Origin of the sequence: Xenorhabdus yunnanensis (assembly GCF_028598805.1) — a bacterium.
GTDB lineage: Bacteria > Pseudomonadota > Gammaproteobacteria > Enterobacterales > Enterobacteriaceae > Xenorhabdus > Xenorhabdus yunnanensis.
Genome location: NZ_JAQRFI010000027.1, coordinates 1 through 57,671 on the forward strand (window position 1 = coordinate 1; position 57,671 = coordinate 57,671).

At 40.6% G+C, this 57,671-nt stretch carries 48 protein-coding genes, 1 pseudogene and 1 other annotated feature (1 of these 50 running past the window's edge); of the genes and pseudogenes, 27 read left to right on the top strand and 22 right to left on the bottom strand.

Annotated features, from left to right (window positions below; genetic code table 11):
* Window positions 1–160 precede the first annotated feature (160 nt).
* From bioD to PSI23_RS12285, 3 genes are all read right to left on the bottom strand, one after another.
* Entirely contained in the window at window positions 161–841 is a 681-nt protein-coding gene (bioD, locus tag PSI23_RS12275) for a dethiobiotin synthase (RefSeq protein WP_273555368.1), read from the bottom strand.
* A gap of 137 nt (window positions 842–978) precedes the next feature.
* Window positions 979–1,131 carry a hypothetical protein gene (locus PSI23_RS12280; RefSeq protein ID WP_273555369.1) on the bottom strand — a complete coding sequence of 51 codons (153 nt, stop codon included), beginning with the start codon at window positions 1,129–1,131 and terminating at the stop codon, window positions 979–981.
* Between the two features lie 96 nt (window positions 1,132–1,227).
* A complete protein-coding gene (locus PSI23_RS12285) occupies window positions 1,228–2,133 on the bottom strand; it encodes a LysR family transcriptional regulator (RefSeq protein WP_273555370.1) in 906 nt (301 codons plus the stop codon).
* 132 nt (window positions 2,134–2,265) lie between these two features.
* Between PSI23_RS12285 and PSI23_RS12290 the strand changes: the two genes are divergently transcribed.
* The gene (locus tag PSI23_RS12290) at window positions 2,266–3,543 is read left to right on the top strand and encodes an MFS transporter (protein WP_373567322.1); all 1,278 of its coding nucleotides are present in this window, start codon (window positions 2,266–2,268) and stop codon (window positions 3,541–3,543) included.
* A gap of 41 nt (window positions 3,544–3,584) precedes the next feature.
* On the opposite strand, the gene PSI23_RS12295 is transcribed toward PSI23_RS12290, so the two are convergent.
* Both PSI23_RS12295 and PSI23_RS12300 read right to left on the bottom strand, forming a co-directional pair.
* The gene (locus PSI23_RS12295) at window positions 3,585–3,755 is read right to left on the bottom strand and encodes a helix-turn-helix domain-containing protein (protein WP_273555371.1); all 171 of its coding nucleotides are present in this window, start codon (window positions 3,753–3,755) and stop codon (window positions 3,585–3,587) included.
* Window positions 3,756–3,758: 3 nt separating this feature from the next.
* Window positions 3,759–4,217: a cyclic nucleotide-binding domain-containing protein gene (locus PSI23_RS12300; RefSeq protein WP_273555372.1), complete on the bottom strand. Its 459-nt coding sequence runs from the start codon at window positions 4,215–4,217 to the stop codon at window positions 3,759–3,761.
* A gap of 261 nt (window positions 4,218–4,478) precedes the next feature.
* Here PSI23_RS12300 and tus point away from each other — a divergent pair, with 261 nt between their 5' ends.
* A complete protein-coding gene (gene tus / locus PSI23_RS12305; protein WP_273555373.1) occupies window positions 4,479–5,405 on the top strand; it encodes a DNA replication terminus site-binding protein in 927 nt (308 codons plus the stop codon).
* Between the two features lie 127 nt (window positions 5,406–5,532).
* Here tus and fumC read toward each other — a convergent pair whose 3' ends face one another.
* Window positions 5,533–6,927 (bottom strand): class II fumarate hydratase, encoded by a 1,395-nt coding sequence (fumC, locus tag PSI23_RS12310; protein ID WP_273555374.1) that lies wholly within the window; start codon window positions 6,925–6,927, stop codon window positions 5,533–5,535.
* Between the two features lie 172 nt (window positions 6,928–7,099).
* Here fumC and manA point away from each other — a divergent pair, with 172 nt between their 5' ends.
* The 3 genes from manA to add all read left to right on the top strand — a co-directional run bounded on the left by manA (window position 7,100) and on the right by add (window position 11,088).
* Window positions 7,100–8,272 carry a mannose-6-phosphate isomerase gene (gene manA, locus PSI23_RS12315; RefSeq protein WP_273555375.1) on the top strand — a complete coding sequence of 391 codons (1,173 nt, stop codon included), beginning with the start codon at window positions 7,100–7,102 and terminating at the stop codon, window positions 8,270–8,272.
* 171 nt (window positions 8,273–8,443) lie between these two features.
* Window positions 8,444–9,958: a YdgA family protein gene (locus tag PSI23_RS12320; protein WP_273555376.1), complete on the top strand. Its 1,515-nt coding sequence runs from the start codon at window positions 8,444–8,446 to the stop codon at window positions 9,956–9,958.
* Between the two features lie 128 nt (window positions 9,959–10,086).
* Window positions 10,087–11,088, top strand: a complete 1,002-nt coding sequence (add, locus tag PSI23_RS12325; protein ID WP_273555377.1) for an adenosine deaminase — start codon at window positions 10,087–10,089, stop codon at window positions 11,086–11,088.
* A 30-nt stretch (window positions 11,089–11,118) separates the two neighbouring features.
* On the opposite strand, the gene PSI23_RS12330 is transcribed toward add, so the two are convergent.
* On the bottom strand, window positions 11,119–12,108 hold the full coding sequence (locus PSI23_RS12330) for a bile acid:sodium symporter family protein (protein ID WP_273555378.1): 990 nt from the start codon (window positions 12,106–12,108) through the stop codon (window positions 11,119–11,121).
* Window positions 12,109–12,145: 37 nt separating this feature from the next.
* A complete protein-coding gene (locus PSI23_RS12335; protein WP_273555379.1) occupies window positions 12,146–13,186 on the bottom strand; it encodes an oxidoreductase in 1,041 nt (346 codons plus the stop codon).
* 180 nt (window positions 13,187–13,366) lie between these two features.
* On the opposite strand from PSI23_RS12335, the gene PSI23_RS12340 reads away from it, so the two are divergent.
* The 8 genes from PSI23_RS12340 (at window position 13,367) to nth (ending at window position 20,258) form a co-directional block, all read left to right on the top strand.
* Complete coding sequence (locus PSI23_RS12340; RefSeq protein ID WP_273555380.1) at window positions 13,367–13,807, top strand: DUF2569 domain-containing protein; 441 nt, start codon at window positions 13,367–13,369, stop codon at window positions 13,805–13,807.
* Window positions 13,808–13,927: 120 nt separating this feature from the next.
* Window positions 13,928–14,509 (top strand): electron transport complex subunit RsxA, encoded by a 582-nt coding sequence (gene rsxA, locus PSI23_RS12345; protein ID WP_273555381.1) that lies wholly within the window; start codon window positions 13,928–13,930, stop codon window positions 14,507–14,509.
* Window positions 14,509–15,132 (top strand): electron transport complex subunit RsxB, encoded by a 624-nt coding sequence (rsxB, locus tag PSI23_RS12350; RefSeq protein WP_273555382.1) that lies wholly within the window; start codon window positions 14,509–14,511, stop codon window positions 15,130–15,132. The genes rsxA and rsxB overlap by 1 nt, the downstream gene beginning before the upstream one ends.
* Window positions 15,125–17,134, top strand: a complete 2,010-nt coding sequence (rsxC, locus tag PSI23_RS12355; protein WP_273555383.1) for an electron transport complex subunit RsxC — start codon at window positions 15,125–15,127, stop codon at window positions 17,132–17,134. The genes rsxB and rsxC overlap by 8 nt, the downstream gene beginning before the upstream one ends.
* A gap of 12 nt (window positions 17,135–17,146) precedes the next feature.
* A complete protein-coding gene (gene rsxD / locus PSI23_RS12360; RefSeq protein ID WP_273555384.1) occupies window positions 17,147–18,226 on the top strand; it encodes an electron transport complex subunit RsxD in 1,080 nt (359 codons plus the stop codon).
* Between the two features lie 16 nt (window positions 18,227–18,242).
* Window positions 18,243–18,869 carry an electron transport complex subunit RsxG gene (rsxG, locus tag PSI23_RS12365; protein WP_273555385.1) on the top strand — a complete coding sequence of 209 codons (627 nt, stop codon included), beginning with the start codon at window positions 18,243–18,245 and terminating at the stop codon, window positions 18,867–18,869.
* 2 nt (window positions 18,870–18,871) lie between these two features.
* Entirely contained in the window at window positions 18,872–19,576 is a 705-nt protein-coding gene (locus PSI23_RS12370; RefSeq protein WP_273555386.1) for an electron transport complex subunit E, read from the top strand.
* A gap of 49 nt (window positions 19,577–19,625) precedes the next feature.
* Window positions 19,626–20,258, top strand: coding sequence for an endonuclease III (gene nth, locus PSI23_RS12375; protein WP_273555387.1), 633 nt, complete (start codon window positions 19,626–19,628; stop codon window positions 20,256–20,258).
* A gap of 304 nt (window positions 20,259–20,562) precedes the next feature.
* Here nth and PSI23_RS12380 read toward each other — a convergent pair.
* A pseudogene (locus tag PSI23_RS12380) lies at window positions 20,563–20,751 on the bottom strand (cyanase); the annotation flags it as partial.
* Between the two features lie 868 nt (window positions 20,752–21,619).
* Here PSI23_RS12380 and PSI23_RS12385 point away from each other — a divergent pair.
* Window positions 21,620–23,557: an exoribonuclease II gene (locus PSI23_RS12385; RefSeq protein WP_273555388.1), complete on the top strand. Its 1,938-nt coding sequence runs from the start codon at window positions 21,620–21,622 to the stop codon at window positions 23,555–23,557.
* Between the two features lie 204 nt (window positions 23,558–23,761).
* Window positions 23,762–24,736 (top strand): class A beta-lactamase, encoded by a 975-nt coding sequence (bla, locus tag PSI23_RS12390; protein ID WP_273555389.1) that lies wholly within the window; start codon window positions 23,762–23,764, stop codon window positions 24,734–24,736.
* A 72-nt stretch (window positions 24,737–24,808) separates the two neighbouring features.
* Here bla and yciH read toward each other — a convergent pair whose 3' ends face one another.
* The 4 genes from yciH to PSI23_RS12410 all read right to left on the bottom strand — a co-directional run bounded on the left by yciH (window position 24,809) and on the right by PSI23_RS12410 (window position 27,545).
* A complete protein-coding gene (yciH, locus tag PSI23_RS12395; protein ID WP_273555390.1) occupies window positions 24,809–25,132 on the bottom strand; it encodes a stress response translation initiation inhibitor YciH in 324 nt (107 codons plus the stop codon).
* The gene (gene pyrF, locus PSI23_RS12400) at window positions 25,125–25,865 is read right to left on the bottom strand and encodes an orotidine-5'-phosphate decarboxylase (protein ID WP_273555391.1); all 741 of its coding nucleotides are present in this window, start codon (window positions 25,863–25,865) and stop codon (window positions 25,125–25,127) included. The genes yciH and pyrF overlap by 8 nt, the downstream gene beginning before the upstream one ends.
* 189 nt (window positions 25,866–26,054) lie before the next feature.
* The gene (gene lapB / locus PSI23_RS12405; protein WP_273555392.1) at window positions 26,055–27,224 is read right to left on the bottom strand and encodes a lipopolysaccharide assembly protein LapB; all 1,170 of its coding nucleotides are present in this window, start codon (window positions 27,222–27,224) and stop codon (window positions 26,055–26,057) included.
* Between the two features lie 6 nt (window positions 27,225–27,230).
* Window positions 27,231–27,545 (bottom strand): LapA family protein, encoded by a 315-nt coding sequence (locus PSI23_RS12410; RefSeq protein ID WP_273555393.1) that lies wholly within the window; start codon window positions 27,543–27,545, stop codon window positions 27,231–27,233.
* Window positions 27,546–27,957: 412 nt separating this feature from the next.
* Between PSI23_RS12410 and ribA the strand changes: the two genes are divergently transcribed.
* Window positions 27,958–28,554 carry a GTP cyclohydrolase II gene (ribA, locus tag PSI23_RS12415; RefSeq protein ID WP_273555420.1) on the top strand — a complete coding sequence of 199 codons (597 nt, stop codon included), beginning with the start codon at window positions 27,958–27,960 and terminating at the stop codon, window positions 28,552–28,554.
* Between the two features lie 75 nt (window positions 28,555–28,629).
* On the opposite strand, the gene acnA is transcribed toward ribA, so the two are convergent.
* Window positions 28,630–31,374 carry an aconitate hydratase AcnA gene (gene acnA / locus PSI23_RS12420; RefSeq protein WP_273555394.1) on the bottom strand — a complete coding sequence of 915 codons (2,745 nt, stop codon included), beginning with the start codon at window positions 31,372–31,374 and terminating at the stop codon, window positions 28,630–28,632.
* A gap of 294 nt (window positions 31,375–31,668) precedes the next feature.
* Here acnA and PSI23_RS12425 point away from each other — a divergent pair, with 294 nt between their 5' ends.
* The gene (locus PSI23_RS12425) at window positions 31,669–32,508 is read left to right on the top strand and encodes an Evf family palmitoylated virulence factor (RefSeq protein ID WP_273555395.1); all 840 of its coding nucleotides are present in this window, start codon (window positions 31,669–31,671) and stop codon (window positions 32,506–32,508) included.
* Window positions 32,509–32,717: 209 nt separating this feature from the next.
* On the opposite strand, the gene cysB is transcribed toward PSI23_RS12425, so the two are convergent.
* Together cysB and topA are read right to left on the bottom strand one after the other, a co-directional pair.
* On the bottom strand, window positions 32,718–33,692 hold the full coding sequence (cysB, locus tag PSI23_RS12430) for an HTH-type transcriptional regulator CysB (protein ID WP_273555396.1): 975 nt from the start codon (window positions 33,690–33,692) through the stop codon (window positions 32,718–32,720).
* 360 nt (window positions 33,693–34,052) lie between these two features.
* Window positions 34,053–36,650 carry a type I DNA topoisomerase gene (topA, locus tag PSI23_RS12435; RefSeq protein WP_273555397.1) on the bottom strand — a complete coding sequence of 866 codons (2,598 nt, stop codon included), beginning with the start codon at window positions 36,648–36,650 and terminating at the stop codon, window positions 34,053–34,055.
* A 307-nt stretch (window positions 36,651–36,957) separates the two neighbouring features.
* Here topA and PSI23_RS12440 point away from each other — a divergent pair, with 307 nt between their 5' ends.
* The gene (locus tag PSI23_RS12440; protein ID WP_273555398.1) at window positions 36,958–37,209 is read left to right on the top strand and encodes a DUF2498 family protein; all 252 of its coding nucleotides are present in this window, start codon (window positions 36,958–36,960) and stop codon (window positions 37,207–37,209) included.
* A gap of 261 nt (window positions 37,210–37,470) precedes the next feature.
* Here PSI23_RS12440 and sohB read toward each other — a convergent pair whose 3' ends face one another.
* Entirely contained in the window at window positions 37,471–38,517 is a 1,047-nt protein-coding gene (gene sohB / locus PSI23_RS12445) for a protease SohB (RefSeq protein ID WP_273555399.1), read from the bottom strand.
* Window positions 38,518–38,723: 206 nt separating this feature from the next.
* Between sohB and PSI23_RS12450 the strand changes: the two genes are divergently transcribed.
* Entirely contained in the window at window positions 38,724–39,488 is a 765-nt protein-coding gene (locus PSI23_RS12450) for a YciK family oxidoreductase (RefSeq protein ID WP_273555400.1), read from the top strand.
* Window positions 39,488–40,084, top strand: coding sequence for a cob(I)yrinic acid a,c-diamide adenosyltransferase (gene cobO / locus PSI23_RS12455; protein WP_273555401.1), 597 nt, complete (start codon window positions 39,488–39,490; stop codon window positions 40,082–40,084). Before PSI23_RS12450 ends, cobO begins: the two co-directional genes overlap by 1 nt.
* A gap of 116 nt (window positions 40,085–40,200) precedes the next feature.
* Here cobO and rluB read toward each other — a convergent pair whose 3' ends face one another.
* The 5 genes from rluB to PSI23_RS12480 form a co-directional block, all read right to left on the bottom strand.
* Window positions 40,201–41,127, bottom strand: coding sequence for a 23S rRNA pseudouridine(2605) synthase RluB (rluB, locus tag PSI23_RS12460; RefSeq protein WP_273555402.1), 927 nt, complete (start codon window positions 41,125–41,127; stop codon window positions 40,201–40,203).
* Between the two features lie 69 nt (window positions 41,128–41,196).
* Entirely contained in the window at window positions 41,197–41,817 is a 621-nt protein-coding gene (locus tag PSI23_RS12465) for an L-threonylcarbamoyladenylate synthase (protein WP_273555403.1), read from the bottom strand.
* A 30-nt stretch (window positions 41,818–41,847) separates the two neighbouring features.
* Window positions 41,848–42,708, bottom strand: coding sequence for an RNase RNM (gene rnm / locus PSI23_RS12470; protein ID WP_273555404.1), 861 nt, complete (start codon window positions 42,706–42,708; stop codon window positions 41,848–41,850).
* 194 nt (window positions 42,709–42,902) lie between these two features.
* Entirely contained in the window at window positions 42,903–48,227 is a 5,325-nt protein-coding gene (locus PSI23_RS12475; protein WP_273555405.1) for a trypsin-like serine protease, read from the bottom strand.
* A 30-nt stretch (window positions 48,228–48,257) separates the two neighbouring features.
* Window positions 48,258–50,072 carry a hypothetical protein gene (locus PSI23_RS12480; RefSeq protein ID WP_273555406.1) on the bottom strand — a complete coding sequence of 605 codons (1,815 nt, stop codon included), beginning with the start codon at window positions 50,070–50,072 and terminating at the stop codon, window positions 48,258–48,260.
* 359 nt (window positions 50,073–50,431) lie between these two features.
* Window positions 50,432–50,532, top strand: a sequence feature (Trp leader region).
* Between the two features lie 67 nt (window positions 50,533–50,599).
* Between PSI23_RS12480 and PSI23_RS12485 the strand changes: the two genes are divergently transcribed.
* From PSI23_RS12485 to PSI23_RS12515, 7 genes are all read left to right on the top strand, one after another.
* Complete coding sequence (locus PSI23_RS12485) at window positions 50,600–52,159, top strand: anthranilate synthase component 1 (protein ID WP_273555407.1); 1,560 nt, start codon at window positions 50,600–50,602, stop codon at window positions 52,157–52,159.
* Window positions 52,159–52,737, top strand: a complete 579-nt coding sequence (locus tag PSI23_RS12490) for a glutamine amidotransferase-related protein (RefSeq protein ID WP_273555408.1) — start codon at window positions 52,159–52,161, stop codon at window positions 52,735–52,737. The genes PSI23_RS12485 and PSI23_RS12490 overlap by 1 nt, the downstream gene beginning before the upstream one ends.
* A gap of 54 nt (window positions 52,738–52,791) precedes the next feature.
* A complete protein-coding gene (trpD, locus tag PSI23_RS12495) occupies window positions 52,792–53,796 on the top strand; it encodes an anthranilate phosphoribosyltransferase (RefSeq protein ID WP_273555409.1) in 1,005 nt (334 codons plus the stop codon).
* Complete coding sequence (trpCF, locus tag PSI23_RS12500) at window positions 53,793–55,157, top strand: bifunctional indole-3-glycerol-phosphate synthase TrpC/phosphoribosylanthranilate isomerase TrpF (protein ID WP_273555410.1); 1,365 nt, start codon at window positions 53,793–53,795, stop codon at window positions 55,155–55,157. Before trpD ends, trpCF begins: the two co-directional genes overlap by 4 nt.
* Before the next feature lie 31 nt (window positions 55,158–55,188).
* Complete coding sequence (trpB, locus tag PSI23_RS12505; protein WP_273555411.1) at window positions 55,189–56,379, top strand: tryptophan synthase subunit beta; 1,191 nt, start codon at window positions 55,189–55,191, stop codon at window positions 56,377–56,379.
* Window positions 56,379–57,185, top strand: a complete 807-nt coding sequence (trpA, locus tag PSI23_RS12510) for a tryptophan synthase subunit alpha (protein ID WP_273555412.1) — start codon at window positions 56,379–56,381, stop codon at window positions 57,183–57,185. The genes trpB and trpA overlap by 1 nt, the downstream gene beginning before the upstream one ends.
* Window positions 57,186–57,411: 226 nt before the next feature.
* Window positions 57,412–57,671: the 5' portion of a BON domain-containing protein gene (locus tag PSI23_RS12515; protein ID WP_273555413.1), read on the top strand. It continues 55 nt past the right edge of the window; the window shows 260 of its 315 coding nt (coding positions 1–260); it begins with the start codon at window positions 57,412–57,414; the stop codon falls past the right edge of the window.

Consider the following 57,671-nt stretch of genomic DNA (forward strand, 5'->3'; position numbering starts at 1 on the left):
AATCAATAGAATGCAAATGTCAGATTGCGATGCGCCTGTTAGGGCGCGGCTGGTAAGAGAGCCTTATAGGCGCAGATGAAAAACCCCCGGCTATGCCGGGGGATACTTATTCCTTTTTTAATAATCAAAAAGCTATATGTAAAAGAACTATGCGGGAAGTTTACTCATTAAAGGATAAATCAAATGCCGATATTGCAGAAACATCCAGATAGCAAGATAAATCCCGTTCTTCTGGCCTTAAAAGGTAAGGTATTTCCCCTAACTGTGGAGCGGTTATATGATACCGTAACCTATCCAATATTTTAGCATAGTGCGCTAGTCCGGGATTGATGCGGTTAGCAATCCAACCAATCAAAGGTACACCATCATTAATGATGGATTGAGCTGTTAGAATGGCGTGATTAACACAACCAGCCTGAATGCCGACGACCAAAATTACGGGGATTTTTTCTTGCACAACCCAATCAGAATAAAACGTTTCATCTTCCAGTAACATACGCCACCCACCATTACCTTCAATGATTACACGATCTACTTTATGCCCTAAATTTCTTAGGCCTTTTGTCATTTGAGTGAAATCAGCACGATTTCCTTCTTCATAATTGCTTCCCCAAATAACTGGATTGATTTCTTCATAATCTACTTGAACCGGTGAAGATTTATGTATGACCAAAGCATCACGATTACGTATTCCCTCCAGAGTTTCTCGTTTTTCTGTCGCAATAGGTTTATATCCTACTGCGGTTGTTCCTTCACGATTAAAAACCTGCAGTAATGCGCGGGTAACAACTGTTTTACCGATGTTGGTATCCGTGCCTGTAACAAATAAGCGCGTTAACATAAATTCATTTTTCCGTTTTCCATAAGAACAGACCAGATAGACCGGTTATTCTCTTTAGCGAGTAGGTTTAGAGTGTAGAAGATGAATTTGAGGTAGAGATTGAGTTAGCTCAATGTTTTGCGGGATGTGCGCTATTCTTATCCTTGCATAAGCTCGATCAGTAGTTCGCCATTAGGATCGATTTGAATGTGCCCTATTTCTACGACACTATGATTTCCGGCATGGAGCATTTGCCCTGCTGTCATAATTCCTGCGCCAACATAATCATCAAGTCCTGTACGTTGGTGCAAAAAACTCCCCAACGGAAGATTTTGAATACCGTAGTATAGTGAACTATCGATGACTCTGTTAATCGGATCTATTAAACAATCTTATCTGTAAATCTCTTATACAATATTTGAGATCAGGAGATTGGTTAGCCGTTCTGCCGCAGGGCTATTATTACGATTTTTATGTTTGACCAGCCAAACTTCAGAGTAAGCAGGATTATTCGCTAAAGGCAGATATTGAACTCCATCCAGTTTCATTCGAATAAATGATTCAGTAATAATACTTACTCCCAATCCCGCAGCAACCAATCCTAGTATTGTCATTGCTTCCCCTGCTTCCTGAGAAATAGTCGGAACCACTCCCACATTGGCCAATAAAGAAATAATCTCGTCGTACAATGCCGTCCCTACATCACGCTCAAAAAACACTAACGGGAAATCAGATAGCATTTTCAAATCAACACCCTTATTAGCGTACTTCAGTAAAGGATGTCCATTATATACAGCTAACATAAAACGTTCTCTAAAGAGTAACTGATGTTCTAGATTATCGGGTAATGATGTATTACGCATAATCCCTATATCAATCCGGCCTGTCTGCAAAGGTGCTATTTGCTGTTTAGTATTCATTTGATGCATTTGAATAGCTACGTCAGGATAACGTTCTCGAAACTGACGTAAACTAAGCGCTACTTTCTGCATAAAAGGTGCGATAGACGTAAAACCAATCGATATCTCCCCTAACTCTCCTTGCTGCATTCTGGCCGCTCTGATCGCAGCCGCATCAACCTGAGCAATGATTTGATATGCTTCCTGAAGAAACATACGTCCGGCAGGTGTCAGATTAACATTTCTGTTATTACGCACCAGTAACTGTGCATTTATATTTGCTTCCAGAGCCTGTATTTGTTGGCTTAATGGTGGTTGTGAGATATTCAACCGTTCAGCCGCTCGCCCAAAATGCAACTCTTCCGCAACAGCAATAAAGTAACGCAGATGCCTGAGTTCAATATTAGTAGCCATTATCTATTACCCAATTGATACTTTTAAAATATTATTCCTAACGATTAATATATTAGACAAAATATTTTTGAATTCCTATCCTTGATCTAAATCAAGTAGTTAACGTTTGTTTTATATAGATAAGGAAGTAGCGTGAATACAACCCAAAGCGTCAGTGAAAAATCAGCAGTCTCTGGCGTTGTTAAAAGAGATGTTGAAAACACGATTAATCCAGGACAAAAAAGTCAACAGCATTACATTCAACGTAAAGAGACTGCATACCTACGTGTCACTCTATCATTCTTTGCCGTTGGGCTGGCAACTTTTGCATTGCTCTATTTTATCCAACCCATTTTGCCGATCTTGTCAAAAGAATTTAATATTTCACCGGCCAATAGTAGTTTGGCTCTATCACTTCCTACTGGGATGTTATCTCTGGGTCTATTAATCACAGGCCCTTTATCTGATGCACTGGGCCGTAAAAATATCATGGTAATATCACTGGTTGCCGCCGCCATTTTTACTCTCTTAAGTGCCGTAGTATCAAGTTGGCATGGAATTTTGTTTATCCGCGCATTAGTAGGTTTATCGGTCAGCGGAGTTGCTGCGGTTGCAATGACCTATTTAAGTGAAGAAATTCATCCCAGCTATGTTGCCTTATCCATGGGGCTTTATATCAGTGGTAACTCAATAGGAGGAATGAGTGGACGTTTGATTACTGGTGTAATCACAGATCACTATTCATGGAGATTGGCAGTCATCTTATTAGGCGCTTTTGCTTTAATCTCTTCCATCGCATTTTGGAAACTGTTACCAGAATCTAAGCATTTTAAGCCAAGCCCATTAAAACCTAAAACGCTGCTTATAAATTTGAAGATACATTTTCGTGATCAAGGTCTTCCCCTTCTATTTGCTGAAGCTTTTTTGATTATGGGAAGCTTTATCACCATGTTTAACTACATTGGTTATCGATTATCAGAAGCGCCTTATCATTTAAGTCAGACTATCGTTGGGTTACTATCTATCGTCTATCTAACAGGAACTTATAGTGCCACCAAAGCTGGAACATTAACAAATAAATATGGACGAGGAAAAGTATTGTTAACTGCTATTAGTACAATGTTGGTTGGTTGCGCAATCACCCTATTTTCTCCTATATGGGCAGTAATTCTGGGAATGATGATACTAACAACGGGCTTTTTTGCTGCTCATTCAGTTGCTAGTGGATGGATTGGTCAAAGAGCCAAGCGAGCAAAAGCGCAAGCTTCATCACTTTACTTATTCTGTTATTACTCTGGTTCCAGTATTGCAGGGACATTAGGTGGAATATTCTGGCTCCATTTCGCCTGGAACGGTATTGCCGTATTTATTTCATTATTAACTATTGTTGCTCTCTATTTAGGATTCAAACTCAATAACTTATTAAAATAATTACAATTGCCGACATAGTCTTCTATTTTCAATCACCATTCTTAATAATAAGATTGAGTCGGCAATGATGAGACTTTTTCCAAATATCCATTAACAAGTTCAATGCATCCTTCTTTTTTTAAAGAAAGTAATACACGTTGTATACAACTGCGTGAAATTGTACATCTTTGCTCTATGTACTTAATCACTGTAGTATTTTCCCTGAAATCCACTGGTCAATTCATCAGGCGGGATAATAAATTATATACGATTTCTCGATTATTATGACAAAAAATACTAATATCTCTTGCATATAAGAAAGATATTTTATAGGAAAAAATCCTCAACCAGTCGTTATACAGATTGTGTGTCCTTATAGTACTTAACGCTCTACTACGAGGAATCTGATAAATCTTACAATTTTCCCCTAATTCAATGGAATAATAAATTCCTACACTAGGATAAAAAGATAAACCAATAACATAAGGTGAAAAAAATGTCGCAATGATTAACTCATCCTCTATTCTACGTATATTGACATGCCCTTGTTCTAGTAAGAAAATTTTAAGAAATTTACTATCTATTTTAATTGCTTTTCCTTGTGTTAATAAATCTGTCGTGATCAGTTCAGAGTGTGGCAATAATACATTAATAACCTCATTGAAGGAACCTAGAGGTTTGATTAACTTTTTCATACTTAACAACCTTTTTGAGCTATTTACTTTACTGATTTTATGTTTAGTAAAGTAAATGATTGCATAATTAACTTATTTTAATGGGTTAATTTTTTACCATAATTTTAATTTTCTTTGCAATAATTGTTTTTTATTTTTTTATGTACTATTTAGCTTTTGTTTGATTTTGTTGTGGTGGTTTTTGTAAGTTATGGTTAAACTTAAAGTATGTTGTAACTAAAAAAGTATTGTGAATGACTGATGACAGCAGAGAATATATTCATGAATAAATATCTTTCAATAGAATCACTGACAACCTGCTTCAAAAAGCAAGAAGAAAAACTGTCTGAGCTGGTTGGATTGTTAATGAACTATTCCCTTATTGATGCCCGGATATTTGAATTACCTAAAATAGAGAAAGGCGAAGAACATGAACAAGTGACCGAAATTATGGTCAATCCATTGCAGGGGGATGAAGCGCTCAATGTAGGTTTACGCTTCTACCAGAAATTATTTATACATCATAATAACCCTAACATCAGCAGCAAAGCTGCGAGCCGCCTTCCCGGAGCATTGTGTTTTGCTGTCAACCACCAGCAATATAAAGAAGCAATGAGAGTCATTGACGAAGTAAATCAGTTAAAAATAGAGCTGGAAAATATCGTTACCAAAGAATCAGGCGTCAGCAAAGAGCAACGATTTGAATTTGTTCATGAGCATTTGCGAGGCCTGATTACCCTGAATGCCTATCGTACTATCACTCACCTATTAAATCCTGACTCCATTAATTTTGGTTGGGCCAATAAAAACATTATTAATAAGGTTACCAAACAACAAGTTCTGGAAAGACTGGAAAAAAGTTATAATGCAGGAAGAGCAGTTCCCCCCTACTCCAGTGAACAATGGGCAGCATTGGTGGCATTAGAGATTACAGATATCAAAAAATTGCCTGATGATGTGGTATTGAAAATCAAACGACCAGTTAAAGTACAACCTATTACCCGCGTATGGTATTCAGAAATACAAAAACAAGTTCAATATGCTTGTCCAGTTCCGGTGATTGTTTTCTATACGGAAGATAAAGAAATCAAACCCAAACTCGGTATGCTGTCTAACTACAACGCCAATGCAATTAAATATAGATATAAGCCCAAAGCCAAGCCACTTGAGATAGTAATTCCTCGCCTACATCTCTACAAAGAAATCTAAAATGCAAAAATAAGTACTGCCGTCAGTTGAGGGCAGTATCAGATGTTTCCCTAATAAAAAACCGGAGAATATTTACTCCGGTTTTTTAATTCAGTAACATAAATAAGTTATCTGCTCATAACAAGCATTACTTCATACTACCAACCATATCTTCTGGGCGTACCCACGCATCAAATTCAGCTTCAGTTAAATATTCTAACTGAAGAGCTGACTGTTTCAGGGTCAGGCCTTCTTTATGCGCTTTTTTGGCAATCTCTGCAGCTTTATCGTAGCCAATATGAGTATTCAACGCAGTGACTAGCATCAGTGATTCGTTCAGCAACTGAGTAATACGATCATGGTTAGGTTCAATACCAATAGCACAATGCTCATTAAAACTGCGCATACCATCCGCCAACAGTCGAACGGATTGCAGGAAGTTATGAATAACCATCGGGCGGAATACGTTCAATTCAAAGTTACCAGATGCACCACCAATATTGATCGCCACATCGTTACCCATAACCTGAGCGCATAACATGGTCATCGCTTCACACTGAGTTGGGTTCACTTTGCCTGGCATGATGGAGCTACCCGGCTCATTTTCAGGAATGGAAATTTCACCAATGCCACAACGAGGACCAGAAGCCAACCAACGAACATCGTTAGCAATCTTCATCAATGATGCAGCCAAACCTTTCAATGCGCCATGCGAATGAACCAATGCATCACAAGTTGCCAGCGATTCAAATTTATTTGGTGAAGTTACAAAAGGCTGACCGGATAATTCAGCAATTTTTTGCGCAACACGAACTGCATATTCAGGATGAGTATTCAGGCCAGTTCCTACCGCTGTCCCACCCAGAGCCAGTTCACACACATGAGGAATGCTATCTTCAATATGTTTCAAGTTATGTGTCAACATAGCTGCCCAGCCGGAAATTTCCTGGCCTAAGGTCAATGGAGTTGCATCTTGTAAGTGAGTACGGCCAATTTTTACGATATCTTTAAATGCTTCAGCTTTATCTGCCAGAGTTTTTTGTAGCACTTTTAACTCTGGTAACAGATGTTCACGTACTGCAATCACTGCCGCAACATGCATGGCCGTGGGGAAAACGTCATTAGAGCTTTGGCTCTTATTAACATCATCATTAGGATGAATCAGACGTTCATTACCCCTCTCACCACCAAGGATCTCACTACCACGGTTCGCCAACACTTCATTCATATTCATGTTGCTTTGAGTTCCCGAACCGGTCTGCCAGATAGCAAGAGGGAATTCTGTTGGGTGTTTGCCTTCCAACACCTCTTTCGCCGCAGCGATGATTGCATCACTACGCTCTTTAGGCAGAAGACCTAGATCCATATTGACGCTGACCGCTGCTTGTTTAGTCAATGCCAGGGCCTGAATCAATGCAACAGGCATTTTTTCCTGAGAAATGCGGAAATGCTCCAGTGAGCGCTGAGTTTGCGCCCCCCATAATTGGTCAGCAGGTACTTCGATAGGTCCCATTGAGTCTTTTTCAATGCGAGTGGCTGCCATTACTATCTCCTTAGCACACAGAATAATTGAATACGCCGGAACAAACTTTGCAGATAAATTAGTCGGCACTTTTTTATTATGCCATAAATTCAATATCGATAATGCGACCCAATCGTGTTTATTGTATTGTTGTCTATAAATAAATTACTTTTTTATTATAGGAAATTCCGCCATGCTAAAAATGACCAACAACATCCAACATTATGACTGGGGAAGTAAAACCGCCCTGACGGATATCTACGGTATCGAGAATCCTGATAGTCAACCAATGGCAGAATTATGGATGGGAGCACATCCGAAATGTAGTTCATTGGTCACTGATCCTCAAACAGGCGAAACTATTGCCTTGAACACTTTGATCGAGAAAGAACCAGAAAAATATCTTGGTGAAAAAGTAGCCCAACAATTCCAGCGTTTACCTTTTTTGTTCAAAGTGCTGTGTGCCGCTCAACCATTATCTATTCAAGTGCATCCTGACAAAAAATCCGCAGAAATGGGCTTTGCCAGAGAAAATACACTGGCAATCCCTTTAGATTCAACAAAGCGCAACTACAAAGATGATAATCACAAACCTGAATTGGTATATGCACTGACACCGTTCAAGGCCATGAATGCTTTTAGGCCTTTATCTGAGATTGAGAAACTATTGGGTCATGTTTCTACCGCACATCCAGATATTCAAACATTTCTCCAGCATCCAACCGAGCAGAGCTTGTCGTTTCTATTTTCACAGTTATTGAATATGCAAGGCGAACAGAAATACTTGGCAATTGCCGTCTTAAAGTCAGCGTTGAACAATCATCAAGGCGAGCCGTGGGACACTATCAAAAAAATGACCACGTTCTATCCAGATGACAATGGACTGTTTGCTCCACTCCTGCTCAACGTGGTTGAACTCAAACCTGGTCAAGCGATGTTTTTATATGCCCGCACCCCTCACGCTTATCTTGACGGCGTGGCCTTGGAAGTCATGGCCAATTCTGATAATGTTCTGCGTGCTGGTTTAACCAACAAACACATTGACGTTCCCGAATTAATGGCTAATCTGGATTTTATTCCAAAATCTACCGATACTTTGCTAACCGAGCCAAAACAGGAAAAAGACGCCTTGAATTACCCTGTTCCTGTCAATGATTTTTGTTTTTCTGTTTATTCTGTTGCAGAACAGCTAATCTCATTAGAAAATGATTCAGCTTCAGTTCTATTCTGTGTTGAAGGATGGGCTGTTATCAGCACCGATAGTCAGCAATTAAGATTATTCTCAGGTGAATCAATCTTCTTATCTGCTATAGAGAAATCTGTAACTGTTTATGGCAATGGGAAAATAGCCAAAGTATCTAATTAATTAAATTAGATTCATGGGCTTATAATCGTTTCCATTAATTATTAATCACATTCTCAGTGAAAACTGATTAAAACCATTTTAGCTAGACTATACACTTAACAACCATTTTTGACATAAATACAAAACGCATACACCGACCATGTTACATGCGTTAAAGGATGGAATTTTCATATGAAAAAATCGTTAGTTGCAGTAAGCGTTATTGTTGCTTTGGGTGCAGTATGGACCGGAATGTCATGGTATACAGGTAAGCAACTTGAAAGTCGTTTAGATCGCTTTATAGAAAAAGCAAACACTGAACTGAAAAATTCAGCACCTGAAAACGGATTAGAATGGCAAGCAAAAGATTTCAAACGAGGCATTTTCAGTTCTGATGTCCGTTTGATCCTAACCACCAAAGGCGGTATAGAAGAAGCCGGAATTAAGCCAAATGAAGAAGTCATTTTCAAATCGACTATTGATCACGGGCCATTCCCCATTGCCAATCTGAAAACATTCAATCTGGCACCGAAAATGGCTTCTATCCATTCAGAGCTTGAACAAAATGATACGCTAAAAGAATTATTTAACCTCACGGATGGAAAACAGCCATTCAAATCAGATGTTAACGTTAGTTATAGCGGCACCATCTCTGCCAATATTGAATTTGTCCCTATTAAACATACAAAAACCAATAAAAATGGCGATCAACGAGTTCTGTCATTCACAGGCGCAAAAATCAACGCCAATACTAATCGCGATTTAAGTACATTTGCATTCACCGTAAAAAGTGATGAATTATCTTTCAGTGATCCTGCAAAAAAAGAAACAATTTCACTTAAAGGAATTGATTTCGAAGGGAATGAGAAAAAAGGCAATTTCGATTTTTATATTGGAAATCAAAATTTTAGCATTGGTGAATTCAGTATGAGTGGAATTACTAATGAACCAAGTATTTCTCTCAAAGGAATAAAAGTCACCTTGAATTCGAGCGAGGATAAAGATAATTTAAATATCAAGGTTGCCAGTAGCATTGATGGCTTAAAAATTAAGGATATAGAGTTCGGTTCCGGTAAGTTCAATCTGGGTATGGAAAAGTTAGATAGCCAATCTGTACACAAATTTACTCAAGCCTATAATGAAGCGGCACAAAAGGCCTTGGCTACGAATAGAGTATTGCCTGATGATGCTGTTCTCAACAACTTACATCTACTCATAAACAAAAATCCACAATTCAGCATTTCACCTTTAAGTTGGAAAAACAGTAAAGGTGAAAGTTCAATGGATTTCAAACTTTCCTTACAAAACATTCCAGAAGATAAAAGTGCGTTATCCCTCATGGAGCCGGAAGAAACAATTCGTACTCTGGTTAAAGAATTATCATTGAACATTAACGTACCTAAGGCCATGTTGATAGAATCTATCGTACAAGCAGATGAGCTAGACGGTAAGGATAAAACTGCCGCTAAAATTAAGGCTGAGCAACAAGTTCAAACTGTTGTCCTCCTTGGAAGTAAATTCCTCACTGCTAAAAATGGAGTTATTGGCCTTAACTTCCACTATGCCAATGACAAAGTTAAATTAAACGACAAAGAATCCAGCTTACATCAATTCCTGCTTGATAATAACCTTTCCGGATCCTATGATGATGCGGATGGTATAGAAAGTCAGCATGATGATAAGGCTGAACTTCCGGTGGTTGAATAAATACAGTTGAATAACTGTCACCATAACAAATAACCAGAACCCGAGTTTCGGGTTCCCTCACTTTCCAGCCAGTCAACGTGTTGACTGGCTTTTTTGTATATATAAAATTTGATAAGAAGGATAAGAAAATGATTGACATACAGCTTCCTCTGACCGATTTACACCGCCATCTTGACGGTAATATTCGCCCTGAAACCATTTTGGACCTCGCTCGTCAACATAATATCCCACTCCCGGCCTATGAACTGGAAGCATTACGCCCCCATGTCCAAATTATTGAAAATGAGCCTAACCTTGTTAGCTTTCTACAAAAATTGGACTGGGGTGTTACTGTTCTGACCGACTTAGACGCTTGCCGCAGGGTCGCCATCGAAAATGTTGAAGACGCTGTCAATGCAGGTCTTGATTATGCTGAACTGCGTTTTTCCCCTTATTACATGGCCATGAAACATCAACTTCCCGTTGAAGGTGTCGTAGAAGCAATCGTCGATGGTATCCAATCAGCAAGTCAGCAATATGATATACAGATCCGTTTAATTGGTATCCTGAGCAGAACATTTGGTGAAAAAGCTTGCTCCCAAGAATTAGCCGGACTTCTTGCTCATAAGCAATACATTACTGCATTAGATCTGGCTGGTGATGAATTGGGATTCCCAGGCCATCTCTTTGAACAACATTTTAACCAAGCACGTAATGCGGGCTGGAATATTAGTGTACACGCAGGTGAAGCAGCTGGTGCGGAAAGTATTTGGCATGCTATTCGTAAATTAGGCGCGACGCGTATCGGACATGGAGTAAAAGCAATCACCGATCCTGCCCTGATGGATTATCTGGCTGAACACGGTATCGGTATTGAATCCTGCCTGACATCAAACCTGCAAACCAGCACCGTCAGCTCCCTGCTAGCTCATCCACTGAAACAATTCCTCGAGCACGGTATTCTGGCATCAATCAATACAGATGACCCAGCAGTAGAAGGCATTGAAATTCGTCATGAGTATAATATTGCTGCGCCAGCAGCAGGACTGTCTCCAGTCCTGATCAGACAGGCACAGATTAATGGATTGGCAACTGCATTCCTCAGTGAAGCAGAAAAACAGGCCCTGAAAGACAAAGTCGCCAACCGCTAAGAAGTGTTATTTATTTCTAAAGGCAGAAAACTACTCTGCCTTTTTTGTCCTCAGGCGTAGAGCATAACGCTGAGCAAACACAGCACAGACCATTAGTTGGATTTGGTGAAAGATCATCAATGGTAACAACATCACTCCGACCACTGATGCAGGAAACAGTACATTAGCCATCGGCACACCATTCGCCAAGCTCTTCTTCGAGCCACAAAACACTATGGTTATTTCGTCTTCTTTGCTAAATCCCAATAAACGCGAGCTATATACATTAATTATTAATACCACAGACAACAAAACACAGCAGACGATACCAATCATAAAAAGCGAATGAGCATCTATTTTATGCCAAATGCCCTCCACCACCGCCTCACTAAATGCAACATAAACCACCAGCAATATAGAAGAACGATCCGTCATATTGACCAATTTTTTATGTTTTTCCACCCAACTGACAATCAAAGGACGTGATAGGTGCCCAACAATAAAAGGTACCATCAGCTGCAAGACAATATCTTTTATCGCTTTCCAAGTATCGGTATGAGCGTCACCTTCATTAGTTTGGATCAAAAAGCCAACCAATAATGGAGATAGAAACACGCCCAATAAGCTTGAAGCGGAAGCACTACATATTGCTGCTGCAACATTTCCACCAGCAACGGAAGTAAAGGCGATAGCTGACTGTACTGTGGCAGGTAAGGCACAAAGATAAAGAAATCCCATATAAACCGTTGGTGACATCCATTCTGGCACAATAAAACTTAATCCCATACCCAGTATGGGAAACAAGATAAAAGTGCTGGTGAAAATCACCAAATGCAATCGCCAGTGTCCTATCCCTGCCAAAATGGCATTACGAGATAACTTCGCACCATGCATAAAGAATAACAATGCAATAGCGGCCGTTGTTAAGTACTGAAACCACTTTTTAGCTTCACCTTCACAAGGAAAGAACGATGCAATGATGACCACCGTAATCAGTATCACCAAAAAAGGATCGATTCTTAATTTTTGCAACACGTTCATCAATATAGCTCCCCTTGCCCTACCTGCCAGTGTGTAATCAATCAATTAAGATTGTACGTTGTTCTTTTGCTGATTTTTCACCTGCCTCAATAAGCTTCATGATCAAAATAGCTTCGCTGGCAGTCACTGGGTTAGGTTTTCCAAACAAAATCGCATCACGAACAGCAGCATAATAAGCCCCATAATTACCCGGCATAGTTGGGATAACTTGCGTAACTAAATCTTCACCTTGTGACAACGTCACATAACCATTTCGTGCATCATATCCCCAATCTGCCCGTGGTGGCCTTTCTCCTGCTTTCAAACACTCTTCCTGAGGATCGAGACCATATTTGGTATAACTACCAGCCATACCATGCAATGTATAAATAGGTGACTCTGCCGCAGCAAGCATGGTTGCATGTAGTACAACTTTCAAATCAGGATAAGTGAGTTGCGCATGAAAATAATCCGCAGTCTCTGCGCTCGGACGTATCATGCCTAAATCTGTTGTGATGGCTTGTGGCTTGCCAAAGAGTTGAACCGCCTGATCCAATAAATGAGGCCCTAAATCATACCAAATACCACTACCTGCTCCGGCAGCTTCGCGCCAACGCTGGCGAACAGAGGGACGATAACGGTCAAAGTGGGATTCATAATATTTCAGTGCTCCCAATTTATTTTCTTTAATGATTGATTGCACTGTCAAAAAACCAGAATCCCAACGACGATTATGGAATACAGACAACAATAAATTCGCTTCTTCCGCTTGTTTTTTCAGTGATTGAGCTTGTTCTACAGTAATGGTAAAAGGCTTATCAACGATAACATGCTTCCCCGCTGCAAGCGCCTTTTGCGCTAATGGATAGTGAGTATCATTTGGTGTTGGGATCACAATAAGGTCAATATTGGGATCATTGAAAAGTGCCTCTGGCGAAGAAACGACTGATACCGTTGGCCAATCTTGTTTGACCTTATATGCATCACTACTGGAAATTGCAACCAATTCAACATTGGATGTCCCTGCAATCAATGGAGCATGAAACGTTTTACTTGCATAGCCATAACCAGCCAAACCAACTTTTAAAAAATCGCTCATAACCACCTCTAAAAAATGATCGTAATATTATGGTTCGTAATACCATACCTAGTGACGAGGCATCAGAAAATATCACCACCTATCACACGTTAGCAAATAATCCTGATTCCTGTGCTACTATCTTTTTTCTATAATATATTTCCTATATCAAAGACACTCATGATGGAGTGAAGATTTTTTATGTATCAATCCAATGATTATTATCGCATCAACGGCTGGTTATTAGCGCCCGCTGCATACCTAATAATGACATTAATCGCAGCTAGTTTTATGTTGCTGTTATATACGATGATGTTTATCCATAAAAATGAAGCAATTCATCAAATCAGCGGTAGCTTTACCACGTTGTGGTACACCTCCGTATTAACCACTGCAATGATGTGGTGTTTTACTGTATGGATATTGAAGTTACTTTTTATTCGTTCGAAACGATTCCCACGTATTTTTATTATTTGGCTGATGGTTTCTGTTCTGATTGCTATAAAAACCTTCGCCTTTTCCCCTATTTCCGATGAAATGGCAATACGCTCTTTATTATGGCCATTGCTGGCTGCTGCTGTTTTCGTTCCTTATATTAAACGCTCACATCGAGTAAAAATGACTTTCACACAAGATCGATAACATACCCCACAATTGATTGTTATCATTGCCCCCACTTGCCCCACACTCAAGTGGGGGATTTCTATTCAGACTATATAAGCAGTGTTCCACTTTCCTAATATCTTATTTTCAGGTACAGCAATGACTGAATACCTCTTGTTATTTATTGGCACAGTTTTGGTCAATAACTTTGTTTTAGTAAAATTTTTGGGCCTATGCCCTTTTATGGGCGTATCCAAAAAACTCGAGACCGCTATCGGCATGGGGTTGGCAACGACTTTTGTGCTCACCCTGGCCTCTATCAGTTCATGGTTGATAAACACTTTTATTCTTGTTCCGCTTGATTTGGTTTATTTGCGAACCCTGAGCTTCATCCTCGTCATTGCGGTCGTCGTTCAATTTACTGAATTAGTCGTCCGCAAAACCAGCCCGACACTGTATCGCCTCTTGGGGATTTTCTTGCCACTGATTACAACCAACTGTGCTGTACTTGGTGTCGCACTGCTGAACGTCAATCAATCCCACGGCTTTTTACAATCTGCCATATATGGCTTCAGCGCTGCGGCTGGTTTTTCCCTTGTCATGGTGCTGTTTGCCGCCATTCGGGAACGTCTGGCTGTTGCCAATATTCCTGCCCCTTTTCGTGGTTCATCGATAGGGCTTATTACTGCGGGGTTAATGTCCCTCGCATTTATGGGCTTTAGTGGTTTGGTGAAATTCTAATGATGTCATTATGGATTGCTATCGGCGTGTTAGGTGTGCTTGGGTTGGCCTTTGGTTTAATTCTAGGTTTTGCAGCTCGTCGTTTTAAAGTAGAAGAAGATCCGATTGTTGAAAAAATCGATAATTTATTGCCTCAGAGTCAATGTGGGCAATGTAGCTATCCCGGTTGTCGCCCCTATGCGGAAGCAGTAGCTAACAATGGCGAAATGATCAATAAATGCGCTCCCGGCGGAGAGCAAGTTATGATCAAAATATCTGAGTTGCTGGGTATTGATCCGCAACCGCTGGATGGCGACGATAGCGTTCAGAATCCTGCCAGAAAAGTTGCTTTTATTGATGAAGAAAATTGCATAGGATGCACAAAGTGCATTCAAGCGTGTCCTGTGGATGCCATTATTGGTGCAAACCGTGCCATGCACACCGTTGTTGAAGATCTCTGCACAGGTTGCGACCTGTGTGTCGCGCCTTGCCCAACAGATTGCATTACAATGATTCCAGTTGCTACTACAACCTCAAATTGGAAATGGGATTTAAACACCATTCCAGTAAAAAACATTCCCGTAACACCAGAGCCGACGTTGTTCTCTCCTGCTAAGCCTGTTGAGGTTAAAACCCATGTTTAATCTACTCAACTTACTTAACAAGAATAGAATCTGGGATTTTGATGGTGGCATCCATCCACCGGAAATGAAACTGCAATCTAGCAGCACCCCGTTACGTCATGCCCCATTGCCGGATGAATTAATTATTCCCCTACAGCAACATTTGGGGCCAGAAGGTGAATTGCGGGTTAAAGTGGGTGATCTAGTGCTGAAAGGCCAGACGTTGACGCTTGGAGTAGGTAAAACGCTGCCTGTTCATGCCTCTACATCAGGAACAATTATCGCAATCGAACCTTGCGTCACAGCACACCCTTCTGGATTGAAAGAACTATGTGTCCGGTTACGCCCTGATGGTAAGGACCAATGGATAGAACGTAATCAAGTCGCTGATTACACAACGCTGGATGCTAATGAAATATTGAAACGCATTCAGCAAGCCGGCATTGCAGGCTTAGGTGGCGCTGGTTTCCCTACTGAGACAAAACTGAAAGGTAGTCAACATAACCTCAAAATTTTGATCATCAATGCCGCAGAGTGTGAACCCTATATCACCGCTGATGATCGTTTAATGCAGGAACATGCAGAAGAAGTTATTGAAGGTATCCGTATTTTGATGCATTTGCTCAATCCAAAGCAGGTGTTGATCGGTATCGAAGATAACAAACCCGACGCAATTAATGCCCTAGACGCAGCACTCAATGGTGATAAATCCATCATTGTGCGAGTTATTCCAACCAAATATCCTTCTGGTGGTGCCAAACAACTTACCAAGATCCTGATCGGAAAAGAAGTTCCTTCTGGTGGACGCTCTTCTGATATCGGCGTTCTTATGCAAAATGTGGGCACAGTAGTGGCTATAAAGCGAGCTATTATTGATGGAGAGCCATTAATCGAACGTGTCGTCACACTCACAGGAGAATCAGTAACTTCTCCCGGTAATTTCTGGGCACGTCTTGGTACACCGGTTCAATTCTTGCTACAACAAGCTGGATTTAAATCAGGATCAGAACAGATGGTCATTATGGGTGGGCCATTAATGGGTTTTACTCTGCCTGACTTGAATGTTCCCATCGTAAAAATCAGTAACTGTATCCTTGCGCCTTCGATACAAGAGATGGAACCAAAAGAGATTGAAGAGGCATGCATTCGTTGTGGCTTATGCGTTGAAGCATGTCCGGCTGGGTTATTACCTCAGCAACTTTATTGGTTCAGTCGTGGGCAAGAACATGAAAAAGCCAAAAATCACAATTTATTCGACTGTATTGAATGTGGTGCCTGTGCTTATGTGTGCCCAAGCAATATTCCCCTGGTTCAATACTATCGACAGGAAAAAGCCGAAATACGCGCCATTGATGCCGAGACACGCCGCTCGGCCGAAGCTAAAATTCGGTTTGAGGCTAAACAAGCGCGTATGGAACGAGAAAAACTGGCTCGTGAAGAACGCCATAAAAAGTCTATGGTTCAAGTCGATAGTAAAGAGCAGAATGCTATTCAAGCCGCCCTTGCCCGTGTAAAAGAAAAACAGGCTACAGTCGGTAAAGCTATCACCATACAAGCTGGACAACTACCTGATAATGAAGACGCGATTGCAGCACGTAGAGCCAGAAAAGAACAGTTGCGTGCTCGTCAGGCAGAAAAACAAGCCCCTACAAGCTTGGATGCAGATACATCAGCATCGGCTGAAGACAGTGCTCCGCGTAAAGCCGCCCTCGCCGCTGCAATAGCCAGAGCAAAAGCGAAAAAGGCAGCCCAAAATAGCGAAGAGGTGACAATGTCACCGAAAACAGTTTCCGAAGCACCGGAAGAAACCGATCCACGTAAAGCGGCTGTCGCAGCAGCCATTGCGCGTGCCAAGGCTAAGAAAGCCGCGCAAAATCAGCCGGAGCCGACGCCACCACAAGCAGTTTCCGAAACACCGGAAGAAACCGATCCGCGTAAAACGGCTGTTGCAGCAGCTATTGCTCGTGTCAAAGCTAAAAAAGCGGCTCAAGCTCAAGAAGAACAAAGAATCACAACAGAATAGTGAAATTTATCGATGAAATTTAGGCCAGTAAAAACTGACAACAACCTGTTAAAAGTCGCGAGTTCGCCTTTTACGCACAACAAAAAAAGCACCAGCCAGATTATGTTTTGGGTAGTTTTAGCTGCCATACCGGGTATGGCAGTACAAACCTATTTCTTTGGCTATGGAACTTTGTTCCAGATCGCGTTGGCTGTCATTACCGCATTATTAGCTGAATCCGCTGCTATTGCGCTAAAAAAACAGTTGATACTTCCTTATCTCAAGGATAATTCTGCTTTAGTCACAGGATTACTTTTAGGTATTAGCCTGCCACCATTAGCACCATGGTGGCTAATCGTACTCGGAACATTTTTTGCCATCATTATTGCTAAGCATTTGTATGGGGGACTGGGACAAAATCCATTTAACCCTGCCATGGTTGGTTATGTTGTTCTGCTGATCTCATTTCCTGTACAAATGACCAGTTGGATGCCTCCGGATTCTTTACAAGCATTCACTTTAACGCCATGGGATAGTCTGATGGTCATTTTCACAGGGCATATGCCAGATGGTTCTACTTTATTACAACTGCAACAAGGCATTGATGGATTGAGTCAGGCAACACCACTGGATAGTTTTAAAACTGGCAGACTGACTCATGATATTAATGAGGTATTGCAACAACCTATTCTACAGGGCGTTCTGGCGGGCATTGGCTGGCAGTGGGTCAACATTGCTTATTTGGTCGGTGGCCTGATTATGCTCAACCGAAAAGTCATTAACTGGCAAATCCCAACAGCATTTATTTTGTCACTGGGCGCTTGTGCGTTGATTAGTTGGTTTATTGATCCTACTCGCTATTCACCACCTTTATTGCAACTCTTTTCCGGTGCAACCATGTTAGGTGCATTTTTTATTGCCACCGATCCGGTTAGTGCATCAACAACACCAAAAGGTCGTCTGGTTTACGGAGTCATCATTGGTGGGCTTATCTGGGTAATCCGTGTCTATGGTGGTTATCCAGACGCGGTTGCCTTTGCGGTATTACTGGCAAACATATGTGTACCGCTTATTGACCATTATACTCAACCTCGTGCTTACGGCCATAAATAGGAAAAGGGAGATTACCATGTTAGAAACCATGCGTCGTCACGGTATTACCCTCGCAATTTTCGCCGCTTGTACGACAGGGTTAACGGCAATTGTTTATTCGTTGACAAAAGACCGTATCGCTGAACAAGCAGCTTTGCAACATAAGGTATTGCTGGATCAAGTTGTTCCTCCTAACTTTTATGACAATGATATGCAAAATGAGTGTTATCTGGTGACAGACAATGCATTAGGTAACCATCAACCCCATCGTCTTTATCTCGCCCGTAAAAATGATGTTCCGGTTGCTGCTGCATTGGAAAGCACAGCACCAGACGGCTATTCAGGTGCAATTCAATTAATTGTGGGTGCTGATTTCTCTGGCAAAGTGTTAGGTGTTCGTGTGACTGAGCATCATGAAACCCCAGGTTTGGGAGACAAAATTGAAACCCGAATCTCCGATTGGATCTATGCTTTTTCTGGTAAGAAAGTGATGTCAAAGAGCGATGAAAACTGGGCGGTTAAGAAAGACGGCGGAGAGTTTGACCAATTTACTGGTGCTACTATTACACCTCGTGCTGTTGTCAATGCCGTTAAACGGACAACCCTTTATCTGGAAACAGTACCAGCGCAACTTTCTTCGCTGCCAACTTGTGGAGAGAAATAATCATGAATGAAACCAAAAACCTATTTATCCAAGGGCTATGGAAAAACAACTCCGCATTGGTGCAACTTTTAGGGCTTTGTCCCCTTTTGGCCGTTTCTTCTACTGCCACCAACGCATTGGGATTAGGGTTAGCGACAACCCTGGTTCTGTTCAGTACCAACATTGCGGTATCAGCCTTACGCCGCTGGGTTCCCCATGAAATTCGCATTCCGATTTATGTGATGATTATTGCATCTGTCGTCAGTGCCGTTCAGATGCTAATTAATGCCTTCGCATTCGGATTATATGAATCATTGGGGATCTTTATTCCGCTAATCGTCACTAACTGTATTGTTATTGGTCGAGCGGAAGCCTACGCATCTAAGAACTCAATCTATCATTCAATGATTGATGGTCTTGCGATGGGATTCGGTGCAACTTTTGTCTTGTTCGTACTGGGCGCGATACGTGAAATTCTGGGTAATGGCACACTGTTTGATGGTGCTGATTTATTACTGGGCAATTGGGCTAAATTACTGCGTATTGAGATTGTTCATATGGATTCGCCTTTCCTGCTAGCTATCCTGCCACCCGGTGCCTTTATTGGATTAGGTTTGATGCTGGCAGGTAAATATCTCATTGATGAACGCATGAAGAGCCGGACAGAAAACAAAGAACGCCAATACTATATAGCAAAAAAACACAATATAGAAAAAAATACAATGTAGAAAAAAGCTGTGGAAGCCATATTACAAGAGACTGAAGGTGCAACCAGATATGAACCAACAAAAACGGGTTGAGATACTCACCCGCTTACAGGATAACAATCCACACCCAACAACTGAGCTGGTGTTCAACTCCCCATTTGAGTTGCTCATTTCCGTATTACTGTCTGCACAGGCTACAGATGTCAGCGTGAATAAAGCAACGGCAAAATTGTATCCTGTGGCTAATACGCCACAGGCGATCCTTGATTTGGGTGTTGATGGTTTGAAGGAGTATATAAAAACCATCGGGTTATATAACACCAAAGCTGAGAACGTGATTAAAACCTGCCGGATTTTACTGGAACAACATCAAGGTGAAGTGCCGGAAGATCGTTCGGCGCTGGAAGCTTTGCCGGGTGTTGGGCGCAAAACAGCCAATGTTGTGTTGAACACGGCTTTTGGCTGGCCGACAATTGCCGTTGATACGCATATTTTTCGTGTCAGCAATCGGACTCAGTTTGCACCCGGAAAAAATGTTGATGAAGTGGAAAAAAAACTCTTGAAAGTGGTGCCGGCTGAATTCAAGGTTGATTGCCATCATTGGCTGATTTTGCACGGCCGCTATACCTGCATTGCCCGTAAACCTCGCTGTGGATCTTGTATTATTGAGGATTTGTGTGAATATGCAGACAAAACTGAATGATAAAAATCCCATAAACTGAATCATTACCTTATCTTTAATCTCCAAAAGTCTGTTTCCTGTGGTGATAAATAGGAAACAGACTAAACAGACTAAACAACTACGCTATTGCCAGATTTTCTTCCTCTATGTTTTTGATGCCCAAAACCACAATAATTGGATAAGAATCACAACTGGATAAAAACACAGTATATCGTATTTACGGCATTTTTGTTTAATAGTTAAACTTTTGTAGGCTTAAAAACAACCATGTTAATCAAAAAACCAGCTTCAAAAATTATGCTGGCTTATTTCTAAAAACTAATCATCAAAACGGTTTCGTAGGTAAATACTTACCATCCAAAGTTATTACTGCTCGACTTCCGCCTTCTGGATCTTCGACCTTCTTAATATCTAATCTAAAGTCAATTGCGCTAATAATACCATCACCAAATTGTTCATGTATTAATGCTTTTAGTGTTGTTCCATATACTTGCAACATTTCATAGAAACGATAATAACGTTTTAATTCATCTATAGTTGGTATATCAAGTTCTGTATCTTCATTAAAGATATGAACACCCTCTTTTCTTATCGTAACAGTATGTGAATTTCCTGTTCTTTTACATTCCAGACTGTTACCAGAACTAACATCATTGCAAGCTGTTACAAAATCATTAATGCCAAATAATATAGTTTCATAATATTTATTATTAATTGCGCCATTACATAACAACTTCACTAGAAAGAACAATTTTAATTAACGCAAGTGTTACAGTATTTAATACAAATAAATAAAAATGTAATATCATTACATCCATAAAAAATAAAGACTCACCATTAGTGGCCTTTACACCTTTAATTATTTAAATGAATTTATTTAGATTACATCAATAAGGGAAATGAATTAAATCTAAGTTATTACATATAAAAAATGAAATTATGTCGAAAGTAAAATTTCATAGTTTATCATTCTGTATTTTTCTGATGAATTTCCTTTGATTGTGCTAAAATTTGTGACATTAACGTCCAATTCAACGAATTTACAATTCAGACGATAACAGCCATAATTGTACCATAATCGTATGAAATGATAGTTTCTAGGCAGAGCAGTATTAAAACGCCTAAGCGATATTTCATTCATCATGGTGATTTTGGGGCGTACAACTCCATAACATTAATATATGCATAAAACCAATAAATTTCCTGATTCCGTGATAATTTTTCCATAAAATCACCTCATTCTATGTATATACGGCATGCAATTTTTAGGCTTACTCCACAAATTTTCCTGTTTTGTTAAGATGTTGCTTGCCCCATACCTTCGATTCGCGTAAAACTACTATCTAAAATTATCCATAATAACCCCATACTCCCCAGATATTATGTTTCAAAATAATCCGCTGCTTGCGCAGCTAAAACAGCAACTTCACTCTAAAACTCTGCGCGTTGAAGGCTTAGTCAAAGGAACTGAGAAAGGTTTTGGGTTTTTAGAAGTCGATGGACAAAAAAGTTATTTCATTCCACCTCCCAACATGAAGAAAGTAATGCACGGTGATCGGATTACCGCTGCTATCCATACAGACAAAGATAAAGAGATTGCCGAGCCAGAATCTCTGATTGAACCATTCCTGACTCGTTTTGTAGGAAAGATCCTGAAGAAAGAAAATGACAATCGACTCTGGATTACTCCTGACCATCCATTATTAAAAGACGCCATCCCTTGTCGCCCTACAGACCAAGTTAACCATACGTTTGAAAATGGCGATTGGGCCGTAGCTGAAATGCGCCGACATCCCCTGAAAGGCGATCGCGGTTTTCATGCTGAAATTACCGGCTATATTACGCAAGGTGATGATCATTATGCACCATGGTGGGTCACATTAACCCGCCACAGTCTGGAACATGAAGCTCCAACCATGACAGATTGCCAGCTGGATGACAGTTCTGTCGAACGCATCGATCTGACCGCTCTTGATTTTGTTACTATTGATAGTGCAACAACCGAAGATATGGATGATGCCCTGCATATCACCAAAAATGATGATGGCAGCCTGAAACTTTCTATTGCTATTGCAGACCCCACAGCTTATATCAAAGCGGGTAGCGAACTGGACAAAATTGCCTATCAACGCTGTTTCACCAATTATCTGCCGGGTTTCAATATTCCAATGCTCCCTCGTGAGCTGTCTGATAACCTATGTTCTCTGCGCCCTAATGTGCGTCGCCCTGCTCTGGTTTGTCAAGTTTCTATTTTGGAAGATGGTCAGTTGAGCGATGATATTCAATTCTTCGCTGCATGGGTCGAGTCTAAATTTAAGCTGGTTTATGACGAAGTCTCAGATTGGTTAGAAGGCCAAGAGGGTTGGAAGCCAGAGTCAGACGCCGTTACTACTCAAATCACGCTTCTGAAAAAGATGTGTGAACGCCGCAATAACTGGCGCCTGAAAAACGCACTGGTTTTCAAGGAACGTCCAGATTATCGCTTTATTCTTGATGAAGGTGGCAATGTTGTTGATATCGTTATTGAACAACGCCGCTCAGCCAACCGCATTGTTGAAGAGGCCATGATCGCAGCGAATTTATGTGCAGCTAAAATTCTGCGTGATAAGTTAGGCTTTGGTATTTATAACGTCCACACTGGCTTCGAACCTACCCAGATTGAACAAGCCGTTGACGTTCTCAAAGAGCATGGTATCGAGGTTAATGCTGAAACATTGCTGAAATTGGAAGGTTTCTGTGAATTGCGCCGTGAGCTGGATAGAAAACCAACGCAATTCTTGGATAGCCGTATCCGCCGTTTCCAAACTTTTGCCGAAATCAAAACAGAACCGGGTCCGCACTTTGGGCTAGGATTTGATGCTTACGCTACTTGGACATCTCCTATCCGTAAGTACAGCGATATTATCAACCACCGCTTGTTGAAAGCTATTATTCAGCAAGTTGAGGCAGAAAAACCAACCGAAGATCTTTGCCTGCAATTGACTGACCGTCGCCGAGCTAACCGCATGGCAGAACGTGATGTCGGTGACTGGCTCTATGCCCGTTTCCTGCAACCTCATGCAGGCACAGATAAAACATTTCCGGCAGAAATTATCGATATTACCCGTGGTGGCCTGCGTGTTCGACTGGTAGATAACGGGGCCATTGCTTTTGTTCCCGGACCATTCTTACACTCTATTCGTGATGAACTCCAATGCAGTCAAGAAACAGGTTCCGTGTTGATTAAGGGTGAAACTGTTCACCAATTGAATGACATCATCAATGTCCGTATTGAAGAGGTCAGAATGGAAACCCGCAATATTGTGGCGCGTCCTGTATAAGTTAATACAGTTAATTTTACCAGTTACCAGCAATATCTATAAAACTGCCGCCATAAATGGTGGCAGTTTTGTCATAATACTTCTGTAAGAATATTACTGTCATAACAGTAGGATAATCCATTCAGTACAATACCTGATAATATCAGGTCCAGTTGGCATCGAATTAATAACCTGATTTCCCAATCAATCCTAAGGTCTTCCCATATGCGACTTTCTTCATTAAACCGGATAGGTTTCACAACCGCTCTTGCTTCCTTGCTTGGTGTATTATTCACTTGTCCAGCCAGTGCGACTATTCAGCAAAATCAATTTCTCCAACGAGATCAAGATCCTCACCAGAATGAAACATCATCCCTAAGGAATTCCCTCAAGACAAAAGAGATTATCCACCAGCTTTCCATACTAGAAAAAAATGCTAATGGCCGGCTTGGTGTGGTGTTGATAGACACGTCTGATTATTCCACCATCAATTACCGTGCAAACGAACGTTTTCCTCTATGTAGTACCAGTAAACTAATGGCGGTATCCGCTATTCTGAAAAAAAGCGAAACAGATGCTCACTTATTAAACCAACGAGTTCACTATCAACAATCAGATCTTGTTGAGTACAGCCCCATTACAGAAAAGCATCTCAAAAATGGTATGACAGTGAAAGAATTGAGCGCAGCAACACTACAATATAGTGATAATGCAGCTATGAATTTGCTTCTTAATCAACTTAATGGTCCAAGTGAAGTTACAAGATTTGCTCGCGCTATTGGTGACAATTATTTTCGCCTCGATCGCCAAGAGCCTGAGTTAAATACCGCTGTTCCAGGTGATGAACGTGATACATCCACACCACAAGCCATGGTAAAAAGTTTGTATAATTTAGCGCTTGGAAATGCTTTGGCTACAACACAACGTGAACAATTAATTGAATGGTTAAAAGGAAATACAACCGGTAACGCCAGTATTCGTGCCGGAGTGCCCAAAGATTGGGTGGTGGGAGATAAAACAGGCCGCTGCAATTATGGTACAACCAATGATATTGCGGTAATTTGGCCAGTCCCCAAGCGTGCACCTTTGGTTTTGGTTACTTACTTTACTCAGCCAGATAATAAAGAAGCCCATGCTCGTCCCGATGTATTAGCAGCAGCTGCACGTATCATGACTCAAAATGGGGAACTGAGTAAATAAAGTTTTTTCACCAAATAACAAGCTATGCGGCAAATAAACTACATAGCTTGTACTGTACATAACAAACTGGAATTAACCTTCAGCCAGTTTCACCTTCATTCCCTTTGCTTCCAGCAATTGCTTCAACAAGTCACGTTTATCGCCTTGAATCTCGATTTCACCCTCTTTGACAGAACCTCCGCAGCCACATTTTTTCTTCAATTCGGCGGTCAGTTTAGCCAAAGTTTGATCATCAGCATCAATACCCGTAATCACACAAACCCCCTTTCCTTTACGACCACTGGTTTGGCGCTGAATACGCACAATACCAGCACCTTTCGGACGAGTAGGTTTTACCTTTTCTTCCTGAATGCGGCCGCCATCCGTCGAATAAACCAAGCGAGAGTTATTATCCATGAATGACCCCAATAGATTGATTAATCTGCTGTAGTGCTAACGCTGGATTTTCTGCGCGGGTAATTGGACGCCCGATCACCATATAATCCACCCCAACCTGAACCGCCTGAGGAGGTGTCATAATCCGACGCTGATCTCCCGCTTCTGCACCTTCTGGACGAATACCCGGAGTCACAAGTTGGAACGTCTGCCCACATACCATTTTCAATTGTTGTGCTTCATGAGCTGAGCAGACCACACCATCCAGGCCACATTGTTTTGTCAATAATGCCAAATGTTTAGCATGTTGTGCTGGAGTCATATCAATACCTATATCCAATAGATCAGATTGATCCATACTGGTCAGCACTGTCACAGCAATCAACAGAGGCGCATCCTTACCGTAAGGCAACAGCGCTTCTTTAGACGCTGTCATCATTCTTGCGCCACCACTGGCGTGAACATTAACCATCCACACGCCTAGTTCAGCTGCCGCCGCGACTGCTCTTGCCGTTGTATTAGGAATATCGTGAAATTTGAGATCCAAAAACACATCAAAACCACGCTGATGCAGCGCCTGAACAAATTGCGGGCCATACAGTGTAAACATTTCTTTGCCCACTTTCAGACGACAGAATTTCGGATCAATTTTGTCGACAAATGCCAGCGCTGCATCCTGATTATCATAATCCAATGCAACAATAACAGGTGAGTTAATCTGTTTAGCTAAAGTTTGAGCTGTGTAGGAAGTCATTTTTAGGCCCTTTGATTTACCAATTAACTTGAATTATTTATGAACTTTAATCACCAATGAATGTAAAAATATTCAAAAAATATTTATAAAAGTGTGTTCATAATAAATTATTTATAACAATGCATTGCTAATACTTGGCGTCGATCATAGCGGTCGGGCATTGTAATAGTAACAGTGATGGTGACAGTGTCACTGACCATCCAATCCCCGGATCGGTTTAATAGAGTCCCATGAACGACATGATGGGCAATGCCAATATAACGAGCGGGAAGTGAAGCCACATTTATGGCATCGATAATCAGGTTTCGTGCGGATTTGTTCACCTACCATATTGCGCAAAAGAATCAAGCTTTCTTTAGCTCGTCCTTCTTCTGCCTCCGTCAGATGGTAATCCATCAAACGATAAAATAGTCTCATTGTTGGATGGCGTTCCAACTGACGATTAATGTAATTCTGAGCAACATCACGCCCTTCTTTCTTCTCAAGGAGATCAGCCATATGCAGTTCAGCGATTGCACCACATTTTTCTTCTACACAACGCTGTATAAAAGCTTGCCACTCATCCGGTTGGGATAGATGTTGATAACATTCTTGCAGCATCGGCAAAGATTCACTGACTACTTGTTTATTCTGCTCAAGAATACGTTTCAAAGCATCGGTTGCTTTAGAGTATTCTCCCTGAGCCATATAAATACGGCCAAGCATAATAGAAACACGGGCACAGTTTTTGTCTGCTTGAGCCGCTTTATTCAAGTAGCCGACCGCATTAGTAAAATCGTCACTGCCCATACATTGCAGAGCCAATTCACAATAGAAATGGGCGATATCTTCCCGAAAATGGTGTTTGCCCAATTTTACTAGTTTCTCAGCAATATCAATGGCTTTATTCCAATCACTAGTGGATTGATAGATGGTCAGCAAGGAGTTGAAGGCGTTTTCACGGAAATCAGTTTCGTCAACTAGCTGAATAAACATATTTTCAGCTCGATCATAGACTCCGGCAGCCATATAGTCCCGCCCAAGCTGCTGGATCGCAAGCAAACGCTGTTCAAATGTCAGAGAAGCACTTTCCATCAGGGACTGGTGAATTCGGATAGCTCTTTCAACTTCACCACGGGAGCGGAATAGATTTCCCAGTGTTAGGTGAGCCTCAAATGTAGAACTATCCTCTTTTAGCATATCAAGAAATAAATCTACCGCTTTATCCTGCTGATTGGAGAGCAAAAAGTTAACACCATCAACATATTCACGTGAAAGGCGGGCAGCCGATTGTTGTTTATCTTGTTGAGCACTTCTGCGCCCCATATACCAGCCATAAGCGGCAGCAATGGGAAGCAACAGAAATAACAGCTCTAACATGGAGAATTATTCCTTGTTTAATGCTACGGTAGACATAACTTTTGTGGATGATTCAGATGGCTGCTCCATTTGAGTTTCCAGTCGCTTGATTTTGCGTTTTGCATGTCGCAAAGAAAAGCAGGCGCGCAGGTAAAAAACTCCACAAATACTCCAACCGAGGATAAAACCAACAGCAAACAGCGCCGCCAACAGTGTGGATACAGGGTAACTCCCCTTAGCAATCAAATAATTAAATGTCACTATTTGATTATTATTCGCTCCCAATGTCACTGAGATAATAAAAACAACCAATGCCAGTAATAAAATTAGAAAATATTTCACATTTCTTCCTGTTATCTATTGTTACTGATTAATTATGCCAAATAACAGACATAGTGGCGTGTTAAATTAGCATTTCTCGTCTACGCAAAGGAAGCAATTTATTGTAACAAACAATGATTTCCTTCTTTTTGTGATATTATCCTGCTTGTTTGCATTCAGTTCTACTGTTTTTCAAAAACAATACCACACGATACACCTTCAAAACTCTACCTACAGTTTAGTTATCATTAAAAGAACCCGGCACTTTATATGCATAATATGCATACGTATTAATAATTTCTGTTACAATGCATAGGCATGCATGCGTTGTAATCAGAGAGATTTTTTACATAATTTCAGCTAATCTCTCAACCGGTATTGTTCTGAGTATCGCAATATTTATAACGGATCAAATCAACATATGAATACAAAAATGCAGCTAAAACGAATAGCTGAAGCGAAATTGCCTACGCCATGGGGCGAATTTTTAATGATTGGGTTTGAGGAAATCAATACAGGTCGCGATCATGTTGCTCTTGTTTTCGGCGATATTACTGGCGATAAACCTATATTATCGCGGATCCACTCAGAATGCCTCACTGGAGATGCTTTATTTAGTCTAAGATGCGACTGTGGTTTTCAATTAGAAGCCGCTCTTTCACAAATTAGTCAGGAAGGCCGCGGTGTTTTGCTATATCACCGCCAGGAAGGTCGCAATATTGGTCTGCTAAATAAAATCCGTGCCTATGCTTTACAGGATCAAGGTATTGACACTGTTGAAGCCAATCATCAATTAGGTTTCGCTGCCGATGAGAGAGATTTCACCCTTTGCGCAGACATGTATAATTTATTGAATATTAATGAAATTCGTCTTCTTACCAACAACCCTAAAAAAGTTGAAATCATGATAGAAGCGGGTATCAATATCATTGAACGTGTTCCGCTAATTGTAGGGCGTAATCCCAAAAATGCTCACTACTTAGATACCAAAGCAAACAGAATGGGTCACCTACTGTTCAAATCAAGCTAAAAGTTCTCTAATTATTTTCTGCAAGATCTGCAAAAAACTGCGTCGGTGTGGGCGCAGTTTTTATTTCTGAGACAATTATTTCAACATATTACGAATAACATAATGCAAAATGCCATCATTATAGAAGTAAGCCAGTTCTGTTGCCGTATCAATGCGGCAACGGGTATCAATCATAACCTCCTGTCCATTAGCATAGATAATTTTCACCGTAATTGTTTGTCCAGGCTGAATATTAGCTAATCCAGTAATATCGATTCTCTCCTCTCCCGTCAGATTTAATGTCTTACGGCTAATGCCTTGAGGAAATTCCAATGGCAAGACCCCCATACCAATCAAGTTAGAACGATGAATGCGCTCAAAAGATTCCGCAATCACAACCCTGACCCCTAGCAATCTTGTTCCTTTCGCCGCCCAGTCGCGACTTGATCCTGAACCATATTCTTTACCCGCAATAACGGCTAATGGTATTTTTTCCTCTTGATAACGCATAGCGGCATCATAAATAGCAAGCTGGAATTGTGAAGGAATATGGCGGGTATATCCTCCTTCAATTCCTGATACCATTTCATTGCGAATACGAATGTTGGCAAACGTTCCTCGCATCATAACTTCATGATTGCCACGCCTTGAGCCATAAGAGTTAAAATCTTTTGGTGCAACACCATGTTCTTGCAAGTAACGTCCGGCGGGACTGTCAGCATTGATATTTCCAGCTGGGGAAATATGATCCGTCGTGACTGAATCCCCCAAAATCGCCAAAATGTGGGCCTGATGAATATCTGTCACCGGTTTAGGCTCAGCCATCATCTCATTGAAGAAAGGGGGATGTCGTATATAGGTAGAGTCCGGCTGCCAAGAATAAGTCGCTGAACTTTCGACGCTCAGAGATTGCCAGCTTTCATCACCATCAAATACAGCATTATATTCTTTATGGAACATTTCAGTTCTGACTTTTCCAACTGCTTCTGCAACTTCTGCATTGTTGGGCCAAATATCTTTTAAATAAACATTATTACCTTGTTGATCTTTTCCGATAGGCTCCCGCGTCAGATCCTTTTTCATACTGCCAGAAAGAGCATAAGCCACTACCAACGGTGGTGATGCCAACCAGTTTGTTTTCACCAATGGATGAATGCGGCCTTCAAAATTACGGTTACCGGAAAGCACTGCCCCAACGGTCAGATCAGATTGCTTAATCGCTGCTTCAATAGGATCAGGCAATGGCCCAGAGTTACCAATGCAGGTAGTGCAGCCATATCCCACTAAATTAAAACCAAGTTTTTCCAGATATGGCATGAAGCCTGCCAGATCCAGATAATCTGTCACTACTTTCGAGCCAGGGGCCAGTGAGGTTTTAACCCATGGTTGACGCTGCAAACCCTTCTCAACTGCTTTTTTGGCAAGTAAGCCTGCTGTCATCAATACACTAGGGTTAGAAGTATTTGTGCAGGAGGTAATGGCCGCAATAACCACAGCACCATCTTGCAGTGAAAAAGTTTGATTATTTAAAGTAATCGCTGCTGTAGTTGGTACTGCTGATAAAGGTTCTTGGGTTTTATGTATATTTTTATGGATATCCAATTCCATGGCAGATTGAAAAGCCTGTGGTACATTTCCCAATGCAACTCTGTCTTGAGGGCGTTTCGGCCCAGCCAGACTTGCTTCAACCGTTGACATATCTAACTCAAGGGTGCTAGTGAAGATAGGCTCATCCTCCGCGTTACGCCATAAGCCCTGAGTCTTGCAATAAGCTTCAACCAAGGCAATTTCTTCCCCATGGCGCCCCGTTAAACGCATATAGCCTAATGTGATGTCATCGACTGGGAAAAAACCGCAGGTTGCGCCATATTCAGGAGACATATTGGCAATGGTTGCCCTATCTGCCAGCGGCAAATCAGATAATCCATTACCGTAAAATTCAACAAATTTACCTACAACACCGTGTTTGCGCAGCATCTGTGTCACAGTCAATACAAGGTCAGTTGCCGTAATCCCTTCTTGCAATTTTCCAGTCAGTTTAAAACCAACAACATCCGGGATCAGCATAGAAACTGGTTGCCCCAGCATGGCTGCCTCGGCTTCAATGCCTCCTACACCCCATCCCAGAACTCCCAATCCATTGATCATGGTCGTGTGTGAATCCGTTCCGACCAGCGTATCAGGATAAGCAAAATCCTTACCATCCTGATTTTCATACCAAACGGCTTTTCCCAGATATTCAAGGTTAACCTGATGACAAATCCCTGTTCCGGGAGGTACAACGCGGAAACGATTAAAAGCCTTCTGTCCCCAACGTAAAAACAGGTAACGTTCATGGTTGCGTGCCATTTCTATCTGAACATTTTCTGAAAATGCCTGCTCAGTACCAAATTTATCAACCATCACCGAGTGATCAATAACCAAATCAACAGGAGATAATGGATTAACTTGTTCTGCATTTCCACCGAGTCTCAACACTGCTTCCCGCATCGCAGCAAGATCCACTATGGCTGGTACACCCGTAAAATCTTGCATGAGTACACGAGCAGGACGATAAGCAATTTCTCGGTCTGCATGACCGTTTTTTTGCCATTCCACTAACGCTTTCAAATCGTCTTCCACAACAGACTCACCATCAATATTGCGTAGAAGATTTTCAAGCAGAACTTTCAGAGACTTTGGCAGGCGGGATATATCACCCAATTGTTCAGATAACAGAGGTAAACTGTAATAGTGATAGGTTGTACTGCCAGTGGATTTGTTGACACTCGATTTGCTATCAATCGATTTACTACTAATCGAGAGCGTTGAAGCACAGTCTGTTTTCAATTTAAACGACATAACTCCTCCTTTCTTATTATTTATGGTCAGCTACACCATTAAACATAACATATAAGCAAGTATTTGTTATTCCGCAACCACACATTTTGCTAAATGGCTGTAAATTCTCATTTATTGATAAATTTTAATGATGACACCTCCAAAGTAGATATGTTTTATTCATGTTATAAGAGTTTGATTAAATTGGCTCTAAAGTTTCTACACATTTCTGGTGAGTAAATTTCAAATTACAATTTAAAAAATGCAGGTATATTCAGAGTGCTCAATGAATTTATTAAATATTGGAGATAAATTATGGATACAGAAAAAAATAAAGATTTCCAGCATTATTTAAGCCATATACAGCAAGCAGAAAAATTCTTTTCCACTGATATTAAAGATAAATTTTCCTTGTCGGATTATCAGTTAAGAGATACAGATGGCCTTGTTCAATTTATTATTACTTCAAACATTGTTGACAAAGCCAATGTCATACAGAAAATGAATGAAATCAAAAAAATACAGATCTCCCTTTCTTCAATAGCTGCCGACTACATCACTAAATACACCAATGTTCATGGCAAAGAGTATAAGACTGACATTCAATTTTGGGGAGATATCATGGCAAAATTGCCATTAATGAGCGTCATGAATATTGAAAGTCAAACTTATCAACATGAAATGAAAGGAGTTTCAATTGCAACAAATTTACTCGAACTCATCATGGATATTATTTTAAATGCAGGCTCCCCTAGTCTTAATAGTTTTTCCAATTTCCTGCAAAAACAAGGTGATGCCATTAGGCTAGGTTTAAAACGAAATGGAGATCATTATTCCACTCTCACATTAGCCAGTGCCATTGAGGCAATTGGAGTTGAAGATCGATTCATGTATGTCCCTAAAATAAAACTGTATAAAATAGATTTTAATAGAACCAACTCAGAAGTGACATCAAACTGTGCTTCTAATGAAAATATTAATGTTGAATTCACTTACTCCTCTTGTATTTCATTATTTAATTATCAAGCGTTAGAAGATCGTGATGTCAAAACAGCCTTCGATAACTTTATTCTTAAAAACCAAAAATCTTCTATCGAAAATTCTGATGATTTTTTCAGTGGTGAGTTTAAGACTGAGATTCCAAAAGAGTCATAAAATAATTGTGGCTTCAGAAAGTTGAAGATATTTTTATTAAATCAAAATCAGCAATTTTCATTTAAAAGAAAGTGAGAGAGCTAACGATAAAGAATTAGCAGAGACCCTGCAAGGACTTTTGTAATCAAATAATGGGAAGAAGATAAAGATTAAACCACCCCTTACATTCCAAGGGGTGGTTTAATCTTCTAAGCTATTCTTTATACTATCTATACTATCGGTAGTTCAATATCCTTGAACATTTCTTCGATTTCTTCATTGGAACGCAATGCAATAGCTTTATCTACAACATCACGCGTCAAATGAGGGGCAAAACGCCAAATAAAATCGTACATATAACTACGTAGAAAACTGCTGCGTCGGAAACCGATCTTAGTGGTGCTATAACTGAATTTCCCACTCATATCAATACGTACCAGATCACTGTCCTGAGTTGATTCTACAGCCATACTGGCAATCACACCAACTCCCAGCCCCAACCGCACATAAGTCTTAATCACATCAGCATCTGTTGCTGTAAATACGATCTTAGGTTTCAAACCAGCCCGCTCAAAAGCAACATCCAATTCAGAGCGTCCAGTAAAACCAAATGTGTAGGTTACTATTGGATATTCTGCCAATTCTTCAATCGTCACATTCTGTTTATTGGCAAGAGGATGTTCTTTCGTTACCACAATGGAACGGTTCCAATGATAACAAGGCAACATAATCAGATCGCTATAAAGATGAAGTGCTTCTGTTGCTATCGCAAAGTCACTGTTTCCTTTACATACCTCTTCCGCAATCTGAGTTGGAGAGCCTTGGTGCATATGCAGTGATACATTAGGGTAACGTTCAATAAAGCCCTTGATAATAGGGGGCAAAGCATATCTTGCCTGTGTATGAGTGGTCGCGATATATAACGAACCACGATCGGGATAGGTATGTTCGCTGGCAACAGAACGAATTGAATCGATTTTTGACAGAACCTCACGTGAAATACGGACAATTTCTTCACCAGCCGGAGTCACGTGAGTCAGATGTTTACCACTACGAGCAAATATCTGAATCCCTAACTCATCTTCGAGCATTCTGACTTGTTTGCTTATCCCTGGTTGAGAGGTGTACAATCCTTCTGCCGTAGAAGATACGTTCAGATTGTGATTAACTACCTCTACAATATAACGCAATTGCTGTAGTTTCATATCAGCACTGTCCCTAATAATGAAATATATGAATGTTTTGCAGTTTAATCAATGTCTATATTGCTAATCGTTATTCACTTATAACCATACAGAATATATATTTGTCAATATATAACCACTATAACACCTGCTGTATATTTATATAACAAATAATTAGATTGAGTAACTATTATCAAACGTTTGTTGCAGATATATTGTGTTTAAATTTTGCTGAAATACAAAAAAAGCCAGTCCAATGGACTGGCTTTTTAGAAAGAAAAGTTGCATTTCTGCCAAAAAAAGAAATATACCTCTAAATATATGTCTATGATATATACTCAATAAATAAGGGTATAACACATAAACTAATCATCAGATCAATTATTTCTCTTTCACAACCCAAGCACCTTCAACAAAAAATGCTGCCCATCCGGTAGCTTTACCATTTTTCTCAGAAGAAACATATTGCTGCTTAGTTTTACGGCTAAAACGGACAATTGTTTTATTTCCCTCAGGATCCGCAACAGGTGCTTCCGCTAAATAACGCAATTTCTCCGGCAAACGATCTTTGAACTGAACAAGCTCTTCAACCAATGGTGCGCGCGTTTCACGGGATTTAGGGAAAGTGTTGGCCGCTAAAAATACTCCGGCTGCACCATCACGCAGGACAAAGTAAGCATCTGATTTTTCACATGCCAGTTCAGGTAACGGAACAGGGTCTTCTTTCGGTGGTGCTACTTCCCCACTACGCAAAATCTTACGGGTATTTTTGCACTCTTCGTTTGTACAACCCATGTATTTACCAAAACGCCCCATTTTTAGGTGCATTTCTGAACCGCACTTATCACACTCAACTATTGGACCATCGTAGCCCTTGATGCGAAATTCACCTTCTTCAATCTCATAACCATCACATGCAGGATTATTACCGCATACATGCAATTTCCGTTGATTATCAATCAAATAACTGTCCATCGCTGTACCACATTTTTTACAGCGACAGCGAGCACGCAATGCATTGGTTTCAGCATCATCCCCCTCCAGAATATTCAGAATCTCATTTTCTGGAATAAGGTTAATAGTCTGCTTACATCTCTCTTTAGGTGATAGTGCGTAACCAGAGCAGCCAAGAAATACGCCTGTTGTCGCAGTACGGATCCCCATTGGGCGGCTACAGGTCGGACATTCAATTGATGTAATCACCATAGGATTCGGGCGCATTCCACCCTCATCAGGATCTTTATTGGCTACATCAAGCTGCTCACTGAAATTGGAGAAAAATTCGTCAAGAACGCCTTTCCAATCCACCTCATTATTGGCTACATGATCGAGCTGGTCTTCCATTCTTGCCGTAAAGTCATAACTCATCAATTCGTTGAAATTTTCTCCCAAACGATCATTGACGATTTCACCCATTTTCTCCGCATAGAATCGGCGGTTTTCTACTCGAACATAACCACGATCCTGAATAGTTGAGATAATTGATGCATAAGTTGATGGACGACCAATCCCGCGTTTTTCCAACTCCCTGACCAAGGATGCTTCACTGAAACGCGCAGGTGGTTTTGTAAAGTGCTGACTTGGTATCAATTCTTGCAAATCAAGTTCTGTTCCCACTTCAATTACTGGCAAAGTATTATCTTCATCCCCTTTGCGCAAAGTCAGCATTACTTTTGTCCAACCATCAAAACGCAGAGTACGGCCTTTAGCGCGCAGCTCAAAATCGCCAGCTTGAACGGTCAGTGTCGTGGAATCATATTTCGCAGGCATCATCTGACAAGCGATAAACTGACGCCAGATAAGCTGATACAATTTTTGCGCGTCAGCTTCCATATCTTTCAGTTCTTCAGCCATAACATCGACATTAGAGGGCCGAATCGCTTCATGGGCTTCCTGAGAGTTTTCCTTGCTGCTATAAACATTGACACTTTTCGGCAAATATTTGTCACCGAAATGGTTGCTGATATAACCACGAACCATTTCCAAAGCATCCTGACTCAAGTTAGTCGAGTCAGTACGCATATAAGTGATATGCCCTGCCTCATATAAGCGTTGTGCCATCATCATGGTTTTCTTGACCCCAAACCCAAGCCGTGTACTTGCAGCTTGTTGCAATGTTGAGGTGATGAACGGTGCACTCGGTTTACTGGATGTCGGACGATCTTCACGATCAATCACTTTGTATTTCGCTTTCTCAAGCAAAGATACTGCTGATTGCGTTTGTTGAGCATTTACAGGTTTAAACGGCTTTCCCTTCTCATGGGTGACTTCCATATGGAGAGGAGTATCTCCCTTAGCCATTAAATCCGCATAAAGCTGCCAATACTCTTCCGGCACGAATGCCTTAATTTCACGTTCCCGCTCAACAACAAGACGAACCGCAACTGATTGAACTCGCCCAGCGGACAACCCTCTGGCAACTTTTTTCCACAGTAGCGGGGAAACCATATAACCCACAACGCGATCCATAAAACGGCGCGCTTGCTGAGCATTAACGCGATCAATATTCAATTCACCGGGTTTATCAAAAGCCTGTGTGATTGCATTTTTGGTGATTTCATTGAATACCACCCGACTGAAACGGGAAGCGTCCCCACCAATCACTTCTCGCAGATGCCACGCAATAGCTTCTCCCTCTCGGTCAAGATCCGTTGCAAGATAGATGCGATCAGCTTTTTCAGCCAGCGTTTGCAGCTCTGAAACAACTTTTTCTTTGCCTGGCAAAATTTGATAGTTCGCTTCCCAACCATGATAGGGATCGACGCCCATACGGTTTATCAGTGCCGTTTTCTCATCTTTTTTTACTTTCTTTTTATTCTTATCGGTAGATGAGCTTGAACTCTTTTGACTCACTGTTCCACTCGTCGGCAAATCACGGATATGACCCACACTGGATTTCACAACGTAGTCATTCCCCAGATATTTATTGATTGTTTTGGCTTTTGCCGGGGACTCCACTATAACAAGAGCTTTAGCCATAGTTACCTTTACCTAATTATCTTCTTTTCAGATGGCGAAAATCACGGCGTTATGTTGCGATATATAAAATAAAACCTCTTTTTATATTGCGATAGATTTGCAAGATATCAACTAATTTTTATCTTGTACTTTTGCTTAAGCGCAAAACTCTTTGAAATATTTAGGGTATTTTATATACCAACATAGGCCATGCAATTGTATGATTTAACAATTGTAAACAAAATCTTCCATCTGCATGACGAAAAGCCCACACTCTACCTGATAAAAAACGATGCGCAACAACTTATTTCTTGAAAGAGCACAATAAATGCAAACTGAAATCATTCCAATTAAGCGAGAACAGTTACTGAAAAAAGCAAATAAAATCATTGAGACACACGACGATTTTATACAGGGAATGTGCGCAGAGAGTATGGAACAAAAAGGTAGAATATTAGTATTTCGAAGCGAGTATTTTCTGGATGAAAATGGATTACCTGCCGAAAAAAGTACCGCTGTGTTTAATATGTTTAAACATTTAGCACATATATTATCCAAAAAGTATCGTTTAGTTGATTAAAAAACTAACAATATCATTCCTGCCTGATTGATAAGCTATCAATAAATATGCGGACAATAAAGGATACAACAAGATTTCCTCTATTGACCCGCATTTTACTCGTATAATACTTGCAATGATTTCAATAACTGAGTTCAGAAACTTTTTTGAATCGGTTTAGCACATAACCTGGTTTAGTACATGCTTATGTCAGTTTGTCACCATATACAAGCAATAATAAACGTTTGTAGCTATAACAGCTTTCCGTCATAACCAATTCCTTCATAATAAAGGCTTTTCTCCCCTTTGCCACCAACGCATAAACAGTTTATCAACGTTTTCCATCGCACTACCCATAAAACGCTCTATGACACGTTTGCGGCGAGAATAGTTGACGCCAATAACTTCATAGCGTTTGATTTTTTCAATCAAGAAATCATCGCTAACACCCATGTCATCAATCAGTCCATTCTCTTTTGCTTGCATACCATACCAATACTCACCAGTTGCTACTTTTTCCACATCCAAAGATGGACGATGTTGATGAATAAATGATTTGAATAACTTATGCGTTTCGTTCAAATCTTCCTGGAATTTCTTACGGCCCTGTTCAGTATTTTCGCCCAGAACAGTCAAAGTACGTTTGTACTCGCCAGCAGTATGCAATTCCACATCAATATCATTTTTCTTCAACAACCTATGAATATTTGGCAATTGCGCCACAACACCAATGGAGCCAATGATCGCAAACGGTGCGGCAATGATACGGTCAGCTACACAAGCCATCATATAACCACCACTTGCAGCAACTTTATCCACGGCAACCGTCAGATGTACCCCTTTCTGTCGCAAACGAGCCAGTTGAGATGCTGCCAGTCCATATCCATGAACCACACCACCAGGGCTTTCCAGACGCAATAACACTTCATCATTTTTGTCTGCTACTGCCAATATTGCACTGATCTCTTCGCGGAGGGAATCCACCTCATGAGCATCCATACTGCCTTTAAAATCCAAAACATAAAGATTCGGCTTCTGTAAACCTTTATGGCCAGTTTTGGCTTCTGTTTTTTTCTGTTTGGCATCACTCTTTTGCTGCTTTTTTAATGCCTTTCGCCAGATTTTCTGTTCTTCTTCGCCCATTCTAGCCTGCTGCATTTGACGCTGCCTTTCCTTGTATAATTCACCAAGATTAGTCAGTTTCAATTCTCCTTTGTGCATTGTTTTACGCACACCTAAGCCGATACAAACTACCGCCAGAACGGCGATTGCTAAAACCACCGTGAGTACTTTAGCTAAGAACAATCCGTATAGAGACAAATATTCCACAGATCCACCTTTCATTAATTTATGATGAACAATATGTTTCATTCTAACTAAAAATCGAAAGTCTTACTCTAATAGTTTGTTTAGTACTGCTGTAGCCATAAGCACAAATTTGACGGGAACCTTAAGTTTTGTTCTTATGATAACCCGCATGTGCCATTCTGAAATGGCAAATCATAGATTCATAAGCAATACAGGAAGATTGTCCGATGTTTGATTACCAACCCAATAACGATCTGCTGCAACAAAAAATTATTTTAGTAACCGGTGCTGGCGATGGAATTGGGCGTGAGGCCGCGCTGACTTATGCCCGTCACGGCGCACAAGTTATTTTGCTGGGGCGTACAACTGCGAAACTGGAAGCAGTGAAGCAACAAATTGAAAACGTTGGCGGTTTGCCTGCTGATGTTTATACGATGGACCTGCTGACTGTGACCGCAGAAGAATGTCAAAATTTCGCCAACAACCTAACACAGCGTTATTCACATTTGGATGGTGTTTTGCATAATGCGGGGCTTCTGGGTGTCGTTGCCCCTATCATAGAACAGCCTGTCCAACTTTGGCATGAAGTGATGCAAGTGAATGTCAACGCCACTTTTATGCTGACTCAGGCGTTAATTCCTCTTTTATTGAAATCCACCAGCGGTTCTTTGGTACTTACCAGCTCCAGTGTCGGTCGCGAAGGCAGAAGTAGCTGGGGAGCCTATGCTGTATCCAAGTTTGCCACAGAAGGCTTAATGCAAGTTTTGGCGCAAGAATATCAAAACACGTCCCTGCGCATTAACTGTATAAACCCCGGCGGAACACGCACCAGTATGCGAGCGAATGCCTTTCCTGATGAAAACTCTTCCAAGTTAAAAACCCCAGCGGATATTATGCCTGTCTATCTTTATGTAATGGGAGACGACAGCCGAAATGATTCCGGTATCAGTTTTGATGCCCAACCCGGTCGCAAAGCGGGGCCTGCCGAATAATGACCAGAGATAACAGCCAGTATCAAAAAAGGCAGCAACGCCTGAAAGAAAAAGTCGATGCCCGCATTGAAGCCGCACAACAAGAACGGGGGATCGTCATCGTATTCACCGGAAACGGTAAAGGAAAAACCACCGCTGCATTTGGCACAGTCTTTCGTGCAATCGGTCATGGACAGCGTGCTGGCGTTATCCAATTCATTAAAGGAACTTGGGAAAGCGGTGAAAGAAACTTGCTGGCGCAACAAGGTGTTGAATTTCATGTGATGGCAACTGGTTTCACATGGGAAACACAAAATCGTGAAACAGATACCGCTGCCTGCCAAACCGCATGGAAACATGCTGTGAGAATGTTATCCGATCCTTCATTGCATCTTGTGATGCTGGATGAATTGACTTACATGACCAGTTACGGTTATTTAGAACTTGCCGATGTTTTGACTGCCCTCAAACAGCGCCCTTCACATCAAAGTGTGATTATCACAGGCAGAGGATGCCATCGAGAATTACTGGAATATGCCGATACAATTACGGAAATGCGTCCGGTAAAACATGCTTTTGATGCCGGAATCAAAGCACAAAAAGGCGTTGATTGGTAGCTAATTGGTGTAGTTGATGAGTGTAATTGATTGATAAATGAATCCGCTGTTTCAGTTTGTATCAGCATTTATACTAAATTTATGCTAATCAATATTGAAACAGCGGCTTAGGCGTATTAACGACCTTTAGATGTCGTCTTCCTGCCAGCATTCTGGCGAGAACTGCTTGCCGGACGCTGCTTCCCAGCTGGGTGGGATGCAACCTGTGCATGTCTTCTTACTGCACGGCGGATTTGGTTAGCTTTAATGCGACGCTGATCACGTTCAACTGCAACCTTTGTCACAACTTCTTCGTCCAAACCAACCAACTGACGTAAATAGTTAGTCTGTTCCAGTCCCAACTCAGTCCAGCCAGCACGCGGCAAGCCTTTCGGCAGATCAATATCACCATAACGCACACGGATCAGGCGGCTGACCTGAACACCAACAGTTTCCCACAAACGTCTGACTTCACGGTTGCGACCTTCTGTCAAAGTGACGTTGTACCATTGGTTGATCCCTTCACCACCTTTAAAAGCGATGGTTTTGAATGAAGCCGGGCCATCTTCCAATTGCACACCTTGCGTCAGTTGACGTAGTTTTGCATTATCCACTTCACCAAAAACGCGAACCGCATACTCACGCTCAACTTCGCAGCTTGGGTGCATCAAACGGTTAGCTAACTCCCCATCGGTAGTAAACAGCAGCAATCCACAAGTGTTAATATCCAAACGCCCTACTGCAATCCAGCGCGCGCCCTGCATTTTTGGCAGGCGATCAAATACCGTCGGACGGCCTTCAGGATCATGACGGGTACATAATTCACCTTCCGGCTTGTAATAGGCCAGAACACGACAAACTGATTTCTGTGGTTCTTTGATATTCAAAATCCGTCCATCCAGACGAATTTTTACTGAGAGTTTAACTTCAATTCGATCACCCAACTTTGCGGTCTTGCCATCAATGCTGATGCGCCCTTGTTGGATATATCCCTCGATTTCGCGACGAGAGCCATGGCCAGAACGCGCGAGAACTTTTTGTAACTTTTCTGTTTTATCGCTCATTGAGCAACCTCTATTGTCGCCTTCACAGGCGTCGTATATATTAATAAATAAAAAATTAAATCGTGTACTTTATAAAAAAGGCGTGACATCACCTTCGCCTTCACGAAGAATTACTGGTGAATCCCCAGTTAAATCTACTACCGTTGTCGGTTGCTGCCCAAGATAACCACCGTGAATAATTAAATCAACTTGTTTACCTAATGTATCCTTTATCTCTTCGGGATCGGATTCGGCAAAATCATTACCGGGTAAAATCAGGCTGCAAGACATCAATGGTTCACGCATCTCTTCCAGCAGCGCCAAAGCGATAGAATTAGAAGGAACACGCAGACCAATGGTTTTACGTTTTTCGTTCATCAATCGGCGAGGCACTTCTTTTGTCGCCTGTAAAATAAATGTGTAATTACCCGGCGTGTTATTTTTGATCAACCTGAACGCCTGATTGTCCACATGGGCATAAGTTGCAATTTCAGACAGATCACGACACATCAGAGTAAAATTGTGATGTCCTTCCACTTGACGAATACGACATATACGGGTCATCGCATCCTTATTTTCAAGACAGCAACCAATGGCGTAACCTGAATCAGTAGGATAAATGACAACCCCACCCTTTTTCAGCACTTCCACACATTGGTCAATAAGACGTTTCTGTGGATTATCAGGGTGGATATAAAAAAACTGACTCATAACGATAACCTCTATACTTCTACGCAGTCCCTAACGTGACCAGTCGTGCCATATCGGTACAACATCACCGGGTAACCATAAATTGCGCCCAAGTTCTATCCATGAACAAGGTTGGTGAAAATCCGATCCTAATGATACTTTCAAGCCATATTCTCTTGCCAGTTGACCAAGTTGTTGCCTTTCATTAGGTGCTTGCTGGCACTGTGCAACTTCCATTGCATCACCACCATGTTGTTTGAACCAGGCTATTAACCGTTTCAGCCACTTCATCGACAAATCATACCTGCCGGGATGAGCAATCACAGCTTGTCCTCCTGCCTGATGAATGGTTTCAATAGCCTGCTCAATTGTACACCATTGCGGCGGGACATAACCGATTTTTCCCTTTGCCAGATATTTTTTAAAAACTTTCGGAATAGTGGGTTCAATTCCTGCTTCTATCAGATAACGTGCAAAATGACCGCGTGTGATCTGCCCGCCATTCGCCAATCGAGATGCACCTTCCCAAGCATCAGGAATACCCGATTTGGCTAATCGCCGTCCGATTTCGATACCGCGCTGTTTCCTTAAATCAACCTGATTAATTAAGAGTTTTCTTAAAGAGACAGAGTTGATATCAACATTTAAGCCAACAATATGGATTTCAAAATTTTCCCATAATGTCGAAATTTCAACGCCGGATACCAAGGTTAATGGCAGATTATTTTGCTGGATATGGTTCAAGGCTGGCGGAATACCTGCCGTCGTATCATGATCGGTGATTGCCAGTACATCAATGCCCATAGAGATGGCTCTGTCCACGAGCAGCTCTGGTGATAATACACCATCTGAAGCAGTCGTATGGCTATGCAGATCGTAGCGTCTTGTCATTTCACTGACGGCTTCAGTCATTGTCCTGTACCTGTTTATTGGGTGGGAAACTAGGGCACTATGTATCAAGTTTTATCGAGTGATATCAAGTACGAAGCAGGGATAATAGCACAGGGATGGAGTACAAGGGGCGAATTTACTGGTTAGACTTAGTTTTTACGTAATATGTGATGGACAATAAAACCAGCCCTACAAAGAGAGCTGGTTTATCTTTATTAATCACATATACGATGTGGTGGACAAGGGGGATCTGCATTAGGTACAACTGAAAAAGAAACGCTGGCTGACGGATTTTTCCCGCAAGACTGGGTAGAAGCATGTAGAGTATAATTTCCAACATTCAATAGAAATCCCCCAGCTCTGAACCCTCCATGACTCCAGTTTCCCTGATTGTCAACTTTAACCTTTGCTGTATTTTTATGCCCCGATGACGATTCAACTACTTCAAGAGAAACTTCCGAATTAGGCGTTCCTGTACCCGACATATTGACCCAAGCTGAAAATTGATTCCAAGAAAATGGTTCATAAGCTAATCCATTCCAAGGCTCAATAACCCGAAAATCTGTATGAATAACATTCAGCTCTTGATTCACTATGGTGCCAATAAGATAATCATTTGGTGTAAACGATTGTGTCGCTGTCAGATGATATTGTCCTAACCCAACATCATCTATGCGACAAATCCAGCTACCATCTTTTGTTGAAGCTTGTGTTGTCCCACAAGTGTTACCGGATTGTGCTGTTAGAGAAATATAGGCACCTTTTGTTGCCGTTCCGGTGACGAATACAGATGTCGGTTCGTTTAAGTCCTGATTTGGGCAAAATGCACTCGCAGTAGAGTCAATTTTGATATCTTGTATACCATACATAACCTTATAGTGCCGCTTTACCGATTTATTCATGGGCTTATCATTTACCCATTGCTGCGCTAGAAGCTCATGTATTCCCGGAACAGATTGAACATTAGGACAGTTCCAATCTTGATTTTCATTAACTAAAACATCACAAATCTTGTTACCTGAAGAAGAAACAGTAATATGTGCACCTATTTGTCCTTTTCCAGTAATTTCATACTCTTTTGTGGTAATAGACTCTCCTTCTGTCGGTTTTAAAACTGCAATATCCCGTACACCATATATCACTTCATAGTCTCGTGTTATTGGCTTGCCTGACGGTGCATCATCCACCCACTGTTGTGCCAAAAGCCGATAAGCGTTCGGTATAGACTTTATTTCTTCAGGACAAATCCAATCCTGATTTTCATTGACGTCAACTTCACAAATCTGCTTACCTGCAATAGACACAGTAATTCTGGCTCCCGCTTGTCCTTTACCTTTTATACTATAAGTCGGGGTTGCAATTTGTTCTTCTTCTGCGGGTTCAAGCACACGCATTTGCAAATTGTCCCCATAACGCACTTTAAAGCTTCTGTTAATTTGGGAACCGGCATCATCCACCACCGCCACATCATAATCTCCCGGTACAGAACTGTAAGGCCCGCATGACCAAGTGTAATCTTCCTCATTGAGCTTCGCGACACAATCATCATAATCACCAAATGCTTTTACGGTCACTGTCTTGGCATTACTCGGCATTGTTCCGCTGAACGTATAGGAAGGTGTTTTTATCACCTCATCTTCCTTGGGTGTTTCCACGGTCAACGTAGTCTCACCGGGATTGGGTTCTATCTTAAACGTGACTTTCGCTGTGGATTGACGCACCTTGTCCAAAAACGCTGTTGCTACCAGTTTTTGCTCCCCTTTGACTGCGGTATCCAAGCCATAGACCCACTCCCAATGACCTTGTTCATTGACGATGGCACCATCCTGACAAACCTGTGGCAAGACTTTTTGAGCCAAGCAGACCATTGTACCCGGCTCACCCGTTCCTTTCGGCAAGATATCTTCAAGATGCCGGTATACCCCGCCATTATGCGGTTGTGTGATGGTGACTGGCGTAACTGTTTTTGTCTGGATCTCAAAAGAAATAACTGCTTTTGAATCTAATGCGTTATCAATAAACTGATCGACTGAAATGCTATATTTCCCCTCTTCAGGTTGATAAGACCCACAAGACCATTTACCCGATGAATCAACGGTAGTATTACAATCTTTAGCGCTACCAAAGCCTTCGATATAGACCTGAGCACCTTTTTCCCCAGTACCTGAAATCGTAAAAGGCAGGGTTGTTATCTTCGCGCCATACGCAGGGGTTATGATTTGTATTTTGGTTTTCGTGACTTCATACTTACGCGTAACTTGTGAGGTTCTTTCATAAGTATCGCCTAATTGCCCTAATTGGGCTGAGCTTGTTTTTTTATACTGGGCAGCATAAAAGAAGAATTTCCCTTCGCTAGTCGTTTTCAGGACAGGGTTATTAGGACATAACCATTTTCCTCCTTTATCCACAGTTGCCGTGCAAATGATCCCCTCACTTGAAATCGGTAAGGTCATTTTTTCTGGCGGTAAGAGATATTCAGAACCTGTAACAAAAACAAGTTGACCGGGGCTTCCCTGACCTTTAATAGAAATTTCATCGTGTAATCTATACTGTTCATCCGGTTTAGGTTCAGTAATACGCATCGGAATAGTAAAAGTCCATTTAATCGGATCACCTACGTTCACTCCATTTTGAGTTTCCTGCAACTCCATTGTATAAGTATCGCCACCTAAAATATCTTCAGGATGAATAACAAACTCCCAAAAAAAACCAAAAGCCCCGCTGAATAAGGAGGCAATTCCTTCAACCGCCCCAAAAATCGCCCCAAAAATACTACTTAGAAAACCACCAAATCCACCTCCGCCTCCTCCAGAACCACTAAGTGTGCCAGAAAAAGTGATGGGGTTATCCGGATCAACGGTTGAATTATTCTTAGGGTTTTTTACTTCAAATTTTTTCTTTTCTGGCTCATCATCGTCATTTTTATCTTTAACAGTAATATGTGTAACGTCTGTAGCAACTATTTTTCCTTCTTTTATTAATTCAGCGGTCAACTCATAAGTACCTGCTGGAAAAGTTATTGGCTTTTTACAATCCCAATTACCATTATCACTGACAACAGCCCCCGAACAAATTATCGTTTCTTGTGCTATGTTTTGATTATTATCCACCAACTCTGTCGATGAAGAATCAATCTTACGTCTTTTAACATCGACTTCATCTCCTGGCTCATTAGAACTTCCTGATAAAAAGCTTGGATCGCCTACAGTTTCAGTTTCTCCCTCAGAGATACTTTTAATTTCAACACTAGGCTTTTTTATATGAAAATAACTTTTATTAAATGGCAATTCTCTTAAATCCTCTTTAATATGTTTCAATCCTAATGGATGATATTTGTCTGCCAACTCAATATAATACAGCCCATCATTCAATGAGGAAGGAGGAGAAATATTCCAATTCGGAAAGTTAGGCTTACCAAAATAAGTTCCATATTCTATTGATATTTCAGAAAAGTCTTTACCATTTTCTAGTGGGATTTTTAAATAAATATCCTTATCCTCTTTTCTATAACATTGGGTTTGTCCTGGAAATAAAGGTAAATCGTCATTTTTCTTCATGCATATTGAATATTCCGAAGGTAAAAATTTATCACCATTCGGTAAAGTATAACCTTCATTATCACCTCCATAACCGGAAAATTTTTGATCTTTAAGTGAAGAAAATTCAATTTCTTTTGGATTAGTTTCTTCATACCTATTATTTTCATAAAATGTAGGAGATAGATAAAAATCTAAAAAAATATCTTTACTCCACAATATTGAATCAAACGGATCAATGTTTTCAATTTTTTGCATTATTCCCATAGGGAGAGAACTTGGAGAAGAATAAGGATCATCCCCTCTTGAATTCAGCAATCTAAATTTATCTTTATTATCATTAGCATTTCTACAATCTAAAAAATTTTGTCTGAAAAGACAAATCAATTTTGCTGATTGATCGTAGCTAACGTTAAAATTCAGCATTTTTCTATATGTACTATTTATATCTTTTTTAGCTTTTACTTTTGTATTTTTATTGGGTTTAAAGACTATATTAATCTGATCGTGTAAATTTATATTATCTGTCTTTTGGCTTGCTATTATTTCATATTCTACCTCATCATTACCATATTCAATTTCATCAATAAATTCATCTTTTATAGTGCATGACCAAAAGCCATAATCAGTTGTTTTTATTTTATTTTCATTATTTAAGTTTTTACAAGCATCAAGTTGAGTATAATTACTCTCACTCTTATTAGTTTTCAATACAAGTGTAACATTTGAGCCAGGATCAGCGTACCCACGAATCATAAAATTTTTAGTAAAAACTGTTGTTTTATCTGCTGGATAAATAATACCAAATTCTTTAGAAATAGCAGGTATTTTTGCTTGAACAGTATCTTCTCTCCATGGTTTGTCTCGTGCATTTACCTCTTTAACTGTAATAGCTACTTTATGGTCTTTCTCTTCATTAATATTTTCAGTAAATAAATCATTACGTGGAATTTTGCACTGCCATTCTCCTTGAGGATTAACTTTTTCCTTACATGAAACTAATTTTTCTTGACCCTCATTAATAGAATAAGAAAGCTGAATTTTACTAAATGGCTTTCCCCAGCCTTTGACAAGAATATTATCACTTCGTTTCGTTAAGTTTTCTTGCCAATCCGGAGTGTCAATCCAAATCTGATTCATATATTTAGCAAACCATTGGCCAGGAAAAAATTTCTTGTTAAAACCAATATCATCATGTTTTCCAGTAATATCTGAAACCCCAAAAAAAGGATAATAATTTTCATCATCTGTTGTCTTTTCTACTTTAAACGCTTCAAATCCAAAAGAAGTTACACCAATAATTGTATCTTTCCATATTATTGGCCCACCAGAATCTCCCGATTGTATAATCCCTGGTTTCAAGCCTTCCTTTTCATTTGCTTTTATGATCAATCCGTGTCCTCGAAAATAGTCATAAGCCGGATTAACTATTTTCACATCAGCTCGGTGCTGAACTCCATCACTTCTTATTTGTTGTCCTGTTGTTTTATCGATACCCAGAAAGCCATAACCATAACTACTAGATTGATAATAATCTTCATCTAACGCTTCATAGGCAGCATCATAATTAAAGAAGCGGCGAACACGCCCAAACTCTTCCAGCTCTACTTCTTTCTCCAACTTTATAAGTGCAAAATCATGATAATGCCCTTCGTCATTATTTTTATATATTATAAAATTACTGGTTAATGCAGTGGAAATCTCTCTTTTTTTAAAGTCCATCACATAATATTTTTTCGCCCCTTTTTCTTCACAGTGTCCAGCAGTTAAAACATAGTTTGGCGCGATTAATGAACCACTACAGAGAAAATTCTTTTGACTATTTTCATCTTCATAATAAATACTAATAACCCAAGGTTTGCATTTATCATCTCCAGTATCATTACAACTCACAACACCTCCAACAATAGCTTCTAAAGGTGGGGATTTTGATTCAGAATCAGAAAATGATTGACTGAAATAAAATAAAAAAAACAATATAAAAGCAGTTCTAAAAGCAATCATAACAACCTCCTTTAATATGGATGATAGTTACTATTGATTAATGCAATTCATTCCAGAATTACCACCTATACATTTAATTTTCTTTTCATCTCTCGCTGCATAATTTTCGCTATCGTTGTATTCCTGAAAAGTAAAAAAATATACTCCTCTCTTAGCATAATGTTTATTTTTTGAGTTCCAATTACCTTTTTCATTTGGAGCTACTATTTCTTCTATATTAACTTCATCAGATAATATTTCGACTCCGGGTTTTAAGGAATTAGCTCTATCCTCAGATCTAATATGTGGCATTGATGTTCCATAAAACTCAGTAAACACATTATCTTTTTTAGCTTCTACCGAAAAAATTTTAGAGCTAAGTATTATCACTTCATCACTACTGCTTTCAATAGGAACCTCTGCCGTTTCAGTATTACTAACAGTAATTTTCATAAAGCCTACAGGTACATTTTGAGCTACGGTATTCCATTTATTGTAACCAACACCAGTAATAGATAAACCACTTGAATAATTTCGATAATTTAAATCAGAAATATTACCATCAATAATGGTTTCATCAGCAGCTTTACCCTCAATTGAGATATTTTGCACATCATCAGTTGTTGAGGAAACCACTTCATAATTTTTAGGCTTAGTTATCTTAATTGGACATAATGGCACCATGTAAGAAATTTCTTTTCGTCCCGATAAATTAGTAAAGTGAAATTGGCTATTAGTCTGTAGGTCTAATTTACTGGATACAAAAGCTTTATAATAAACAAAACAAACAGCTTCTAAATTATCTAATCTCCATTCACCAGTTTCAATATTAACTTCTGGTGTGTATTCTTTCGTGGGAGAATAAACTATATTATCTTCATTATACCCCGTTATATGCACTTTAATACTTTTTGCATCAGAAACAGTATCACTATTAACCAAACCTGATAAGCTATATTCACCAGCAGAAATCACCTGACCATCTTGCATTGAAGTAATAATTTCTTCACATATTGGCCCATTAATAGTTACACCAGTATTTTCTATATCTTTAATACTAATTGTTCCGGATATACCACAATTTATCCAGACTTTCGCACTCCACTGATCTTCTGATCCGTCTTCAATCTCAACTTTATATACTTGATTGTCAAAACTAGTTACCAACAAAGGTAATGATTCATCTTTCATCAAACCTTTTCCCATTATCATAATATAATTATGTGAGGCATTATATTGTGTATTGGGAGAAGTGATTTTTGGTATTTCCCAGTTATTATCATCTGCTATAGTTATAACAACATTACTTGGTGGGTTACTAACGCCATAGCCTATATTTAAACAATCTACACCATCACAGGTAGCTGTTACTTTAAGTTTGCAACTACTAGTATCAACTCGAGTATACCATAAACTCATACTTCCAGTAATTATTGGAAAAGGAATAAAATTAACATAAAACTGTATATCACATGATTGATACTTTTTACTTTCCTTATAAGCTTCAGCCGTCCAATTTATATACTTATCTTCACCTAAACACCATGGTATAATTGAATCATTATTATCTTCAATTCCTTGGTTTATTCTTTCACCAGCTATTAGATTAATATTACCATTCCCTGTTTTATACATACACTTCTCATCAGTACGCTTAATATTCAGCATGTCATATTTACTATTATTGATAAAAGTTAAATTATAGTACCTATAGAAATCATCCCTTTTATTATTTGTTTTTCCCCTATTATCGATGTTAATTGGCCCCATTTCTCCTTTAACCATTTCTATTGCATTAGCATGATTATAAAAAATTAATACAATAAAAAGTAACATAATATATAATTTTGTTTTACTTATTTTCACAGTACTACCTCCTTACTTAAAAGGAAATATTATTTTACGATATAATCGAGTTTCTTAAGTACATTAACACTATGAAATTAAATTTCTAATTGGATTATTCTTATAAATGCAAACAATATTAATTATATTGCATGAAAAAATATAGGAAATAATAAAAGTACACGCCAGTAAAACCAAAATAAAAGAGAGTCTTAGTATTTTATCTACATTCTCAGGTAATTTCACTGCTACAGACATCAAAAAAACCATTGACAAGTTGAACTCGATCCACTCTACTAGTACACGGGTTGATTAAAAGTTTCTCTATAAAAATCATTGAACAAATGAGGCACTCTAAAATGATCGTATTTATGCAAATCAGTCGTTGGTGGCACAACTTCCCATTCAGGGCGGTTGGCTCACGCACATAAGTACAGATACGCAAGTGCCGAAACCCGCCCAAAAAGGCGGGTTTTTTTATAACTATTTTCTTATTGATACCTCATAACGTAATTTTTTGTGGATGAAGTTAGCAACGAGGGATGAAGATGATTGGTAAAGAATTTAATATCTCTATAAATCAAATTGATACTCTATATCAGACAGATCCAACTCTGTTTTTTCATCAACTTTGCAGTAATCGTCCAGCGACATTATTGCTAGAGTCTGCTGAAATTCAGAGCAAAAATAATATCAAAAGCATTTTGATCATTGACAGCGCTATGCGCATTACAGCTAACGAGCGTCAGGTTACTTTTGAAGCTCTCACCAAAAATGGCCAAAACCTGCTTCCCATACTCGCGACTTTACTTGCAGAAAAAGCCCAATTGAATGTGGAATCACAGATTATGCGAGCGCAATTTCCTTCTATTGAACACAATCTAGACGAAGACAGTCGGCTAAAATCCGATTCAGTTTTTGATGCACTTCGTGCTCTGTCAGCCTTGGCATCCTTTTCAGAATCACCTGATGCCATTTTCGTTGGCGGACTGTTTGCATACGATTTAGTCGCTGGATTTGAACCACTACCCACAGTAAAAAAACACCAACACTGCCCTGATTTTTGTTTTTATCTCGCAGAAACGCTATTGGTGATCGACCATCGGTATGGGCATTCACGTCTGCAAACTTCATTGTTTGGCGAATCCGATTCAGAAAAAGAGCGCCTTCAAGAACGTTTAACAACATTAGCCTCTGCCATTTCAAAACCACTTTCACCACTTCCGCCTGCCACATTGCCTAACGTCACTATTGACTGCAATCAAAGTGATGAGCAATACGCAAATATCGTGCGAAAACTACAGCAATCTGTCCGTCAAGGAGATGTCTTTCAGGTAGTTCCATCACGTCGTTTTACTTTACCGTGCCCTTCTCCGCTAAACGCTTACCATGCATTAAAAAAACAAAATCCAAGCCCCTATATGTTTTTTATACAAGATCAGGATTTTTGCCTGTTTGGTGCTTCACCAGAAAGCGCTCTTAAATATGATGCCAGCAACCGTCAGATCGAAATCTATCCTATAGCCGGAACCCGACCACGTGGACGTGATGATAACGGTGAACTGGATACTGATCTCGATAGCCGTATTGAGCTGGAAATGCGTACTGATGCGAAAGAAATGTCTGAGCATGTGATGCTGGTTGATCTGGCCCGCAACGATTTAGCACGCATTTGTGAACCGGGCAGTCGCTATGTTGCCGATTTAACCAAAGTCGATCGCTACTCGTTTGTCATGCATCTCGTTTCTCTTGTCGTCGGTACACTCCGCCATGATTTGGATATCTTCTATGCCTATCAAGCGTGCATGAATATGGGCACGTTGACAGGAGCGCCTAAAGTCCGGGCCATGCAACTCATCGCTGAACATGAGGGTGAACGACGTGGCAGCTATGGCGGAGCTGTCGGCTACTTCACTGGCAAGGGTGATTTTGATACCTGCATAGTGATTCGCTCTGCTTATGTGGAAAACAGCCAAGCTACCGTCCAAGTGGGAGCTGGTGTGGTATTGGACTCCATTCCCCAGTCAGAAGTGGATGAAACTCACAGTAAAGCCAGAGCCGTAATTCGGGCAATTGCGCAAGCCCATCATGTGGAGATATCATTCTAATGGCTTATATTCTTCTACTCGATAATGTTGATTCCTTTACATATAACCTCGTGGATCAACTGCGTACTCATGGTCATCATGTCGTTGTTTACCGCAATACGGTCTCAACAGACACAATTATTGCCAAACTTAATGAGATGGAATCACCTCTTTTGATGTTATCTCCCGGCCCGGGGAAACCATCAGAGGCAGGCTGCATGCCTGAACTGCTCAAGCAGGTGATAGGGCAGATTCCAATTATCGGAATTTGTCTCGGACATCAGGCGATTATTGAAGCCTATGGAGGAAGAGTCTCCGCTGCCAAGGAAATTTTGCATGGCAAGGCTACGCTGGCTACACATGATGGGAAAAGTATGTTTTCCGGCCTGCCAAACCCTTTGCCTGTCGCTCGTTATCACTCCCTTACGGCTGAGTACGTGCCGACAGCACTCAATGTCTCTGCTTCATGCGGCAATACAGTGATGGCAGTACGTCATGATAAGCACAAAGTTTGTGGATTCCAGTTCCACCCAGAATCTATTTTGACCACACGAGGAGCCAAACTGCTCGAACAAACTCTGGCGTGGGCACTGAATTAAAAATCTTGAGTTAAAGGTATCAAATTACAGGCATAAACTTGAAGGAATGGGAAAATGCAGTTGATTTTTGACAAATTATTCAGTGCTCAAACACTGACACAGCAAGAAAGCCAGCAGTTATTCACTGCCATTATTCATGGCGAGTTAAGCGATGCGCAACTAGCTGCTGTATTGATTAGCCTGAAACTGCGTGGCGAACAGCCACAAGAAATTGCGGGCGCAGCCCAAGCGTTCTTGGCAAATGCAGCTCCCTTTCCTCGTCCTGATTATATGTTTTGTGATATTGTCGGCACAGGTGGAGATGGCACAAATAGCATCAATATTTCAACAGCCAGCGCCTTTATTGCTGCTGCTTGTGGCCTCAAAGTAGCAAAACATGGAAACCGCAGTATTTCCAGTCGGTCTGGATCATCTGATTTATTGGCTGCATTCGATATTGCATTAGATGCCCGCGCCGAAGAGTCACGCAGTGCTTTAGATGATATTGGTGTCTGTTTCTTGTTCGCCCCTCAATATCACACTGGATTTCATCATGCAGTGCAGGTTCGTCAGCAGTTGAAAACTCGAACATTATTTAATGTTCTTGGCCCACTGATTAATCCAGCTCGTCCTCCTGTGTCACTCATTGGGGTCTACAGCCCTGAATTAGTTGAACCCATAGCACGTACTTTACAAATCTTAGGTTATCAGCGTGCCGCTGTTGTACACAGTGGAGGAATGGATGAAGTTGCTTTACATGCGCCAACTCATGTTGCAGAACTCAATCACGGAAAAATTAGCCAATATCAGTTAACACCAGTAGATTTTGGTTTACCGAGCCATCCAATATCTTCATTGAAAGGCGGAACACCTGAAGAAAATCGCGACATGTTGGCAATGTTATTACAAGGTCGCGGTAACAAAGACCATGCCGATGCCGTAGCGGCAAATGTAGCACTTTTGATGAAAATTCACGGGCAAGAAGATCTGCGGGAAAATACTCAATTGGCACTCAATACTATCTATAGCGGTCAGGCTTATGAAAAAGTAACAGCATTGGCGGCAAGGACTAAATCATGAAAACCAGCGTATTACAGAAAATTGTTGATGATAAGGCGGAATATCTGATTACTCGTAAAGCAGAACAACCGCTGGAGAATTTTATTGATGCGATTGTACCGAGTCACCGTCGGTTTTATCAGGCATTAACCCATAAACAAACGGTTTTTATTTTGGAATGCAAAAAAGCGTCTCCTTCAAAAGGATTAATTCGTGAAAATTTCGATCCTGTTCTCATTGCTAAAACTTATCAGCCCTATGCCGCCGCAATCTCTGTCTTAACCGATGAAAAATATTTTCAAGGCAATTATAATTTTCTCGCAATGGTCAGTTCAGCCGTGCATCAACCTGTTTTGTGCAAAGATTTTATTATTGATGCCTATCAAGTTTACCTCGCTCGTTATTATCAAGCCGACGCTATTTTACTCATGCTCTCCGTTCTTGATGATGCCACGTATCGCGAATTGTCATCACTGGCACACAGTCTTGGCATGGGGGTACTGACCGAAATCAGTAATGAGGATGAACGGCAACGGGCAGTGATATTAGGAGCAAAAGTTATCGGTATCAATAATCGTGATCTACGTGATCTGTCCATTGATCTAGAACGTACGCGCAAACTGGCTGTTGGATTACCCGAAGACACCATCGTCATCAGCGAATCCGGCATCCACCAGCATCAACAAGTGCGGGAATTGAGCCAATTTGCCAATGGCTTTCTGGTTGGTAGCTCTTTAATGGAGCAACAGAATTTAGATCTCGCTTTACGTCGCCTGATCTTAGGTAACAACAAAGTTTGCGGTCTGACTCGTTCACAAGATGCTAAAGCTGCGTTACAGGTAGGAGCAGTTTACGGCGGTTTAATTTTTGCAGAGAAATCACCACGCAGAATCAGTCTGCAAAAAGCCCAACAGATTATCAATGAAGCTTCTTTGCAATATGTGGGAGTATTTCAAAATCAACCCATTGATTTTGTCAGTAACATCGCCCAAACACTTTCACTTACTGCCGTTCAACTTCATGGGCATGAAGATGAAAACTACATCAACACTCTGCGCTCAGTGTTACCTGAGCATTGTGAGATTTGGAAAGCCATTGATATGTCTAAAGCGGCGGAATTTTCAGAAATGCCCAATGTTGATCACTTATTGCTGGATAATGGTTCAGGAGGAACAGGAAAACCGTTTGACTGGCAGTTAATCAACTCTCGGTTTCAACATAACAGTTTTCTGGCTGGCGGCCTGAATACCGAAAACTGCCAGCAGGCGGCAACATTTGACTGTTATGGACTGGATTTTAACTCAGGAGTCGAAGTTTCTCCGGGTATCAAAAGTAGTCAAAAAATCAAGCAGGTATTTCAACAATTACGCTGCTATCACTAATTTTTCAGACAAAAAATGGATGAGTAGAATAATGAGTAAATTGAATCCTTATTTTGGCGATTTTGGTGGACAGTTTGTTCCTCAAATTTTAATCCCTGCACTTAATCAGTTAGAAGAAGCCTTTATTGATGCACAAAGAGATCCTGAATTTCAGCATACTTTTCAAGATCTCTTGAAAAACTATGCAGGGAGACCCACCGCTTTAACTCTGTGCCAAAACCTGACTAAAGGAACAAAAACACGTTTGTACCTGAAACGTGAAGATTTGCTCCACGGTGGTGCTCACAAAACCAATCAGGTTTTAGGGCAAGCCTTGTTGGCAAAACGAATGGGAAAGAATGAAATCATCGCTGAAACAGGTGCGGGTCAACACGGCGTAGCAACCGCTCTGGCTTGCGCCCTGTTGGGGCTAAAATGCCGTATTTATATGGGAGCAAAAGATATTGAGCGTCAGTCACCCAATGTCTTTCGTATGCGTTTGATGGGAGCTGAAGTGATCCCTGTCCACAATGGCTCAGCAACATTGAAAGATGCCTGTAACGAAGCGATGCGTGACTGGTCTGGTTGTTATGAAAAAGCCCATTATTTATTGGGAACCGCTGCTGGCCCTCATCCCTATCCGACAATCGTGCGAGAATTCCAGCGTATGATTGGCGAAGAAGCCAAAGCTCAAATTCTGGAAAAAGAAGGCCGTCTACCCGATGCAGTAATTGCCTGTATTGGTGGTGGCTCAAATGCTATTGGCTTGTTTGCTGAATTTATTCCAGAAAATGATGTTCGTCTGATCGGTGTTGAACCTGCGGGGCACGGTATTGAAACTGGAGAACATGGTGCCCCACTGAAACACGGAAAATTAGGGATTTACTTTGGTATGAAATCGCCAATTATGCAGACAGAAGATGGACAGATTGAAGAATCTTATTCTATTTCAGCTGGGTTGGATTTTCCTTCCGTTGGCCCCCAACATGCCTATTTAAATAGCATCGGTAGGGCTGATTACGTTTCAATCACCGATGATGAAGCTCTGGAAGCCTTTCAGGCTCTTTCACGCAATGAAGGCATTATTCCTGCATTGGAATCATCTCATGCATTGGCCTATGCCTTGAAAATGATCCATCAGGCTCCAGACAAAGAACAATTATTAATTGTCAATTTATCTGGCCGTGGCGACAAAGACATCTTTACCGTTCACGATATTTTAAAATCCAGGGGGGAAATCTGATGGAACGTTACGAACAACTTTTTAAGCAACTACAAAACCAAAATCAAGGGGCTTTTGTTCCTTTTGTCACCCTCGGCGATCCTAATCCCGAACTATCATTGGAAATTATTGATACATTAATTTCAGGTGGTGCTGATGCGCTTGAATTAGGCATTCCATTTTCAGATCCCCTTGCCGATGGCCCAACTATCCAAAATGCCAATCTACGCGCATTATCATCTAAGGTCACTCCTACATTGTGTTTTGAACTGCTGGCTAAAATCCGGGCTAAACACCCTGACACGCCGATTGGCTTGTTAGTTTATGCCAATCTTGTCTTTCATAATGGAATTGATGAGTTTTACCGTCGCTGTAAGGATGCGGGTGTTGACTCCGTACTTGTTGCTGATGTACCGTTATCCGAGTCATCTCCTTTCCGTTCATCAGCCATGAAGCACGGCATTGCGCCAATCTTTATTTGTCCACCTAATGCAGATGACGATTTATTGCGTGAAATCGCTTCATTTGGACGAGGATATACCTATTTGCTGTCGAGGGCAGGAGTGACGGGTAGTGAAAATCGCGCGACACCGCCACTTAACCATATTGTTAATAAACTCAAAGAATATCGCGCAGCTCCTACCCTACAAGGTTTTGGCATTTCAGAACCAGAGCAGGTCATAACCGCTCTCAACAGTGGTACAGCAGGAGCTATTTCAGGTTCTGCCATCGTCAAAATCATTGAAAATAACTTGCATCAACCTAAAATCATGTTGGAAAAATTAATGTTTTTTGTTCGTACCATGAAAAATGCTACACAATTATGATCTTACTATTTATGTCATGATCCCATTTATGAATTCCCTTTAGTTTCACTATTCCCCTATAAGGTTTTTATGGGGGAATACATAAAACATAAATTTTTTCTACTGAGTTTGCCGCTTCTCTGATTTTCAACAATACTGACAGCTAACGTTAAAAATAAAGAACGATATGTTACAAAAGGTCATTTTCCTCTCATACTAATTTCTTTTGATAATAATGGAGTTCATTATGAAACAATTAAAAACAATCTCTGCATTTTTTATTGCACTCTTCATGGCAATGGCAATATCTGCATGCGCCCCAACTGCAACAACAGAAAGTACAGGAAACTACATTGATGATACGGTGATCACCACCAAAATAAAATCAGCATTACTTTCAGACAAAGTGTTAAAATCGACAGAAATCAATGTCGAAACTTTTAAAGGCCGTGTACAACTAAGCGGATTTGTCCGTTCTCTTGAAGATATCAATCGCGCAATTCAGAT

Bases quoted from the DNA above. Each gene is read 5' to 3' on its own strand.
- PSI23_RS12330 (WP_273555378.1), bottom strand. From the start codon at position 12,108: ATGAACGTGTTGCAAAAATTAAGAATCGATCCTTTTTTGGTGATACTG.
- topA (WP_273555397.1), bottom strand. From the start codon at position 36,650: ATGGCTAAAGCTCTTGTTATAGTGGAGTCCCCGGCAAAAGCCAAAACA.
- PSI23_RS12335 (WP_273555379.1), bottom strand. From the start codon at position 13,186: ATGAGCGATTTTTTAAAAGTTGGTTTGGCTGGTTATGGCTATGCAAGT.
- PSI23_RS12285 (WP_273555370.1), bottom strand. From the start codon at position 2,133: ATGGCTACTAATATTGAACTCAGGCATCTGCGTTACTTTATTGCTGTT.
- rsxA (WP_273555381.1), top strand. From the start codon at position 13,928: ATGACTGAATACCTCTTGTTATTTATTGGCACAGTTTTGGTCAATAAC.
- PSI23_RS12425 (WP_273555395.1), top strand. From the start codon at position 31,669: ATGGATACAGAAAAAAATAAAGATTTCCAGCATTATTTAAGCCATATA.
- PSI23_RS12320 (WP_273555376.1), top strand. From the start codon at position 8,444: ATGAAAAAATCGTTAGTTGCAGTAAGCGTTATTGTTGCTTTGGGTGCA.
- tus (WP_273555373.1), top strand. From the start codon at position 4,479: ATGAATAAATATCTTTCAATAGAATCACTGACAACCTGCTTCAAAAAG.
- rsxG (WP_273555385.1), top strand. From the start codon at position 18,243: ATGTTAGAAACCATGCGTCGTCACGGTATTACCCTCGCAATTTTCGCC.
- rsxD (WP_273555384.1), top strand. From the start codon at position 17,147: ATGAAATTTAGGCCAGTAAAAACTGACAACAACCTGTTAAAAGTCGCG.
- PSI23_RS12300 (WP_273555372.1), bottom strand. From the start codon at position 4,217: ATGAAAAAGTTAATCAAACCTCTAGGTTCCTTCAATGAGGTTATTAAT.
- fumC (WP_273555374.1), bottom strand. From the start codon at position 6,927: ATGGCAGCCACTCGCATTGAAAAAGACTCAATGGGACCTATCGAAGTA.
- rsxC (WP_273555383.1), top strand. From the start codon at position 15,125: ATGTTTAATCTACTCAACTTACTTAACAAGAATAGAATCTGGGATTTT.
- trpCF (WP_273555410.1), top strand. From the start codon at position 53,793: ATGAAAACCAGCGTATTACAGAAAATTGTTGATGATAAGGCGGAATAT.
- yciH (WP_273555390.1), bottom strand. From the start codon at position 25,132: ATGGATAATAACTCTCGCTTGGTTTATTCGACGGATGGCGGCCGCATT.
- PSI23_RS12485 (WP_273555407.1), top strand. From the start codon at position 50,600: ATGATTGGTAAAGAATTTAATATCTCTATAAATCAAATTGATACTCTA.
- bioD (WP_273555368.1), bottom strand. From the start codon at position 841: ATGTTAACGCGCTTATTTGTTACAGGCACGGATACCAACATCGGTAAA.
- pyrF (WP_273555391.1), bottom strand. From the start codon at position 25,865: ATGACTTCCTACACAGCTCAAACTTTAGCTAAACAGATTAACTCACCT.
- PSI23_RS12450 (WP_273555400.1), top strand. From the start codon at position 38,724: ATGTTTGATTACCAACCCAATAACGATCTGCTGCAACAAAAAATTATT.
- bla (WP_273555389.1), top strand. From the start codon at position 23,762: ATGCGACTTTCTTCATTAAACCGGATAGGTTTCACAACCGCTCTTGCT.
- cysB (WP_273555396.1), bottom strand. From the start codon at position 33,692: ATGAAACTACAGCAATTGCGTTATATTGTAGAGGTAGTTAATCACAAT.
- PSI23_RS12370 (WP_273555386.1), top strand. From the start codon at position 18,872: ATGAATGAAACCAAAAACCTATTTATCCAAGGGCTATGGAAAAACAAC.
- lapB (WP_273555392.1), bottom strand. From the start codon at position 27,224: ATGTTAGAGCTGTTATTTCTGTTGCTTCCCATTGCTGCCGCTTATGGC.
- trpB (WP_273555411.1), top strand. From the start codon at position 55,189: ATGAGTAAATTGAATCCTTATTTTGGCGATTTTGGTGGACAGTTTGTT.
- trpD (WP_273555409.1), top strand. From the start codon at position 52,792: ATGCAGTTGATTTTTGACAAATTATTCAGTGCTCAAACACTGACACAG.
- rnm (WP_273555404.1), bottom strand. From the start codon at position 42,708: ATGACTGAAGCCGTCAGTGAAATGACAAGACGCTACGATCTGCATAGC.
- PSI23_RS12385 (WP_273555388.1), top strand. From the start codon at position 21,620: ATGTTTCAAAATAATCCGCTGCTTGCGCAGCTAAAACAGCAACTTCAC.
- acnA (WP_273555394.1), bottom strand. From the start codon at position 31,374: ATGTCGTTTAAATTGAAAACAGACTGTGCTTCAACGCTCTCGATTAGT.
- PSI23_RS12490 (WP_273555408.1), top strand. From the start codon at position 52,159: ATGGCTTATATTCTTCTACTCGATAATGTTGATTCCTTTACATATAAC.
- PSI23_RS12475 (WP_273555405.1), bottom strand. From the start codon at position 48,227: ATGATTGCTTTTAGAACTGCTTTTATATTGTTTTTTTTATTTTATTTC.
- add (WP_273555377.1), top strand. From the start codon at position 10,087: ATGATTGACATACAGCTTCCTCTGACCGATTTACACCGCCATCTTGAC.
- rsxB (WP_273555382.1), top strand. From the start codon at position 14,509: ATGATGTCATTATGGATTGCTATCGGCGTGTTAGGTGTGCTTGGGTTG.
- cobO (WP_273555401.1), top strand. From the start codon at position 39,488: ATGACCAGAGATAACAGCCAGTATCAAAAAAGGCAGCAACGCCTGAAA.
- PSI23_RS12440 (WP_273555398.1), top strand. From the start codon at position 36,958: ATGCAAACTGAAATCATTCCAATTAAGCGAGAACAGTTACTGAAAAAA.
- PSI23_RS12465 (WP_273555403.1), bottom strand. From the start codon at position 41,817: ATGAGTCAGTTTTTTTATATCCACCCTGATAATCCACAGAAACGTCTT.
- rluB (WP_273555402.1), bottom strand. From the start codon at position 41,127: ATGAGCGATAAAACAGAAAAGTTACAAAAAGTTCTCGCGCGTTCTGGC.
- ribA (WP_273555420.1), top strand. From the start codon at position 27,958: ATGCAGCTAAAACGAATAGCTGAAGCGAAATTGCCTACGCCATGGGGC.
- manA (WP_273555375.1), top strand. From the start codon at position 7,100: ATGCTAAAAATGACCAACAACATCCAACATTATGACTGGGGAAGTAAA.
- PSI23_RS12340 (WP_273555380.1), top strand. From the start codon at position 13,367: ATGTATCAATCCAATGATTATTATCGCATCAACGGCTGGTTATTAGCG.
- nth (WP_273555387.1), top strand. From the start codon at position 19,626: ATGAACCAACAAAAACGGGTTGAGATACTCACCCGCTTACAGGATAAC.
- trpA (WP_273555412.1), top strand. From the start codon at position 56,379: ATGGAACGTTACGAACAACTTTTTAAGCAACTACAAAACCAAAATCAA.